This window comes from Rhodococcus sp. NPDC003383, assembly GCF_053589115.1.
The window spans coordinates 230,106-284,171 of sequence record NZ_JBSFRG010000002.1 but is presented as its reverse complement, the minus strand read 5'-3'; the positions used below and the strand labels follow the sequence as shown (position 1 = coordinate 284,171).

The 54,066-nt window shown below is 69.2% G+C and carries 62 protein-coding genes (2 of these 62 running past the window's edge); 30 read left to right on the top strand and 32 right to left on the bottom strand.

The window, feature by feature from the left end:
• Together ACWDTS_RS03285 and ACWDTS_RS03280 are read left to right on the top strand one after the other, a co-directional pair.
• Positions 1-464: the final stretch of a hydroxysqualene dehydroxylase gene (locus tag ACWDTS_RS03285; protein ID WP_450117584.1), read on the top strand. The gene continues 1,318 nt to the left of window position 1, outside the view; the window shows 464 of its 1,782 coding nt (coding positions 1,319-1,782); its start codon lies beyond the left edge, outside the window; it ends in the stop codon at positions 462-464.
• 81 nt (positions 465-545) lie between these two features.
• Positions 546-2,165: an FAD-dependent oxidoreductase gene (locus tag ACWDTS_RS03280; protein ID WP_450117583.1), complete on the top strand. Its 1,620-nt coding sequence runs from the start codon at positions 546-548 to the stop codon at positions 2,163-2,165.
• Between the two features lie 2 nt (positions 2,166-2,167).
• Here ACWDTS_RS03280 and ACWDTS_RS03275 read toward each other — a convergent pair whose 3' ends face one another.
• The 6 genes from ACWDTS_RS03275 to ACWDTS_RS03250 all read right to left on the bottom strand — a co-directional run bounded on the left by ACWDTS_RS03275 (position 2,168) and on the right by ACWDTS_RS03250 (position 8,841).
• Positions 2,168-3,754 carry an AMP-binding protein gene (locus ACWDTS_RS03275; protein ID WP_450117582.1) on the bottom strand — a complete coding sequence of 529 codons (1,587 nt, stop codon included), beginning with the start codon at positions 3,752-3,754 and terminating at the stop codon, positions 2,168-2,170.
• 283 nt (positions 3,755-4,037) lie between these two features.
• The gene (locus ACWDTS_RS03270; protein ID WP_450117581.1) at positions 4,038-4,379 is read right to left on the bottom strand and encodes a transglycosylase family protein; all 342 of its coding nucleotides are present in this window, start codon (positions 4,377-4,379) and stop codon (positions 4,038-4,040) included.
• A gap of 446 nt (positions 4,380-4,825) precedes the next feature.
• Entirely contained in the window at positions 4,826-5,404 is a 579-nt protein-coding gene (locus tag ACWDTS_RS03265) for a type III secretion system chaperone family protein (protein ID WP_197256629.1), read from the bottom strand.
• Complete coding sequence (gene mshA, locus ACWDTS_RS03260; RefSeq protein ID WP_197256663.1) at positions 5,401-6,744, bottom strand: D-inositol-3-phosphate glycosyltransferase; 1,344 nt, start codon at positions 6,742-6,744, stop codon at positions 5,401-5,403. The genes ACWDTS_RS03265 and mshA overlap by 4 nt, the downstream gene beginning before the upstream one ends.
• Positions 6,745-6,796: 52 nt before the next feature.
• A complete protein-coding gene (locus ACWDTS_RS03255) occupies positions 6,797-7,627 on the bottom strand; it encodes an alpha/beta fold hydrolase (protein WP_450117580.1) in 831 nt (276 codons plus the stop codon).
• Positions 7,628-7,632: 5 nt separating this feature from the next.
• Positions 7,633-8,841 (bottom strand): MFS transporter, encoded by a 1,209-nt coding sequence (locus tag ACWDTS_RS03250; RefSeq protein ID WP_450117579.1) that lies wholly within the window; start codon positions 8,839-8,841, stop codon positions 7,633-7,635.
• Positions 8,842-8,947: 106 nt separating this feature from the next.
• Here ACWDTS_RS03250 and ACWDTS_RS03245 point away from each other — a divergent pair, with 106 nt between their 5' ends.
• Together ACWDTS_RS03245 and ACWDTS_RS03240 are read left to right on the top strand one after the other, a co-directional pair.
• Entirely contained in the window at positions 8,948-9,721 is a 774-nt protein-coding gene (locus ACWDTS_RS03245) for a PIG-L family deacetylase (RefSeq protein WP_450117578.1), read from the top strand.
• Between the two features lie 41 nt (positions 9,722-9,762).
• A complete protein-coding gene (locus ACWDTS_RS03240) occupies positions 9,763-10,227 on the top strand; it encodes an SRPBCC family protein (RefSeq protein WP_450117577.1) in 465 nt (154 codons plus the stop codon).
• A gap of 36 nt (positions 10,228-10,263) precedes the next feature.
• Here the strand turns inward: ACWDTS_RS03240 and ACWDTS_RS03235 are convergent, their stop codons facing one another.
• Positions 10,264-11,493 carry an ROK family transcriptional regulator gene (locus ACWDTS_RS03235; RefSeq protein ID WP_248673183.1) on the bottom strand — a complete coding sequence of 410 codons (1,230 nt, stop codon included), beginning with the start codon at positions 11,491-11,493 and terminating at the stop codon, positions 10,264-10,266.
• Positions 11,494-11,977: 484 nt separating this feature from the next.
• On the opposite strand from ACWDTS_RS03235, the gene ACWDTS_RS03230 reads away from it, so the two are divergent.
• The 4 genes from ACWDTS_RS03230 (at position 11,978) to ACWDTS_RS03215 (ending at position 16,123) form a co-directional block, all read left to right on the top strand.
• Positions 11,978-12,922, top strand: a complete 945-nt coding sequence (locus tag ACWDTS_RS03230; protein ID WP_197256621.1) for a TauD/TfdA dioxygenase family protein — start codon at positions 11,978-11,980, stop codon at positions 12,920-12,922.
• A 572-nt stretch (positions 12,923-13,494) separates the two neighbouring features.
• Entirely contained in the window at positions 13,495-14,229 is a 735-nt protein-coding gene (locus tag ACWDTS_RS03225; protein ID WP_450117576.1) for a biosynthetic peptidoglycan transglycosylase, read from the top strand.
• 68 nt (positions 14,230-14,297) lie between these two features.
• Positions 14,298-15,047, top strand: coding sequence for an SDR family NAD(P)-dependent oxidoreductase (locus ACWDTS_RS03220; RefSeq protein ID WP_197256616.1), 750 nt, complete (start codon positions 14,298-14,300; stop codon positions 15,045-15,047).
• Between the two features lie 29 nt (positions 15,048-15,076).
• Positions 15,077-16,123, top strand: coding sequence for a DUF2804 domain-containing protein (locus ACWDTS_RS03215; RefSeq protein WP_197256614.1), 1,047 nt, complete (start codon positions 15,077-15,079; stop codon positions 16,121-16,123).
• A 15-nt stretch (positions 16,124-16,138) separates the two neighbouring features.
• Here ACWDTS_RS03215 and ACWDTS_RS03210 read toward each other — a convergent pair whose 3' ends face one another.
• Together ACWDTS_RS03210 and ACWDTS_RS03205 are read right to left on the bottom strand one after the other, a co-directional pair.
• Positions 16,139-17,248, bottom strand: coding sequence for an Ig-like domain-containing protein (locus tag ACWDTS_RS03210; protein WP_307846574.1), 1,110 nt, complete (start codon positions 17,246-17,248; stop codon positions 16,139-16,141).
• Positions 17,249-17,359: 111 nt separating this feature from the next.
• Positions 17,360-18,454 (bottom strand): UDP-N-acetylmuramate dehydrogenase, encoded by a 1,095-nt coding sequence (locus tag ACWDTS_RS03205; protein WP_450110370.1) that lies wholly within the window; start codon positions 18,452-18,454, stop codon positions 17,360-17,362.
• A gap of 24 nt (positions 18,455-18,478) precedes the next feature.
• Here ACWDTS_RS03205 and ACWDTS_RS03200 point away from each other — a divergent pair, with 24 nt between their 5' ends.
• Genes ACWDTS_RS03200 through ACWDTS_RS03190 form a run of 3 tightly spaced genes read left to right on the top strand, consistent with a single transcriptional unit; the run spans position 18,479 to position 20,318 of the window.
• Entirely contained in the window at positions 18,479-18,985 is a 507-nt protein-coding gene (locus tag ACWDTS_RS03200) for a DUF2505 domain-containing protein (protein ID WP_197256612.1), read from the top strand.
• A 42-nt stretch (positions 18,986-19,027) separates the two neighbouring features.
• Complete coding sequence (locus ACWDTS_RS03195) at positions 19,028-19,528, top strand: DUF2505 domain-containing protein (protein WP_197256610.1); 501 nt, start codon at positions 19,028-19,030, stop codon at positions 19,526-19,528.
• Positions 19,529-19,541: 13 nt separating this feature from the next.
• Positions 19,542-20,318 carry a class I SAM-dependent methyltransferase gene (locus ACWDTS_RS03190; RefSeq protein WP_450117575.1) on the top strand — a complete coding sequence of 259 codons (777 nt, stop codon included), beginning with the start codon at positions 19,542-19,544 and terminating at the stop codon, positions 20,316-20,318.
• Positions 20,319-20,376: 58 nt separating this feature from the next.
• On the opposite strand, the gene ACWDTS_RS03185 is transcribed toward ACWDTS_RS03190, so the two are convergent.
• The gene (locus ACWDTS_RS03185) at positions 20,377-20,994 is read right to left on the bottom strand and encodes a type IV toxin-antitoxin system AbiEi family antitoxin domain-containing protein (RefSeq protein ID WP_197256606.1); all 618 of its coding nucleotides are present in this window, start codon (positions 20,992-20,994) and stop codon (positions 20,377-20,379) included.
• A 104-nt stretch (positions 20,995-21,098) separates the two neighbouring features.
• On the opposite strand from ACWDTS_RS03185, the gene ACWDTS_RS03180 reads away from it, so the two are divergent.
• A complete protein-coding gene (locus ACWDTS_RS03180; protein WP_197256604.1) occupies positions 21,099-21,839 on the top strand; it encodes an LmeA family phospholipid-binding protein in 741 nt (246 codons plus the stop codon).
• A 13-nt stretch (positions 21,840-21,852) separates the two neighbouring features.
• On the opposite strand, the gene deoC is transcribed toward ACWDTS_RS03180, so the two are convergent.
• The gene (gene deoC / locus ACWDTS_RS03175; protein ID WP_248673169.1) at positions 21,853-22,518 is read right to left on the bottom strand and encodes a deoxyribose-phosphate aldolase; all 666 of its coding nucleotides are present in this window, start codon (positions 22,516-22,518) and stop codon (positions 21,853-21,855) included.
• 62 nt (positions 22,519-22,580) lie between these two features.
• Here deoC and ACWDTS_RS03170 point away from each other — a divergent pair, with 62 nt between their 5' ends.
• From ACWDTS_RS03170 to purU, 3 genes are read left to right on the top strand one after another with little or no spacing between them, the layout of a single operon-like run.
• On the top strand, positions 22,581-23,105 hold the full coding sequence (locus ACWDTS_RS03170) for a GNAT family N-acetyltransferase (RefSeq protein WP_450117574.1): 525 nt from the start codon (positions 22,581-22,583) through the stop codon (positions 23,103-23,105).
• 10 nt (positions 23,106-23,115) lie between these two features.
• Entirely contained in the window at positions 23,116-23,967 is an 852-nt protein-coding gene (locus ACWDTS_RS03165) for a class I SAM-dependent methyltransferase (RefSeq protein WP_450117573.1), read from the top strand.
• A 43-nt stretch (positions 23,968-24,010) separates the two neighbouring features.
• Positions 24,011-24,895: a formyltetrahydrofolate deformylase gene (purU, locus tag ACWDTS_RS03160; protein ID WP_197256597.1), complete on the top strand. Its 885-nt coding sequence runs from the start codon at positions 24,011-24,013 to the stop codon at positions 24,893-24,895.
• A gap of 27 nt (positions 24,896-24,922) precedes the next feature.
• On the opposite strand, the gene ACWDTS_RS03155 is transcribed toward purU, so the two are convergent.
• The 7 genes from ACWDTS_RS03155 to ACWDTS_RS03125 all read right to left on the bottom strand — a co-directional run bounded on the left by ACWDTS_RS03155 (position 24,923) and on the right by ACWDTS_RS03125 (position 31,710).
• Positions 24,923-26,506 (bottom strand): molybdopterin-dependent oxidoreductase, encoded by a 1,584-nt coding sequence (locus ACWDTS_RS03155; RefSeq protein WP_450117572.1) that lies wholly within the window; start codon positions 26,504-26,506, stop codon positions 24,923-24,925.
• 62 nt (positions 26,507-26,568) lie between these two features.
• The gene (locus ACWDTS_RS03150; protein ID WP_450111606.1) at positions 26,569-27,612 is read right to left on the bottom strand and encodes an alpha/beta fold hydrolase; all 1,044 of its coding nucleotides are present in this window, start codon (positions 27,610-27,612) and stop codon (positions 26,569-26,571) included.
• A 38-nt stretch (positions 27,613-27,650) separates the two neighbouring features.
• Entirely contained in the window at positions 27,651-28,553 is a 903-nt protein-coding gene (locus ACWDTS_RS03145; RefSeq protein WP_450111605.1) for an AurF N-oxygenase family protein, read from the bottom strand.
• Between the two features lie 80 nt (positions 28,554-28,633).
• The gene (locus ACWDTS_RS03140; protein ID WP_197256590.1) at positions 28,634-28,924 is read right to left on the bottom strand and encodes a DUF2516 family protein; all 291 of its coding nucleotides are present in this window, start codon (positions 28,922-28,924) and stop codon (positions 28,634-28,636) included.
• A 127-nt stretch (positions 28,925-29,051) separates the two neighbouring features.
• Positions 29,052-29,867: a heparin-binding hemagglutinin gene (locus ACWDTS_RS03135; protein WP_450117571.1), complete on the bottom strand. Its 816-nt coding sequence runs from the start codon at positions 29,865-29,867 to the stop codon at positions 29,052-29,054.
• Position 29,868: 1 nt separating this feature from the next.
• Positions 29,869-30,378 carry a helix-turn-helix domain-containing protein gene (locus ACWDTS_RS03130; protein ID WP_450117570.1) on the bottom strand — a complete coding sequence of 170 codons (510 nt, stop codon included), beginning with the start codon at positions 30,376-30,378 and terminating at the stop codon, positions 29,869-29,871.
• A gap of 60 nt (positions 30,379-30,438) precedes the next feature.
• On the bottom strand, positions 30,439-31,710 hold the full coding sequence (locus ACWDTS_RS03125; RefSeq protein ID WP_450111602.1) for a DUF445 domain-containing protein: 1,272 nt from the start codon (positions 31,708-31,710) through the stop codon (positions 30,439-30,441).
• A gap of 226 nt (positions 31,711-31,936) precedes the next feature.
• On the opposite strand from ACWDTS_RS03125, the gene ACWDTS_RS03120 reads away from it, so the two are divergent.
• Genes ACWDTS_RS03120 through ACWDTS_RS03110 form a run of 3 tightly spaced genes read left to right on the top strand, consistent with a single transcriptional unit; the run spans position 31,937 to position 33,877 of the window.
• Positions 31,937-32,584, top strand: a complete 648-nt coding sequence (locus ACWDTS_RS03120) for a TetR/AcrR family transcriptional regulator (protein WP_450117607.1) — start codon at positions 31,937-31,939, stop codon at positions 32,582-32,584.
• A 39-nt stretch (positions 32,585-32,623) separates the two neighbouring features.
• Positions 32,624-32,983, top strand: coding sequence for a DUF4873 domain-containing protein (locus tag ACWDTS_RS03115; RefSeq protein ID WP_197256580.1), 360 nt, complete (start codon positions 32,624-32,626; stop codon positions 32,981-32,983).
• Between the two features lie 30 nt (positions 32,984-33,013).
• The gene (locus ACWDTS_RS03110; protein WP_450117569.1) at positions 33,014-33,877 is read left to right on the top strand and encodes a polyphosphate kinase 2 family protein; all 864 of its coding nucleotides are present in this window, start codon (positions 33,014-33,016) and stop codon (positions 33,875-33,877) included.
• A 50-nt stretch (positions 33,878-33,927) separates the two neighbouring features.
• Here the strand turns inward: ACWDTS_RS03110 and ACWDTS_RS03105 are convergent, their stop codons facing one another.
• Positions 33,928-34,149, bottom strand: a complete 222-nt coding sequence (locus ACWDTS_RS03105) for a hypothetical protein (RefSeq protein ID WP_450117568.1) — start codon at positions 34,147-34,149, stop codon at positions 33,928-33,930.
• A gap of 131 nt (positions 34,150-34,280) precedes the next feature.
• Here ACWDTS_RS03105 and ACWDTS_RS03100 point away from each other — a divergent pair, with 131 nt between their 5' ends.
• Positions 34,281-34,835, top strand: coding sequence for a DUF6328 family protein (locus ACWDTS_RS03100; RefSeq protein ID WP_450117567.1), 555 nt, complete (start codon positions 34,281-34,283; stop codon positions 34,833-34,835).
• A gap of 124 nt (positions 34,836-34,959) precedes the next feature.
• On the opposite strand, the gene ACWDTS_RS03095 is transcribed toward ACWDTS_RS03100, so the two are convergent.
• The gene (locus ACWDTS_RS03095) at positions 34,960-35,826 is read right to left on the bottom strand and encodes an SDR family oxidoreductase (RefSeq protein ID WP_450117566.1); all 867 of its coding nucleotides are present in this window, start codon (positions 35,824-35,826) and stop codon (positions 34,960-34,962) included.
• A 74-nt stretch (positions 35,827-35,900) separates the two neighbouring features.
• Here ACWDTS_RS03095 and ACWDTS_RS03090 point away from each other — a divergent pair, with 74 nt between their 5' ends.
• On the top strand, positions 35,901-36,899 hold the full coding sequence (locus tag ACWDTS_RS03090) for an iron-containing redox enzyme family protein (protein WP_450117565.1): 999 nt from the start codon (positions 35,901-35,903) through the stop codon (positions 36,897-36,899).
• Positions 36,900-36,906: 7 nt separating this feature from the next.
• On the opposite strand, the gene ACWDTS_RS03085 is transcribed toward ACWDTS_RS03090, so the two are convergent.
• On the bottom strand, positions 36,907-37,287 hold the full coding sequence (locus tag ACWDTS_RS03085) for a DUF5709 domain-containing protein (RefSeq protein ID WP_450117564.1): 381 nt from the start codon (positions 37,285-37,287) through the stop codon (positions 36,907-36,909).
• Between the two features lie 199 nt (positions 37,288-37,486).
• Between ACWDTS_RS03085 and ACWDTS_RS03080 the strand changes: the two genes are divergently transcribed.
• On the top strand, positions 37,487-37,642 hold the full coding sequence (locus ACWDTS_RS03080; protein WP_169833884.1) for a DUF6131 family protein: 156 nt from the start codon (positions 37,487-37,489) through the stop codon (positions 37,640-37,642).
• A gap of 6 nt (positions 37,643-37,648) precedes the next feature.
• On the opposite strand, the gene ACWDTS_RS03075 is transcribed toward ACWDTS_RS03080, so the two are convergent.
• Genes ACWDTS_RS03075 through ACWDTS_RS03065 form a run of 3 tightly spaced genes read right to left on the bottom strand, consistent with a single transcriptional unit; the run spans position 37,649 to position 38,815 of the window.
• Positions 37,649-37,804 (bottom strand): CDGSH iron-sulfur domain-containing protein, encoded by a 156-nt coding sequence (locus tag ACWDTS_RS03075; RefSeq protein WP_197256655.1) that lies wholly within the window; start codon positions 37,802-37,804, stop codon positions 37,649-37,651.
• 46 nt (positions 37,805-37,850) lie between these two features.
• The gene (locus tag ACWDTS_RS03070) at positions 37,851-38,513 is read right to left on the bottom strand and encodes a HemK2/MTQ2 family protein methyltransferase (RefSeq protein ID WP_450117563.1); all 663 of its coding nucleotides are present in this window, start codon (positions 38,511-38,513) and stop codon (positions 37,851-37,853) included.
• 35 nt (positions 38,514-38,548) lie between these two features.
• The gene (locus tag ACWDTS_RS03065; protein WP_197256562.1) at positions 38,549-38,815 is read right to left on the bottom strand and encodes a DUF3611 family protein; all 267 of its coding nucleotides are present in this window, start codon (positions 38,813-38,815) and stop codon (positions 38,549-38,551) included.
• An 80-nt stretch (positions 38,816-38,895) separates the two neighbouring features.
• Between ACWDTS_RS03065 and ACWDTS_RS03060 the strand changes: the two genes are divergently transcribed.
• From ACWDTS_RS03060 to ACWDTS_RS03045, 4 genes are all read left to right on the top strand, one after another.
• Positions 38,896-39,747, top strand: a complete 852-nt coding sequence (locus tag ACWDTS_RS03060) for an aldo/keto reductase (RefSeq protein ID WP_450117562.1) — start codon at positions 38,896-38,898, stop codon at positions 39,745-39,747.
• 42 nt (positions 39,748-39,789) lie between these two features.
• A complete protein-coding gene (lexA, locus tag ACWDTS_RS03055) occupies positions 39,790-40,449 on the top strand; it encodes a transcriptional repressor LexA (RefSeq protein WP_248673164.1) in 660 nt (219 codons plus the stop codon).
• An 80-nt stretch (positions 40,450-40,529) separates the two neighbouring features.
• Positions 40,530-43,121, top strand: coding sequence for a multicopper oxidase domain-containing protein (locus ACWDTS_RS03050; RefSeq protein WP_450117561.1), 2,592 nt, complete (start codon positions 40,530-40,532; stop codon positions 43,119-43,121).
• 151 nt (positions 43,122-43,272) lie between these two features.
• Positions 43,273-43,905, top strand: coding sequence for a DUF2231 domain-containing protein (locus ACWDTS_RS03045; RefSeq protein WP_248673162.1), 633 nt, complete (start codon positions 43,273-43,275; stop codon positions 43,903-43,905).
• 1 nt (position 43,906) lies between these two features.
• On the opposite strand, the gene ACWDTS_RS03040 is transcribed toward ACWDTS_RS03045, so the two are convergent.
• Both ACWDTS_RS03040 and ACWDTS_RS03035 read right to left on the bottom strand, forming a co-directional pair.
• A complete protein-coding gene (locus ACWDTS_RS03040) occupies positions 43,907-45,088 on the bottom strand; it encodes a zinc-dependent alcohol dehydrogenase (RefSeq protein ID WP_248673161.1) in 1,182 nt (393 codons plus the stop codon).
• Between the two features lie 99 nt (positions 45,089-45,187).
• Positions 45,188-46,192 carry a DNA topoisomerase IB gene (locus ACWDTS_RS03035; RefSeq protein ID WP_248673160.1) on the bottom strand — a complete coding sequence of 335 codons (1,005 nt, stop codon included), beginning with the start codon at positions 46,190-46,192 and terminating at the stop codon, positions 45,188-45,190.
• Between the two features lie 119 nt (positions 46,193-46,311).
• Here ACWDTS_RS03035 and ACWDTS_RS03030 point away from each other — a divergent pair, with 119 nt between their 5' ends.
• Positions 46,312-46,878 (top strand): type 1 glutamine amidotransferase domain-containing protein, encoded by a 567-nt coding sequence (locus ACWDTS_RS03030; RefSeq protein WP_248673159.1) that lies wholly within the window; start codon positions 46,312-46,314, stop codon positions 46,876-46,878.
• A 102-nt stretch (positions 46,879-46,980) separates the two neighbouring features.
• On the opposite strand, the gene ACWDTS_RS03025 is transcribed toward ACWDTS_RS03030, so the two are convergent.
• On the bottom strand, positions 46,981-47,523 hold the full coding sequence (locus ACWDTS_RS03025; protein ID WP_450117560.1) for a Dps family protein: 543 nt from the start codon (positions 47,521-47,523) through the stop codon (positions 46,981-46,983).
• A gap of 275 nt (positions 47,524-47,798) precedes the next feature.
• Between ACWDTS_RS03025 and ACWDTS_RS03020 the strand changes: the two genes are divergently transcribed.
• Positions 47,799-49,217: an alpha,alpha-trehalose-phosphate synthase (UDP-forming) gene (locus tag ACWDTS_RS03020; protein WP_450117606.1), complete on the top strand. Its 1,419-nt coding sequence runs from the start codon at positions 47,799-47,801 to the stop codon at positions 49,215-49,217.
• 18 nt (positions 49,218-49,235) lie between these two features.
• Here ACWDTS_RS03020 and ACWDTS_RS03015 read toward each other — a convergent pair whose 3' ends face one another.
• From ACWDTS_RS03015 to ACWDTS_RS03000, 4 genes are all read right to left on the bottom strand, one after another.
• The gene (locus ACWDTS_RS03015) at positions 49,236-49,436 is read right to left on the bottom strand and encodes a hypothetical protein (RefSeq protein ID WP_197255141.1); all 201 of its coding nucleotides are present in this window, start codon (positions 49,434-49,436) and stop codon (positions 49,236-49,238) included.
• Positions 49,437-49,519: 83 nt separating this feature from the next.
• Entirely contained in the window at positions 49,520-49,756 is a 237-nt protein-coding gene (gene mbp1 / locus ACWDTS_RS03010; RefSeq protein WP_197255139.1) for a microaggregate-binding protein 1, read from the bottom strand.
• Between the two features lie 82 nt (positions 49,757-49,838).
• The gene (locus ACWDTS_RS03005) at positions 49,839-50,093 is read right to left on the bottom strand and encodes a DUF6480 family protein (protein ID WP_197255137.1); all 255 of its coding nucleotides are present in this window, start codon (positions 50,091-50,093) and stop codon (positions 49,839-49,841) included.
• 45 nt (positions 50,094-50,138) lie between these two features.
• A complete protein-coding gene (locus tag ACWDTS_RS03000) occupies positions 50,139-50,561 on the bottom strand; it encodes a DUF6292 family protein (RefSeq protein WP_197255135.1) in 423 nt (140 codons plus the stop codon).
• Positions 50,562-50,731: 170 nt separating this feature from the next.
• Between ACWDTS_RS03000 and ACWDTS_RS02995 the strand changes: the two genes are divergently transcribed.
• The 3 genes from ACWDTS_RS02995 (at position 50,732) to ACWDTS_RS02985 (ending at position 53,583) form a co-directional block, all read left to right on the top strand.
• Positions 50,732-50,974 (top strand): hypothetical protein, encoded by a 243-nt coding sequence (locus ACWDTS_RS02995; RefSeq protein WP_197255133.1) that lies wholly within the window; start codon positions 50,732-50,734, stop codon positions 50,972-50,974.
• A gap of 9 nt (positions 50,975-50,983) precedes the next feature.
• Positions 50,984-51,349, top strand: a complete 366-nt coding sequence (locus ACWDTS_RS02990; protein ID WP_197255132.1) for a hypothetical protein — start codon at positions 50,984-50,986, stop codon at positions 51,347-51,349.
• Positions 51,350-51,444: 95 nt separating this feature from the next.
• Positions 51,445-53,583: a catalase gene (locus ACWDTS_RS02985; RefSeq protein ID WP_450117559.1), complete on the top strand. Its 2,139-nt coding sequence runs from the start codon at positions 51,445-51,447 to the stop codon at positions 53,581-53,583.
• A gap of 59 nt (positions 53,584-53,642) precedes the next feature.
• Here ACWDTS_RS02985 and ACWDTS_RS02980 read toward each other — a convergent pair whose 3' ends face one another.
• On the bottom strand, positions 53,643-54,066 hold the final stretch of the coding sequence (locus ACWDTS_RS02980) for a Ppx/GppA phosphatase family protein (RefSeq protein WP_450109689.1). 587 nt of this gene lie beyond the right edge of the window; the window shows 424 of its 1,011 coding nt (coding positions 588-1,011); the start codon falls outside the window, past its right edge; its stop codon occupies positions 53,643-53,645.

Below are 54,066 nucleotides of genomic sequence, written 5' to 3'. Positions count from 1 at the left end.
TCCTGTTCGGCAAGACCGCCAAGGAATGCACTCGCGAGGAGATCGCGAAGGAAACCTGGGCGCAGATGTCGGTCTGCCTCGCCGACAGCGCCGGAACACTCGACGAGAACGACGTGGTGTCTTGGTTTCTCGACCCCGGATTACGCTGGGGCGCAGGAGGAATCACCAACGACACGCCGCTGCTCATCAACACCGTCGGATCGAGGGCGAACCGGCCCGAGGCGCGGACCGCGATCCCGAATCTGTTCCTGTCCGGCGACTACGTGCGCACCGACATCGACCTGGCGACGATGGAATCGGCGAACGAGTCGGCCCGCGCCGCGGTGACGGCACTGCTCGAGGCCGCCGACTCCCCCGCCGCCCCACCGGCGATGTACCGCCTGCACGAGCCGCCGGAACTCGAACCCGCGCGGCGCATCGACGCGGATCGGTATCGGGCGGGCCTACCGCACCTGCTGGCGTAGCAGCGACACGGCCGGAAACGCCACGCACCGGCATACCGGAGACGACAATCGTCGCGGGATTCCTCGACGAAAGGCCGGACGATGACCGACGCACGCACCGACAGCGACGTACTCGTGGTGGGCGCCGGCCCGGTGGGATTGACCGCGGCGCTCGAACTACGCCGGCGGGGCATCGACGTGACCGTCGTCGACCGGTCGGCCGAACCCATGCAGTACGCGAAAGCCGTTGGTGTGCAGCCACGTACCCTCGAGATCTGGGACACGATGGGGGTGGTACGGCCCGCGCTCGATGCCGCGACCCCGTTCCGGGGACAGCTCATGTTCGTCGACGGGGAACCCGCCGGGCGGGTCGACCTGTCGTTGCCCGACGACGTGCCGTACCGCTTCGTCGCACTCCCCCAGAACGAAACCGAACGGGTGTTGCGGCAGGCACTCGCCGACCACGGCACCGTGGTGCACCGCGGCGTCGAACTGACCGGGTTCACGCACGACGACACCGGGGTCGTGGCGACCTTGCGCGACGGCTCCGGCGCTTCGTCGCCGTTCACCGCCCGGTACCTGGTGGGATGCGACGGCGCCCACAGCACCGTCCGGAAAGGTCTCGGTCTCGAGTTCGAGGGCGACGCGTTCCCCGAGGAGTACATGCTCGCCGACGTCGAGGTCGACTGGTCGCTGCCCGAGGGTTACGCGGTCCGGTCGACCCGGCAGGAGAACGGCGCCGTCACCGATCTGCTCGTGTGCATTCCGCTGCCCGGCACCGGCCGCTACCGGATGTCGATGCTCGCCGCCGACGATCTCCTCGTGGGTGCGCGGAGCGGCGAGATCGCGCACGGTCTCGAGAGCAGTCGCCGCCCCGAACTGGGCCACATCCAAGCGGTGCTCGACCGGCTCGCTCCCGAACCGGTGCGTGCGCGAAACATGCGGTGGTCGTCGGTGTTCCGGATCAGCCATCGCATCGCCGCGCACTACGGTTCGGGCCGGGTCTTCCTGGCCGGCGACGCCGCGCACATCCATCCGCCGACCGGCGCGCAAGGAATGAACACGGGAATCCAGGACGCCTACAACCTGGGCTGGAAACTGGCCCTCGCGGTTCGCGACCGCGCCGCGGACGGACTGCTCGACAGCTACGACGCCGAACGCCGGCCCGTCGGAGCGGAGGTCGTCGGCCGCACGGTCCGCGCCGCACGCAGCGGGATCGGTGCCGGCGAGCAGGACGCCGCCACGGTCATCGCGCGCGAGGCGCAGTTGCTCGTCGGATATCCGGGAAGCCCGATCGTCGACAAGTCCGGGTCGGACGGTCGCGCTCCCACACCCGGGGAGCGGGCACCCGACGCGACCGGGCTACGGCAGGACAGCGTGGCCCGCGACCTGCGGGTCCACGGGTTGTTCCGGCACACCGGCCACACGGTGCTGCTGTGGGCGCCCACCGAACCGGCGCTGGCGGCGACGAGCGAGCTCGCGGCGCGGCTGATCGAACGCTTCGGGGAATGGATGCGGGTGTACACGCTCGTGCCGTCCGAGCTGCCGGTCCCGGCCTGCGGTCGCGTGCTGCGCGACTCCCTCGGCAGCTTCGCCCGCGGCTACCACCTCGACGGGACCGCCGCGGTGGTGGTGCGACCCGACGGATACGTGGGTTCGCGCGCGCAGGATCCGGATTTCGACACGCTCGAGGCGTATCTGGACCGGATCCTGCGCGCTTGAACTCAGGCGTTCGCCGCCCGCAGATCCTTGCGGAGGATCTTGCCGGCCGCCGACTTCGGCACCACGTCGATGAACTGCACCTGACGGACCTTCTTGTGCGGCGAGACGCGCTCGGCGACGAACGTCATCACTTCGTCCTCGCTCAGCTCGGCGCCGGGCTGCCGCACGACGAACGCCTTGGGAACCTCTTCGCCCTCGTCGTCGAGCACACCGATCACGGCGGCGTCCGCGATCTGCGGGTGCGTGAGCAGCAGCGCCTCGAGCTCGGCCGGCGGCACCTGGTAGCCCTTGTACTTGATGAGCTCCTTGAGCCGGTCGACGATCGTGACGACGCCGTGCCCGTCGACGGTCGCGATGTCACCGGTGTGCAGGTAGCCGTCGGCGTCGAGGGTTTCTGCGGTGGCTTCGGGATTGCCGAGGTAGCCGACCATGATGTTCGGGCCCTTGCACCACAGCTCTCCCGGCTCGGAGACGCCGTCCCCCTCCGGGTACGCGACCTCTTCCCCGGTGACCGGGTCGACGATCTTGCATTCCATGTTCGCGATGGTCGGGCCGACGGAGTCGAGGGCGGTGTCGTCGTCGTCGAACGGGATGGCGTGGCTGACCGGGCTCATCTCCGACATGCCGTAGCCCTGCCGGACCTTGCATCCGAGCCGGCTCGCGACGGCGCCGCCGAGTTCCCGGTCCAGAGGCGCCGCACCCGAGAAGATCGTATGCACGCTGGACAGGTCGTATTCGTCGACGAGGGGGTGCTTGGCCAGTGCCACGGCGACCGGCGGGGCGACGAACACGTAGGTGCACTTCTGCTCGGAGACGAGCGTGAGGAACTGGACAAGGTCGAACTTCGGCATCGTCACGAGCGACGCCCGGTTGTACAGGGCGGCGTTGAGCAGCACGGTCATGCCGTAGATGTGGAAGAACGGCAGGACGGCGAGGATGCGATCGTCGGCGGCGATCCCCATGCGCGGGGTGATCTGACAGACGTTGGCGACGAGGTTGGTGTGGGTGAGCATGACGCCCTTGGGCCGCCCGGTGGTGCCCGAGGAGTACGGCAGCACCGCGAGGTGGGTGGCGGGATCGAAGCTGACGTCCGGGGCGGGGGCGCCTTCGGTGAGCAGGTCACGGAGCGAGGGATGTCCCTCGGCGCCGTCGATGACGACGAGCAGCTCGTCCGGGATGCCGACCTTCGCGGCGGCCTCCTTCGCCTGCGGGAGCAGCGGCGAGATGGTGACGAGCGCCTTGGCGTGCGAGTCCTCGAGCTGCTTGGCGATGTCGTCGGCGGTGTACAGCGCGTTGATGGTGGTCGCGGTCGCGCCGGCCCGCAGGATGCCGTGGAACACCGAGCCGAATGCGGGAATGTTCGGTGAGAGCAGGCCGACGACGTCTCCGACTCCGACGCCGCGCGCGGCGAGTGCCCCGGCCACGCCGTTGATCTGCCCGATGAGCGTGCGGTAGTCCGTCACCTGACCGGAGAGCCCGTCGACGAATGCGGGTCGGTCCAGGTCGGCCTCGGCGACGGAACCGAAGAGAAAATCGAAGACACTCAGTGCCGGAATCTCGACGTCGGGGAACGGGCTGCGGAAACTCATGACATGTCCTCCGGTACAGACGTGGTGGCACTCGGTGCCAGGTAGGTCGCAGGTAACATTACCCGACCGATGTGAATGAAGTCACATCAAGATCCGAACATTACCCGCGATCGCCCCGAGGATCACGCACCCCGTGGTTGCCCGCACCGTGTTCCACACGTCCACTGCACCGTGTTCCACACGTCCACCGCACCGCGTGCCACATACACGGAAGCCCCCGGACGCGAATGTCTCGCGCCCGAGGGCTTCGTGGATGCGTCACCGGCCGACAGCCGGGAGACGATCAGAGGTACTGACCGCAGACCGGCCACGCGCCGCGACCCTGGCCCGCCAGGACGTTCTCCGCGACCGCGATCTGCTGATCGCGGCTGGCCTGGTTGGCGGTGGGGGCGTACTGCGTGCCGCCGTACGCGGCCCAGGTGCTCGGGGAGAACTGGAGGCCGCCCTGGTAGCCGTTGCCGGTGTTGATGGCCCAGTTGCCGCCGCTCTCGCACTGCGCCACGGCATCCCAGTTTCCGGAGGCGGCGTTGGCGGTACCGGTGCCCAGGGCAACCGGGGTGATCAGGAGGGCGGCGCCGGCAGCGATGGAACCGAGGGTGCGCTTGGTGAAGGTGAGCTTTGCCATGTGGGGTGAATCCTCTCCGCGTCTGCTGACGGGACGATCTGCGAAAAGTGCGCCCGGAGAACACATGCACCTGAAACCGGCTCTTGTGAGCGCTGGCTCCCGAAACACGCGGGTCCGGAACTGCGGATCGTTCCGCCCCTGCCCCTCGAAGGTTTTGTGTGACCGATCCCGCGGGGGCAGAGCAAGCGGCGGCGGGTCGGTATTCGGTAAGGCCCGTTGAGTTCGGGCCGGGCTCGTCGTTTCGAGCCGATAACGACGTTAAGCGCCCGTCTCGGAAAGGTCACGCCCCAATTTTTCGGGACGCCCGTCCCACATTCCAAGATCAACTACGGAAAAACGCCAGGTCGCTCCCGAATTATCGGCGCGCACCCACCGTTTCGTTACAGCGGTGTTTCGTGACGAGCGTCACATGGATTCTGTGGACCGGGTCACGCGTATCGGACAGATCACGAACCGCCGGGCGTGCCGTCCTCGGACGTGACATTGCCGGCGTCTGGCGTGGGAATGTCGGACTTGCCCGGTGATTCCGTTCCCGCACCGTCGTTTTCGATCAGGTGACGGAAAGGCTCCAGATTGCGCAGCGACTCCCCGCGCGAGACCCGCCAGTCCCATTCCCGCTTGATCGATGTCAGGAAGCCCAGTCCCAGCAGCACATTGAAGTCGTAATCGGCCGCCTCGAGGATCTGCCCGAGCACCGCGTCGAGTTCCTCCGGCGTCACCGACTGCTCCGACAGCCGGCCGACCAGATAGATGTCGCCGATCTTGTCGAGGGTGTACGCCACGCCGTACAGGCGGCGATTGCGCCGCAGCAGGTACTTGTAGACGCCCTCGAAGTTCTCGTCGGGCTTGCGGCACACGAACGCCTCGAAACGCACCCCGTGGTTGCCGAGCGTCAGCAGCGTCGTCGTCTCCAGCTTGTTCTCTCCGGGGAGCGTGACGACGAAGTGCCCGCCCTCCTTCCGGGAGAACTTCAGGCCGCGGTCGCGCAGCGTCGACTCGATCAGTTCGCTCAGGTCCGCACTCATGCCTTCACCCCTCCTGTCCGACGCAGCTTCCACAATCCGCGCTGCCTGCGCATCGAGAACTCGCCGGTCCCGAATGCCCGGTTCCGTCGCGCGCCGGCTCTGCGGTAGGCGGCGAGCAGTCCGTCTGCGGTGTGTTCCCACGAGAAGTTCTCGGCATGCCTCGGCGCCGCGGCCGCGAGCACCTCGCGGCGGCCGCGGTCGGCGACCAGCGATCCCAGGGCCGCGGCCCAGTCCTCGGTGCGGTGGCCGTCGACGAGCACACCCGTCTCGCCGTCGCGCACCGCCACACCCAGACCCCCGACGTTCGCAGCGATCACCGGGACACCGCACGCCTGTGCCTCGATGGCAACCAGCCCGAACGACTCCGAATAACTGGGCACGGCAACGAGATCCGATGCGCGATACACCTGCACCAGGCGATCCGAGGGCTGCGGCGGCAGGAACGTCACCCGCGCCGTGATACCGAGTTCGGCAGCGAGTTCGATCAGCGAATCCGGGCGTTCGAGGCCGGTACCGGAGGGACCGCCGACGATCAGCACCCGCAACGGCAGGTCCGGTGCGTCGGCTACGGCACGCGCGGCGGCACGCAGCAGTACGTCCGGCGCCTTGAGCGGCTGGATGCGGCCGACGAACGTCACGATCGTCTCGCGCGGATCCAGCCCGAGTTCGAACCGGGCGCGGGCGCGGTCGCCGGGGCGGTAGCGCGAAAGGTCGGCGCCCGGCGCGACCACGTCGATCTTCGCCGGATCGGCGTGGTAGATGCTCTCGAGGGCGTGCGCCTCGTCGACGGTGTTGGCGACCAGCCGGTCCGATTCCGCGACGACCTGCTGCTCGCCGATCTGCCGGGCCACCGGTTCCGGGGTGTCCCCCGCAGCCAGCGACGCGTTCTTCACCGCGGCGAGCGTGTGGGCGGTGTGCACGAGCGGCACTCCCCAGCGGTCCCGTGCGAGCCAGCCCACCTGGCCGGACAGCCAGTAGTGGGAATGCACCAGGTCGTAGTAGCCGGGCGCGTGGCGGGCCTCTTCGCGCAGGACACCGGCCGCGAACGCGCACAACTGGGTGGGCAGATCGTGCTTGTCCAGGCCCTCGAACGGCCCGGCCTCGATGTTGCGGACCAGCACACCGGGTGCGGCTTCCTGCACTGCCGGGTCCGCCGACGACGTGGCCCGGGTGAAGATCTCGACCTCGACACCGCGGCGGGCGAGCTGCAGCGACGTCTGCAGCACGTAGACGTTCATTCCGCCCGCATCCCCGGTGCCGGGTTGCGCCAGCGGGGAGGTGTGGACCGAGATCACGGCCACGCGTCGGGGTCTGCCGGGCTGAGACGTCACGGGCTCCATACTGCCCTGTCCGGCACCCACGCTCCCATCTGCCCCCGTCGCCGCCCCGCGCCTACCCGAGCGTGTCGACGAAGCGCACGACGTCCTCGGCGAACCGACGCGGGTCCTCCACGAACGGCCCGTGCCCGGCACCGTCCCAACAGGAGGTGGTCGCGCGTGGCAGGAGGCTCGCCGCGTGCTCGGCCGCCGACAGGTCGACCACCGCATCGGCCGTGCCGTGCAACACCAGGACCGGGAGGTCGAGTTCACGCAGCAGGTCGTCGTTTCCGACGGCGCGGGCGAACAACGCGGACCGGACCCGCGGCGGTGTCCTCAGGCTGCTCCCGAGCAGCGCCTGGGCGGTCTCCCCGGTCGCCTCGGACCGGCCCGCCCCGACGAGGGATTCGGCGAACGCGCCGAGGGCCGGGACCGCGATCTGCGGGTCCTCGGACATCGCGGCCGGGATCGCCGCGCGCATCGCCGCACCGACCTTGCCGCCCTTCTCGCCGCGGCCGATGCTCGTGATCGCACCCACCAGCACGACACCGGCGACGTCCGCGGTCCCGTGGACGGCCAGGTAGTCGCAGACGACGAGGCCGCCGTAGGACCAGCCGAGCAGTACCGCGCCGGTGCAGTTCTCGGCGGTCAGCACGGTCCGCACGTCCGACGCCCACGCGGCGCGGTCGTCGTATCCGTCCGCGGGCGCGGCGGAGCACCCGTGCCCGCGCAGGTCGACGGCGATCACCCGGTACCGGGCGGCGAGGTCTTCGAGGAGCGGGTCACCCCAGCAGTGCGACGACTGCGCCCATCCGTGCAGCAGGACCAGCGGCCGCGACGAAGGATCCCCGAAGGTCCGGTAGACGATGCGAGTGCCGTCGGCACCGCGAACTTGATGCACGGTCATGGCGGCTACGTTAGCCGCGTCCGCAACCGGATCCCGGCGGCCAGGGTGCAGGCGATCAGTCCCGCGGCGAGTGCCACCCCGATGCCCGCGGACGTGCCGGACCGGTCGATGACCTGCCCGACCAGCGCCGATCCGGCGGCGACGCCGACGCCGAGCCCGGTGACCGTCCAGGTGATGCCCTCGGTGAGCCGGTCGGCGGGGACGAGACGTTCGACGAGCGACATCGTCACGATCATCGTCGGCGAGATCGTCATCCCGGCCAGCAGATACAACGCGGCCAGGGCGGGGACGGTGCCGGCGAGCAGCAGCGGCCACAGCAGCACGGCGACCGCCGCGGTGGCGACGAGCAGTTGCCGGGTGAGCGGGGCGGCCACGCGGCGTGCCCCGAAGACCAGTCCGCTCACCGCGGACCCGGTCGCGAACAGGGCGAGCACGAACGTCGCGGCGCCGGGCGCGTCGCGCTCGGCGGTGAACGCGACACCGACGACGTCGACGACCCCGAAGATCGTGCCCATCGCGACCATCACGGCGGTGAGGGCGATCAGCGCCGGGCCGAGCAGTGCGCCGTGGTGCGAACGCTCCGGATCGACAGCGTCGGGACGGTGCCCGGTCACGGGTGGTTCGGTGCGCCGCTGGGCCGCGAGGGCGAGGGTGCCCACCAGCAGCAGCACCGCTCCCAGCAGCGGTCCGGCCTCGGGAAACAGAGCGACGCTCAGACCCACCGACAGCACGGGGCCGACGATGAAACACACCTCGTCGATCACGGCCTCGAGGGCGAACGCGGTCCGCAACCGGTCGGTGCCGCGGTACAGCTCGGTCCATCGGGCCCGGACCATCGCGCCGATCGTCGGCATGAGCCCGGCGGGGACGGCGCACAGGAACAGCAGCGCGGTCGGCGCCTCGAACCGGACTCCGGCGAGCATCGCGACGGTCGCGGCCGCGCTGATCGCCGACGCCGCCGGCAGCACCCGGTACTGGCCGTGCCGGTCCACCGCGCGGGACACCAGCGGCGTCAACGCCGCGTACGACAACGCGAACACCGCCGACAGGGCACCGCCGAGCCCGTAGTCACCGCGGAGCTGGGAGAACATCGTGACGATGCCGATCCCCACCATCGCGATCGGCAACCGCGCGACGAACCCGGCGGCGCAGAACGCGGCCGCACCCGGTGCGGCGAACAGGGTGCGGTAGGAACCATCGGCTCTCGGCGTCACCGACGCTCGTCCTTCTGTGTCACCGATGCTCGTCCTTCTGTGTCACTGATGCTCGTCCTTCTCTCCGGTCCCCCGCGTGTCGGTCATTCGTGCCAGCATGCACGGTATGGGTGTCCTGGTCTGCTTTCACGCACATCCCGACGACGAGGTGTTCGGCACCGGCGGGGTGATGCGCCTGGCCGCCGATGCTGGCCACCGGGTGGTGCTGGTGGTCGCGACGGACGGCGCGGCCGGTGAGGTCCCGGAGGGTCTGCTGCGTCCCGGCGAGAGCCTGGCGGAGCGGCGGCTGGCCGAGGTCGAGCGGTCCGCCGACGCGCTCGGGGTGGCCCGGCTCGTTCCGCTCGGTTACCCCGACTCGGGGATGGCCGGCACCCCCGAGAACGCGAACCCCGCGGCGTTCTGCAACGTCGACGTCGATTCGGCGGCCCGCCGGCTGGCTGCGGTGCTGGACGAGGAGGGCGCCGACGTCGTCACGATCTACGACCCGAACGGCGGCTACGGGCACCCCGATCACGTGCAGGTGCATCGCGTCGGGCTGCGGGCGAGCGAGATGGTCGGTCATCACGCCGTCTACGAATCGGCGTTGAACCGTGACCATCTGCGGCGCCTGATCGCGGCGAATCCGGACATGACCGACGGCCGGACGCCACCGGACATCGACTCGTTCGGGCTGCCCGAGTCGGAGCTCACCACGACGGTGGACGTCTCGGCGACGATGGCCGCCAAACGTGCTGCTATGCAGGCTCATGCGTCGCAGGTCGGTGATTTCGGCCCGATGCTGACGCTTCCGGACGACATGTTGCGGGCGGCCTTCGGCATCGAATGGTTCCGCCGGCGCGGTGCCGCCCCCGGTCTCGCGGAGACCGCCCTCCCCCTCTGAGCCCGGCCGAACTCCGACCCGCCCCAACCGAAGGAGCGCACGTGGAACACCGGATCGCACTGAGCAGATCGATCGCGGCGCCGCCGAGCGCCGTGTGGCGAGTCCTGACCGATATCGACGACGCCGCACGAACATTGAGCGGTGTCACCGGAATCGAGCGTCTCGATGCGACCGGCTACGAGGTCGGCACCCGGTGGCGCGAGACCCGGGTGATGTTCGGCAAGTCCGCCACCGAGGAAATGCGGGTGGCCGAGGTCGAACCGGAGCGACGCACCGTCGTCACCGCGGAATCCGGAGGCACGACCTACCGCACGGTGTTCGAGTTGGCGCCCCGGGGCGACGGCACCGAACTGTCGGTCGAGTTCTCCGGTGCCACGGAGTCCCCCGGACTGTTCACGCGGATCATGATGACGGTGTTCGGTCCCCTGGCGATGCGTGCGACGAGCAAGGCGCTGCAGCGCGACCTCGACGACATCGCCACCGCGGCGGAGCGCACGACGTTGTGACCTGATCGTCGGCACTCCCCGGGGCGGAGACATGTCCTAGCCGCGCGAGCGCCGCATCGAGCCGAGCGGATCGGAGTACAGCGAGCTCAACGACACCACGCCGGCCGCATGCGCCTGCACCCGGTTGCCGAACCCGGTGATGCGAATGTCCTTGCGCGGAAGGTTCGATGCGCGTGCGAACGCCTCGGCCACGTGCGGCACACCGGCGGGGTACTCGGTGAACGCCTGGCCGCCGAGGGTGACGCGGTCGGGGTTGAACAGGTCGCGGAGCATCGCGACGGTGCGGCCGAGGACGGTGGCACGGTCGACGAGGATCTCGTGTGCGGGTGCCGAACCCTCGCGGGCGAGCTTGTAGAGCGCGCCGATCGTCGGATCCTCGACGTCGCCGAGCAGGCCGGCCTCGCGGGCCTTCAGCAGCACCGCCCGGTCGCTGACGGTGGCCTCGAGGCAGCCGGTCGCACCGCACGAGCACACGGCCGTCGAGCCGGTCGGCAGGTGCGCGATCGACCCGGGACCACCGTTCGGGGTGTGCACCCGGCCGTCGAAAGTGATTGCGATACCGGTGGTTTCGCGAGCGTAGAAGTAGAGACCGGTGCCCTTGACGTCGGCCTCACGATCCGGGGTGAGCAGCAGTTCCGACGCGGCCATCGCCTCGACGTGCGCGGCGACCGAGACCGGGAGACCCATGCCGCGGCCGATGATCGCGCCGACACGCGCGCCGCTCCAGCCGAGTCGCGGGTGGTCGACGAGGCCGGTCTCCGAGTCGACGCGGCCGCCGAGCGCGACCCCCACCCACAACGGGGTGCGGCGGTGCCAGCGGGACGCGAACGACCGCGCGCTCGCGGTGATCGCCCCCAGGACGACATCCTGATCGCCTCGGGGCGTGGGGATTTCGACGGCACCGATGATGCGGCCGCGCAGATCCGCCGCGACGATCCCGGTGACGACGGCACCGATGTGGATGCCGATGGTCAGGTACGGCTCGTGGTCGACCTCGAACGGGACGCGCGGACGACCGATGGCGCCCGAGGCCGCGAGATCGGCACGCTCACGGAGCAATCCGGCCGAGAGCAGCGCCGACACCTGCCGGTTGACGGTGGCGATGCTCAGGCCGGTGACCTTGGCGGCGACGTCGCGGGACACCGGCCCGCGGGCCGCGGCGACCCGGAACACCGATGCCGCGGTGCCGTCGGCGATCCGCAGGTCCGGCGCGACGATCTGCACCCGAGCGGTGGAACGGGCCCGGGCGGTCGCGGTCTGCGCGATGCGACGGGAACCGGTGGTGGAGGTGCGAGCGGACTGGACGGGAAGCGTGGAAGTCGACACAGGTGTGGAATCCTCGTGATTCGGCCCGGACGGGCTGGCGTGACACGGTCATGAACGCGCCGAACCGCTGCGACGTGCGTGGACGTCGTCGAACAGTCGATCAGAGGGAAAGCCAGAACAGGCTCGGGACCCGGCGCGAAACTACTGGATGGCACCGTGACAACGACAACAGAGTTCCCGTGCCAGAGGCAAGCGCGAGCCCAGCGCGGCGGTCACGTACGTGACCCGCGGGGCGGAGTGGCGGCCTGCTGACATGCCGTCGAACATAACGCGTGCGGACGTGGCTGTCCAATTCAGGCCGAAAAGGTAGGGAATTCTCGCGGCGCCGACCACACCCCGAATCAGGCTGAGTCGAATGGTTCTGCCATGAAGGACCTGATGTTTGCATGGGCGCATCCACCCATTTCCTCGCGAAAGGCCAGTCATGTCCGTCGATTTCGCATCCCCCACCACCGTCCCGACCACCCCGACCGTCGTGAAACTGGGCGCACATCTCGGTGCCCGCATCGACGGCGTCCGGCTCGGGGGCGACCTCGACCCGGCGACGGTCGCACTGATCCGCCGTGCGCTCGGCGAACACAAGGTGATCTTCTTCCGTGGGCAGGACCACCTGGACGACGACGCGCAGTACGCGTTCGCGGAACTGCTCGGCACACCGACGACCGCGCACCCGACCGTCAAGTCCCGCGGAGTCCGGATCCTGCCGATCGACTCCGACTACGGCAAGGCCAACAGCTGGCACACCGACGTCTCGTTCGTCGATCGCATTCCGAAGGCGTCGATCCTGCGGGCGGTGACCCTGCCCGAGTACGGCGGGTCGACGGTGTGGGCGTCCGGTGTCGCCGCGTACGAGGGACTCCCGGCTCCACTGAAGGCGCTCGTGGAGAACCTGTGGGCCGTCCACACCAATGTCTACGACTACGCGGCCGAGAGCGCCGAGCGTGCCACCGAACGGACCGCCGAGTACCGCGACGAGTTCCGCTCCGAACTGTTCGAGACCGAGCATCCGGTGGTGCGGGTGCACCCGGAGACCGGGGAGCGGTCGCTGCTGCTCGGCCACTTCGTCAAGAACTTCGTCGGTCTCAGCGGCAACCAGTCCCACGCCCTGTTCCGGCTGCTGCAGGACCACCACCAGAAGCTCGAGTACACCACTCGCTGGAACTGGCAGCCCGGCGACGTCGCGATCTGGGACAACCGCGCCACCCAGCACTACGCGGTCGCCGACTACGACGAGCAGTACCGTCGCCTGCACCGGATCACCCTGGCCGGGGATGTTCCGGTGAACATCCACGGCGAGCGCAGCCGTCCGCTCGCCGGGGACGCCGGCGAGTACTCGATCGTCGAGACCGACACCGCACCCGCCCGATAGGGGCGGGCGGGTCGCACTCCGGCCGACGCCGGCAAGAGTGATCGATCCGATACAGCCGTCCCCGACCGCACCCGCCACTATGGAATGCGGTGACACGGTGAGCGGGACGGAGTTGACGGATGTGGTGGCCGAGCAGGTGCGCGTGCGGCCGGTGGGCGCGACCCGGGGAGAAGGTCGTGGACGGCCTCTGCCCCCGGTGCCGGGCCACCCGGGACCGGTACCGGCCGCGGCCTGTCCGGGCCGGATCCGAGCAGTACCGGTCCCGAACTGCCGGGTCCGCGGCACCCGGGTCTGCGCCGCGGCCGGGACCGCCCCCGAATCCGCAGTACCGAACGCCACCGCAGTCATCGCCCCGCCGGGGGCTGCAGTGGCGTCCTGCACCGTCCCGGCCGAGCGCCCCGACGTGGCCGCGCCCCGCGCAACCGGACACACCTCCGGTTGCGGCCGGCCGACGTCGTCGACGACTGCGTGTCGCGGCCGTCGCGGCCGCCGGGGTCGTGGTGCTGCCGCTGTCCGGAATGGCCGTCGCCGCGGCGTCGCTGCGCTGGTGGACACCGTCACAGTCGAACTTCATGCGGATCGACGATGGACCCATCGCCTACCAGTACGTCTCGATCGACCACATCAGCCGCTACGTCATCGCGTCCGCCGTCGCGCACGAGGACGACCTGCTCGGACTACGGAAGCAGGCGTTCCACTGGGGTGACTTCATCGACCGCGCCACCGCCGTCCTGTCCGGCGAGCGTCAGCAGACGTATTCGACGATTCCCCAGCAGCTCGCGAAGAACATGTTCTTCACCCCGGACCAGAGCATGCTGCGCAAGGCCGTCGAGGTGGTGCCGTCCGTCGCATTGCGGGCCACCGTGTCCGACGCGCGGATCATGGAGCTGTACCTGAACTACGCGCAGTTCGGACCCGACCTCTACGGGGTGTGCGCAGCGAGCTGGTACTACTTCGACACGCCCCCGTCGGAGATGTACCCCTATCACGCGATGCAGCTGGCCGGGATGCTGCCGAACCCCGAGGACGTCGTGCGGCTGCCCGGCGGTGGCGTCGACACCTCGCCGGACGCCCCGTATCCGAGCGCGGCGTTCCACATCAACGGCGCCGCCAACGTCGACCTTCCGGCCCGCTTCGACGCGTGGGGCGGCTGGCAGAACATCACGGCGTCGCTCGGGATCGAGGACTCCGCAGCCGATCACGCCGACGCCCGCCCGAGCGCGGATTCGTGCTCGACGATGCCCGACTCGGTCCGTGAGCGGCTCGCCGTCGAAGATCCGGGCTTCGTCTCCGCTGGGGGCATGTGAGTCCGGGGGCATGTGAGGCGCGGCGCCGTCGCCCGGTGACGGGCACGGGCGCGTCCTAGGATCGACGCATGAGTATCTCCCCAGATTCGCGCGTCGCCGTCGTCACCGGGGCATCGTCCGGCATCGGCGAAGCCACCGCCCGCACTCTCGCCGCGCAGGGCTACCACGTCGTCGTGGGTGCCCGCCGACTCGACCGCCTCGAGAAACTCGCCGAGGAGATCGGCGGCACCGCACTCGAACTCGACGTCACCGACGAGGATTCGGTCACCGCGTTCACCACCGTCCTGCCGCGCGTGGACGTGCTGGTCAACAACGCCGGTGGCGCGAAGGGACTGGCGACGGTCGCCGAGGCCGACGAGGACGACTGGCGCTGGATGTGGGAGACGAACGTCATCGGCACCATGCGCGTGACGAAGGCGCTGCTGCCCAAGCTGATCGAGTCGGGGGACGGACTGATCGTGACGATCACGTCGGTCGCAGCGTTCGAGGCGTACGACAACGGCTCCGGATACACCTCCGCCAAGCATGCACAGGCGGTGGTGCACCGGACGCTGCGCGGAGAGCTGCTCGGCAAGCCGGTGCGGCTGACCGAGATCGCCCCCGGCGCCGTCGAAACCGAGTTCTCGCTCGTGCGATTCGAGGGCGATCAGGAACGTGCCGACAAGGTGTACGAGGGCATCACGCCGCTCGTCGCACAGGACATCGCCGAGATCATCGGGTTCGTCGCATCGCGCCCCTCGCACGTGAACCTGGACCAGATCATCGTCAAGCCGCGTGATCAGGCGAGTGCGGGCCGGTTCCATCGCGTGAGCAAATAACACCGCGTGAGCAACTAACCTCTGGAGGTATGCAGCAGCAGCGTCTTTCGCCCGGGCCACTGCTCGACGACCGCGGCCACCTCGAGCAGGCGGGCTGGGCCACCGCCGAGATCCGCACCTACGACCGGGCGCGGATCTCGGCGTCGCGGCTGCGCATCAAGGAGTGGGACTACTACTGCATCGTCTCCGACCCGACCTCCGACCCCGCTTCCGGTCCGGTCGGACTCGCGCTGACGGTCGCCGACAACGGGTACATGGGCCTGGTCGGGTTGAGCTGGCTGGATCTGGCCGCCGGCACGGAAACCACCGAGAACAAGCTGATCCCGTTCCCGCTCGGCCGGATGCGGATGCCGTCCAGCGCCGACACCGGCGACGTGGTCGTGCGCCGGGGCGCGCTGCGCGTCGAGTTCCGCCACGAGACGCAGGGGCGCCGCCTCATCGTCGACCATCCGGGCTTCGACGGCGGCCGCGGCCTGTCCGGGGACCTCCTGCTGCAGCAGCCCGACGACGACCGCATGGTGATCGCTACACCGTTCCCGCGGGCCCCGAAGGCGTTCTACTACAACCAGAAGATCAACTGCCTGCCCGCGGCGGGCACGATCGAAGTCCGCGGTGTCCGGCACGAGTTCGACCCGGCGTCCACCTTCGGCGTCCTCGACTGGGGCCGCGGTGTGTGGACCTACGACAACACCTGGTATTGGGGTTCGGCGTCCGGGCTGCACGAGGGAAAGCGGTTCGGTTTCAACGTCGGCTACGGCTTCGGCGACACCACCGCCGCCTCGGAGAACATGCTCTTCCACGACGGGGTCGCACACAAACTCGACCGCGTGCACTTCCACCGTCCGCACGGCAGCTACGACGGCGCGCCGTGGCGTTTCACGAGCAACGACAGCCGTTTCGAGATGGACTTCGAGCCGATCGTCGATCGCGCCGCCGACGTCAACGCGCTCGTCGTGCGGTCCACCCAGCATCAGGTGTTCGGGCGGTTCAGCGGACACGTGCTGCTCGACGACGGCACCCGCCTCGAGATCGAGAACCTGCTCGGTTTCGCCGAGGAGGTCCGCAACCGCTGGTAGACCCGCCCGGAAGACCTACAACGCGGACATCGACTGCCAGGTCTGCCAGTCCACGGCCCAGTCCCACAGGTCCCCGTCCGCCTCGGACAGGTCGATCGAGGTGCCGCTGACCTCCACCGGATCCCCGTACATCGCGATCGCGAAGTACTCCTGCGCGTCGGACATCGACAGGTTGATGCACCCGTTGGTGACGTTGGAGGCGCCCTGCTGGCCGGTGGTGAGCGGGTTGGCGTGGATGAACTCGCCGTTGTTGGAGATCCGCACGGCCCAGCGCTCGCGCACGTTCTCGTAGTACGGCGGGTTCGACATGAGGAAATCCTCGTGCTTCTCGGTGACCACGTGGATGCCGCTGCGCGTGACGTTGCGGGCCTCGGAGCCCTCGCCGTAGCTCACCGGGATGTCCATGACCGTCTGCCCGTCGCGCACCACCTGCATGCGGTGGCTCTGCGCGTTCGCGACGACGACCTGGCTGCGGCCGATACCGAAGTCGAGGGTCAGGTCCGCGGCGCCGTACGCGCCGTCGCCGTAGGCAAGTCCGTAGAGCCGCGCGTCCAGGCTCACCGTCGTACCGGGCGCCCAGTACTGCCGGGGCCTCCAGTGCGCCCGCGCGCCGCCGTTGTCGTCGGGCAGCCACGCCCAGGCACCCTCGGTCGGCGGGTTCGTGGTGACCACGAGCGCCTTCTCGACGGCGGCCTTGTCCTCGATCGGACCGTCGAACTGCACGATGATCGGCGCGGCGATCCCCACCTCCTGACCGTCCGCGATGTTGAGGGTCGCGGAGACCACCTCGTCCGGTTCGACGGTCGAGAAACTGCCCTCCACCGCGACCTCGTCACCGTCTGCGCCGATCACGGACCCCGACCATTCGTAGGTCGCGCCGTACCCGAGCGGTTCCGTGACGGTGTAGCTGTGGCCGTCCGCGGCGAGTTCACCGGCGACGACGACCCCGGACTCGGTGTTGGTGAGCGCGATATCGGTGAGGGTGCCGTCGGTCGCGGTCACCGAGATCGGTGCCGTGGGAGCCACGTCGGTGGCGCCGTCTGCCGGGTTCATGGTGGCCCCGACGGCCGGTTGCGGGTCGCCGGCGATCGAACCGCCGTTCGACGTCGAGCAGGCGGCGAGCACCGCGACGAGAGCGAGGCACCAGAGCCACACCAACCGATTTGTCCGTTTACGCAGGTCGTGCACCCTCTCCACGGTACGCGCGGGGCAGATGTGACCCGGACCTCGGCGGATTCAGATCTCGACGCCGACCGGCACCGGTTCCGGCTCGAGCCGCACACCGAACACCTTCTGCACCCCGTCCCGCACCTGCCGGGCCAGCGCCACCAGATCCGCGGCGGTCGCGTTCCCGCGGTTGGTCAGTGCGAGCGTGTGCTTCGTCGACAGCCGCGCGGGGGCGTCCGCCGACGGGAAGCCCTTGCCGAATCCGGCACGTTCGATGAGCCAGCCCGCGGACAGTTTGGTGCCGCCCTCCGCGGGGAACTGCGGGATCCGCACATCGGCGCCGACGCGTTCGGTGATCGCCGCGAGCACCGCGGGCAGCGCGCCTTCGGGCACGACCGGGTTGGTGAAGAACGAGCCGGCGCTCCACGTGTCGTGATCGGTCTCGTCGAGCACCATGCCCTTGCCGCGACGCAACGCCAGCACCTGCTCGCGCACCTCCGCGGCCGGGCGGCGCTCACCCTCCTCTGCGCCGAGCGCGGTCGCGAGCTCGCGGTAGCCGAGCGGCGCGCTCGACCCGTCGGGCCGGACCTCGAGCTCGACGTCGACGACGAGCGCCGCGTCGGAATGCTTGAGCACACTCGTCCGGTATCCGAGACCCAGGTGCTCCGGACCCACCCAGCGCACCTCACCGGTCCGGCGGTCGAGCAGCCGCACCCGCCGCAGCACCGACCCGACCTCGACCCCGTACGCCCCGACGTTCTGCACGGGGGTCGCCCCGGCGGACCCGGGAATCCCGGACAGCGCCTCGAGGCCGCCGAACCCGGCCGAGACCGTCCGGGCGACGACGTCGTCCCACACCGCGCCGGCTTCGATGCGCACCGAGTCGGTGTCGAGTTCGACGCCGGTGGTCGCGATCTTCACCACGACACCGTCGAATCCCGCGTCGCCGACGACGAGGTTGGATCCGCCGGCCAGGATCAGCGTCGGCACCTGCTCGGCGTCGAGCAGGCGCACGACGTCGACGAGAACGTCGGTGGTGGCGCATTCGGCCAGGACTCGGGCGGGTCCGCCGAGCCGCAGCGTCGTCAGGGTCGACAGCGGCACCTGCTCGGACACCGTGGCTCCCGACTCGGCGAGGCGGGCAGCGATACGTGGATCGGACACCCGCAAACGGTAGCGTGACGAGCCATGGGTACCCCTATCGACCATTCCGCGCACTACGAGTTCCCCGCCGCGAACGTGCACGCGGCGCTCGTCGACCCGGAATACTGGCGTGAGCGCCTGGCGCGGGTCGGCGGCCCCGGCGCCACCATCGAGGACGTGAAGACCTCCGCCGGAACGATCGACCTGCACATGACGCAGGCCATCCCCGCCGAGCACCTGCCGAGCGTGGTCACCAGCATCCGGCCCGGCGACCTGGTCATCCACCGGCACGAATCGTGGGAGCCGCTCGACGGCGAGCGTGCCCGCGGCCGGTTCTCGGCCGGTGTCGACGGGATGCCCGGCAGGGTCGAGGGTGCCTTCACGCTCGCGCCGGGCCGGACCGGGACGGTCGTCGAGATCGACGGCGAGGTCGAGGTGAAGATCCCGTTCCTCGGCGGGAAGATCGAGGGCATGATCGTCGAGCAACTCGTCGAACTGTTCGACGCCGAGCAGGAGTTCACAGCCGGCTGGCTGGGCCGATCCGGCTCCTGACGATTTTCGCGTGACCGGGGCGAACCGGTACCCTGGCCCGCTGTGGCACGGCGCATGAACTACTCCGCCCGCTATCCGTATCCGGCGGAGCGGGTGTACGAGGCGCTGCGCGATCCGGCCCACTGGGAGGCCCGGATGGTGGAGATGCGCAAGTATTCGCAGAACCACGTGGAGTCCTTCGAGGCGTCGGACTCCGGCATCTCGCTGGTGCTGCACCACATCCTGCCCCGGTCCGAACTGCCGGAGATCGCGCAGACGGTGATGAAGAAGGACCTGGTCATCACCCGCAAGGAGTCCTACAGCCCGTTCGACGGGAAGGCCACCGGACGCTACGAGGCGTCGATCCCGGCCGGACCGGGCAGCCTCACCGGCACGATGGAACTGTTCGCCGGCGACGACGGGTGCACGCTGCGCACGACGTCGGAGGCGAAGGTGCATCTGCCGTTCATCGGCGGCAAGCTCGAAGAGCTGATGCTGCAGAACCTCGTCGACCTGTTCCGCACCGAAGCGGAGATCACCGCCGACTGGCTGGCAGGACAGTAGGCCGGTCCCGACAGTGCGAACGCTACGCCCGGAAGGTGTCGTCACCCGCGGCACCACCGGCATCAACCGGCTGCGCCGCAGCGACCGCTGGGCCGTGCACCATTCCGGTATCGCCCGCGTCCTGCGGTCGGCACCGGATCCCCTGGTCGTCGATCTCGGCTACGGCGCGATGCCGGTGACCACGCTGGAGCTGGCGTCGCGGCTGCGCACCGTGCGCCCCGACGTGCGGATGGTCGGCCTCGAGATCGACCCCGAGCGGGTGGTTCCCGGCCGCGACGGAGTCCGTTTCGCGCGCGGTGGCTTCGAGCTGGCCGGGTTGCGGCCGGTGCTGGTCCGCGCGTTCAACGTGCTGCGGCAGTACCCGGAGGACGCGGTCGCACCCGTGTGGGAGCGGTTGCGGTCGGGGCTGGCGCCGGGCGGTCTGCTCATCGACGGCACGTGTGACGAACTGGGCCGGCGCTGCGCGTGGGTGCTGCTGGATCGCGACGGTCCGCGCAGCCTGACGCTGGCGTGGAGTCCGTTCCACATCGACACCCCGTCCGACCTGGCCGAGCGGTTGCCGAAGGCGCTGATCCACCGCAATGTTCCCGGCGAGCGGATCCACGATCTGCTGCAGGCCGCCGATCGGGCGTGGGCGACCGCCGCTCCGCATGCCGCGTTCGGGCCGCGCGTCCGCTGGCGGGCCACCCTCGATCTGCTGCGCGGGCAGGGAATTCCGGTCGCCCCGCAGCGTCGCCGCCTGCGCGACTGCGTGCTGACGGTGCCGTGGGAGACGGTCGCGCCGAGCTGAGTGCGCTACGCGCCGGTGTGCCTTTGTGGCGGCCCCAGGCGCCACAAAGGCACACCGCTCAACCGGCCGCGAGCAACGCGAGTTCGATGCGGTCGGCGACCGCAGCCGGCTGGTTCGCGACCGCGGCATGCAGCTGGTCGGAATCGACACGGCCGATCGCGAGGGCGTCACCGACCAGTTCGTCGAGCACCTCCTGGGACACCCCCCCGGCGGCGAGATCGACGGCGGTGCGCGCGGGGGTGGTCACGCGGAAGCACCCGACCATCTCGCAGTCCTCGTTCGACAACGCCCGATGGTGCAGCGCGAGCCGGTTGCTCGGCACGGTGCGCTGATCGAGCGTCGACAGATGCAGGAACCGCGGCTGCAGGTGACCCATCGCGTGCAGCTCCGCGGCGCTCTGGTGCGACACGACCGCGGCACCCTCGTACCACGCACACCACTGCGCGAACTCGTCGAACTTCGTGCGAGGGCTCTCGGCGAGCCGGAACAGGTCGTTCTCGACGCGCATCCACAGCCCCGCATCGATACGCGTGACGAACGCGTCCGCGTCGATACCGTGCCCGATCGCCTGTCGGGCGGTGAAGAATCCGGCCTGCGTCAGTGCGAGTCGACGAAGCGCTTCGTCCGCATCGGCCCGCCCGGAGGCCCCGTATCCAGAACCCGTCCAGCTCGTCATGCCGCCAACAGTACCGAACAATTGTGGCCCAGCTCACAAATTCGAGGGCAGGTTGCCGCGCGCGGCTCAGAAGATCCTCAGAGTTGTCGGAAACAATCGGGCTCATGCCCAACTCGAAGCGCTCCACTCTCGCCACCGTCGCCGCCGTGGTCGTCGTCGCGCTCGTCGCGGTGCTCGTCGGCGCCGAGGTCTACGTCCGCAACCGGGCGACGACCTGCCTCGCACAATCGCTCGAATCCGAACTGGGAACCGGCGTCGACGTCGATCTCAGCTGGAAACCGGTGTTGCTGCAGGCGATCGACAAGAAGGTTCCGTCGGTGACGCTCGACAGCGACGACACCGCGTTCGGTCCCGCGAAGGAGATGACCGTCCACGCCGTGGCGAAGGACGTCGATCTGAACGCGACGGCCGACAGCGCCGGCACGATCGGCAGCTCCCGCGCCGACGTCGTGTGGCCCGCCACCGGCATTCTCGCGACCGTTCAGAGCCAGGGCCTCGGCTCTCTCGTCACCGCCGTCACCCCCGACGCCGACGCGGGCACCCTGCGGTTCACCGTCGGCGGTGCCGGTCTCGCCGAGTTCACGGTGCGCCCGGTCGTGCAGGGCGGCGTGGTCTCGGTCGAGACCGTCGACGCGTCCGTGCTGGGGTTCGGTCTGCCGACCGCGCTCGTCGACGGTGTCGTGCAGATCCTCGCGACCGGTCTGCAGCAGTATCCGCTCGGCATGCAGGCCACCGCGGTCTCCGTCGACGACAACGGTGTGAACCTCACCCTCGAGGGCGGCCGCTTCACGATGCCGGCCCCGCAGGAAGGTCAGCAGCAACAGCAGGGCTGCAGCCTGATCTGAGGCAGCTGCCCGCTCAGTCCGGCAGTCCGTCGAGCACAGCCCGCGACGACGACAGGCCGAGCCGGGTGGCGCCGGCGTCGATCATCTCCAGCGCCGCCTCGGCTGTGCGGATGCCGCCGCTGGCCTTGACGCCGAGCCGGCCACCGACCGTCTCGGCCATCAACCGCACCGCGTGCGCCGACGCACCGCCGGCCGGATGGAACCCGGTCGACGTCTTCACGAAGTTCGCACCGGCGCGTTCGGCCGCGCGGCACGCTTCGACGATCGCGTCGTCGGACAGCACCGCGGATTCGATGATGACCTTGAGGACGGGGTCGAAACCGATGGCCTCGCGGACGGTGAGGACGTCGGCGAGCACCGCGTTCCAGTCCCCCGCGACCGCCGCGCCCACGTCGATGACCATGTCGACCTCCCGCGCGCCCTGTTCGACGGCCAGCCGCGCCTCGGCGCCCTTGACCAGAGAATGATGCTTGCCCGAGGGGAATCCCACGACGGTCGCGACGGTGACGCCCTCGGCGCGCAGCGGCAGCATGGACGGGGACACGCACACCGCGTACACCCCGAGTTCGACGGCTTCGTCGACGAGCGCGCGCACGTCGGCGGCGGTCGCCTCCGGCTTGAGCAGGGTGTGATCGATCATCGCGGCGACCTGGGCGCGGGTGTGTGCGGTGTCCGGCATGCCGCCAGCCTCCCACACCTTCCCTGCCGCCCCGTCCCACGGAATGCGGGAGGATGGTCGGCGTGCTGATCCGCCGCGAACTTCCCGCCGACGTCGACGCGATCGCCGAGGTGCATCGCTCGGCGTTCGCGCCGCTCACCCCGCCCGGGTCCGAGCCCGTCGAACCGGGACTCGTTGCGGCGCTGCGGGCGAGCAGCGCGTGGATTCCGGCGCTGTCGCTGGTCGCCGAGGACCGCGACGGCACCGTCGTCGGTCACGTGGTCGCGACACGCGGCACGATCGCGTCCGCTCCCGCCCTCGGACTCGGCCCGCTCGGCGTGCGGGCGGACCTGCAGTGCAAGGGCGTCGGCGCGGCCCTGATGCACGCGGTGCTCGGGGCCGCCGACGCTCTGGACGAAGCGGCCGTGGTGCTGCTCGGCCACGTCGACTACTACCCGCGGTTCGGGTTCGTGCCGGCCGCCGACCTGGGCATCGCCCCGGACGTGGCGGAGTGGGCGCCGCACTTCCAGGCCCGCGCGCTGACCGCCCACCGACCGGGTGTGAGCGGTGTGTTCCGGTACGCCCCACCGTTCTACGAGATCGGCTAGCGTTTCGGGCATGGCCGATCCGATCGATCAGGTGGCCCGCACGTTCGACGACGCGAGCGACCGGTTCGACCGCCTGACCGCGACCGTGTGGGGCCCGGCCGGGCAGTCGCTCGTGTTCGCTCTCCGCCTCCACCCCGGCGACACCGTCCTCGACGCGTGCTGCGGTGCCGGTGCGTCCGCGTTGCCGGCGGCCGCGGCGGTCGGCCCGACCGGACGGGTCCACGCCGTCGACGTCGCCGCGGACCTGCTCGAGCTGGGCCGGTTGACCGCCGAGGAGCGCGCCCTGCAGAACATCGACTTCGTGTGCGCCGACGCCACCACGTGGGAGCCGCCGTCGTCGGTGCCGGAGGCCGGATACGACGCGCTGGCCATCTCCTACGGGGTGTTCTTCCTCCCTCACATGGACGCGAGTTTCGCGCGGCTCGTCAGCCTGGTGCGGCACGGCGGCCGGGTCGGTGTGACCGTGTGGCGGGCCGGCGCGATGACCGAGTTCACCGCCGTGGTGTTCGACGTCGCCACCCGGTACTCCCCCGCGTTGGCCGATCGGCAGTCGCTCCGCGACCGCACGCCGCTGCACCGCATCGACACCCCGGAGACACTCGAGGCATGGCTCGCCGCCGCGGGATGTCACTCCGTCCAGGTGGACGTGATGCCGAATCTGCTGCCCGCCACCGACGAACTGTGCTGGAACCTCGTCGTGGGCACCGGTTTGCACAGCGTCCTCGAGGGACTCGACGAGCCGGCCGTGGAGGCGCTGCGGCAGGATCTGCTGACCGAGATCACCGAACGCGGCCTGCACACGATCGACGCGACCACCCTGGTCGGCACCGCGACCGTGCGGCGTCCCCCGGCGACCGTCTGACCGGCGGACCGGCACCCCGAACGCACCTGAGACAATCGGCGGCATGACCGCTGCTTCGACGGACGACCGCCGTTACGTTCTGACCCTCGGCTGCCCGGACACCACCGGCATCGTGGCCCGCATCGCCACCTTCCTCGCCGAGGTGGGCGGTTCCATCGTCGAAGCGGCCTACCACGCCGACCAGGACAGCGGCTGGTTCTTCACGCGGCAGGCGGTGCGCGCCTCGTCCATCCCGTTCGGGATCGACGAACTGCGGGAGAAGTTCGCGGTCGTCGCCGAGCAGATCGGCCCGGACACCGAGTGGACGCTGTCGGACACCGGCGAGACCAAGCGCGTCGTGCTGCTGGTGAGCAAGGAAGCGCACTGCCTGCACGACATCCTCGGACGCGTGGCGGCCGGCGAACTCAAGGCCGAGATCTGCGCGGTCGTCGGGAACCACCCCGAACTCGAGACGGTCGCGAAGCGGCACGGCATCGACTACCACTACGTGTCGTTCCCCAAGGACCCGGCCGAGCGCGGACCGGCGTTCGAGCAGGTGCGCAAACTCGTCGACGTGCACGACCCGCACGCGGTGGTGCTGGCCCGGTTCATGCAGGTGCTGCCCTCCTCGCTGTGCGAGCACTGGGCCGGGCGGGCCATCAACATCCACCACAGCTTCCTGCCGTCGTTCATCGGTGCCCGCCCGTACCACCAGGCGTTCACGCGCGGCGTCAAGCTGATCGGTGCGACCTGCCACTATGTCACCGCCGAACTCGACGCGGGCCCGATCATCGAGCAGGACGTGATCCGCGTCGGCCACGGCGACACGGTCAGCGACATGGTGCGTCAGGGCCGGGACGTCGAGAAGCTGGTGCTGGCCCGCGGTCTGCGCTGGCATCTCGAGGACCGGGTGCTGGTGCACGGCCGCAAGACCGTGGTCTTCAACTGATCGGTCTTCAACCGATCGGGACCGCTCTCACGCGACGACCGTGACGGTCCGGCTGTGCAGCCCGGTCGCACCGTCCGGGACCGGCGGACGCCGTTGCTCGTCCTGGATTGCCCCGGTGCCGTCGACGGCCCGGACCTCGAGCGTGTGGTCGCCGGGGCTCGCGTCCCACACCCACCGCCATTGGCGCCAGGTGTCCACCGAGTACTCGGTGGCCGGTTCCGCCTCCTGCCAGGGACCGCCGTCGACGCGGACCTCGATCCGGTCGATCCCGCGGTGCTGCGCCCACGCGGTGCCGGCCACGACGACGGGCCCGGTCGTGAGCCGGGCGGATCGAGCCGGCACGTCGATCCGCGAGGCGGTGCGGATCGGGCCCTTCGCCGCCCAGCCGCCCCGCGTCCAGTAGGCCTCCGCGCGGTCGAACCGGGTCAGCTCCCAGTCGACAACCCACTTCGTCGCCGAGACGTAACCGTAGAGCCCGGGCACCACCTGCCGCGCCGGGTAACCGTGCTGGAGAGGGAGCGGTTCGCCGTTCATCGCGACGGCCAGGAGCGCGTCACGACCGTCGCGCAGCACCTCGACGGGTGTTCCGACGGTGAACCCGTCGACGCTGGTGGACAGCAACATGTCGGCATCGGGGTGGACCCCGACACGGTCGAGGATGTCCGCGATCCGGTAGCCGGTCCAGCGGGCGTTGCCGGCGAGGTCACCGCCCACCTCGTTCGACACGCACGTCAGCGTCACCAGACGCTCGACCGTCTCGAACGCCGCGAGATCGTCCCAGGTGAGCGTCGTCTCCCGATCCACCATGCCGTGGATGCGCAGCCGCCAGTCCGCGGTGGTGAGGCGCGGCACCTGCAGGGCGGTGTCGATCCGGTAGAAGTCGCGGTTCGTCGTGACGAAGGCGGTGGCGCCGGGCACCGCGCGCGGTCCGGTCGTCAGGTCGGCGCCGGGCGGAATCGCCGGTGCCGCGTCCGCGGCGAGGGGCACCCGGAACCGGTCGCGGTCCTCGAGCACCACCGCCAGCCGATCCGCGAGATACCGGCCGACGGCACCGGCCACGACCGCGACCGCGACACCCGCGCCCAGGACCACCAGGAAGCGCCGGCGGTCCGGGTTCGGCGACGCCGGATCCTCCCCTCCCCGCGGCGTCCACAGCGCCCGGATCGCGAACTGCAGGAACAGCATTCCCACGACGACGGCGATCACCGTCGGGATCGCAGCGGTCGCGGTCGCTTCGGGCCGGTGCAGCGCCGCGTACACCCCCACCGCTCCGAGCGCCGCGAGCAGCGCTCCGCCGTAGGGGCGCCGCGGCCGTTCGATCAGCCCGGCGACGACCGCACATACCGCGAGCAGCACCGACATGCCGACGAACAGCGCCGGTTTGTCGGCGGTGCCGAACGTGCCGATCGCGAATTCGCGGGCCCAGGCGGGTGCCCGATCGACGGTCGTGCCGCCGACCGCGAAGAACGGGGACGCGTCCGGATCGGTCGCTGCGGCCAGCAGCTCACCGACCCCGAGGACGAGGAGAACCGCGACGACGCCGGTCGCCGCCCGCGAGAGCATCCCCGGCGAGCCGGTGCTCGGTGGTCGGGTGCTCGGCGTTGTGGCCATGGCGATCCTCCGGTGTGTCACCGAGGGTTCGGACCCGCAGCCCCGTCGGATGGGCCGGCGGTTCAGCCGCGGACGAGCCGGCCGGCGCGTTCGAACAGATGCTGTAGTTCGGAGTTGAACACGTCGATCGCCTCGACCGAGCTCATGTGCCCGATGCCGTCGACGACGACGAGATGCTCGAGGTGGCCGGCTTCGTCGAGTTCTGCGGCGAGTCGATGCGCGTGGCTCGGCGGGGTGAGCCGGTCGGCGGTGCCCACGAGGACGGTCGTCGGGACGGTGAGGTTCGCCAGACCGTGGTGGACGTCGAGGGCGCTGAGCGCGACACCCCAGCCGCCGCGGGTGCGGGGCGGGCAGCCGAGCACGATCTTCTCGCAGAACGCGACCGCGGCGGGTGTCGCGGTCGGTGACAGAGCGACGTACTTGAGTGCGCGGGTCGTGACGGGAGACGCGACGAGCGGCACGGTGGCGCCCATCAACCGGCGTGCGACGGGCACCGGCACGCGGGGCGCGCGCTGCGGCAGCGGCACGATCGTCGACGCCGCGACCAGATTGTCCATGCCGGTGCTCGCGAGCAGCACGCCCGAGACCCGGTCGCGCACCTGCTCGGGATGCCGTTCCGCCCACGCCATGATGCTGATACCGCCCATGCTGTGACCGGCGAGCACCGCCGTGCGGCCGGCCGGGACGGTCGCGGCGAGTACCGCGGCGAGGTCGTCCGCGAGCACGTCGGGCCCGAAGACGCGGCTGCCGACGTCGCTGCGCCCGTGTCCCCGCTGGTCGTAGACGACAACGCGGTACTTCTCGGCGAACGCGTTGATCTGCGGTGTCCAGAATTCGGTGGAGCAGGTCCAGCCGTGGCTCAGCACGAGGACGTCGGCGTCGGGATCGCCGTAGGCGCGGACGTGCAGGCGCGCACCGTCGTCCGTGACGACCTCGACCTCCTCGTGCAGGACCTGCGGTTCCGCCAGCAGGGCTTCGCTGGGATCCCCGCCCGTCACGACGCTCCGGGCCGTGCTCCTGCGGCGGGCCGCCACGGCTCCGAGTGCGGCACCGGTGGTGACGAGTCCGGCGACCGCGAGCGCGGTCCGGCGTGAAGGCTTCTTCACCTGTGTTCTACTCCGATCTGGTCCGGCGGTACTTCTGGTCAGAGGATGTGCGCGCGGCGCAGCAGCGCGGTCGAGGGGCCGCCGATCAGCCCCACCCCGTCGAGGAATTCGACGGTGCGGCGCGAGGCGTTGCGGATCCGGTCGTGGTAGTGGGCATTGCTCCGGGCCGCGGCCCTGGCCTCGTCGACGTCCAGGCCCGCCGCCGCGTAGACGCGCGGGTTCACCAGGTTGGTGACGATGAAGTACGCGGAGACTCCGAGGTGCATCCTGATCCAGGCCCGTTCGGCGCGGGACGCGTCGCGCATCCGGCGGGCCGTCTCCTCGCGGGCGTAGCGGATATGCCGGGATTCCTCGATCACGTGGATCCGGCTCACGGTTCGCGTGATGGGCTGGACGCGTTCGTCACGCATGAAGTCGCGCTGCATCGCGTCGAGGATCTCCTCGGCGAACAGTGCCCCGCCGAAGGCGAGTGCGCCGCCGGCCACGGCCTTGAAGGCGCGTCCGGATTCGCGGACCCAGCGCGGCGGCCGGTACGAGGGGATGCCGAAGTGCTGCGCGGATCGGGCGAACATCGTCGAGTGCCGGCATTCGTCGGCGATCTCGGTGAGGCCGAACTGCACGTAGGGCGTCGCGGGGTCGTGCCGGTAGAGGTCCCGGACGAGCATCTGCATGAGGATCATCTCGAACCAGATCCCGGTGCCCGCGATGCTGGCGGCTTCGTGCCGGGTCAGGGTGAGGCGCTGGTCCTCGGTCATGTGGTCCCACAGCTCGGTGCCGTAGAGACTGGACCATTCGGGACTCATGCCGTACTTGTCCGGCGGGATCGGAGCGTCCCAGTCGATCTCGATCCCGGGATCGAAGGACGAGCGTGAAGCGGATTCGAGCAGCCGCGCGGCGGTGTCCTGCCGGTCACCGGTGCGGAAGGGTCGGGTGAGCGTCACGGCGATCACCTCGTCTCGGAAATTTAGCCGTAACTCCGAGTGTCACTATCTTGCCGTCCGGTGTCAAGGGACGGCAGGGGTCACCAGCGCGGGCGCTGCACCTCTTCCACGCGCGGCCGTACGTCCACCAGGTACACGCACACCGCGACGACCCCGACGATGCCCAGCATCCCGATGGCCCCGAACAGGAACAGCACGACCAGCGCCACGGCGAGGATCCCGACCCACACCGGCTTGGTGAGCTTGTCGACGGCGGGGAATGCTTCCGCCGGCTGACGCACCGCGTGGACGAGCGCGAACACCGCCCCTGCGATCGCGAGGATCTGCAGAGCGAAGAGGATCAGACCGGCGAGAGAATCGACATTCGGCACGCCTCCATCCTACGAGCATCGGCTCCCGTGCACTGGGCACGGGAGCCGATGCTCTGTGTTCTCACGGGAGCCGATGCTCCGTGTTCTACAGGAGATGTTCCGCGTTCTACCGGAGAGAAGCCTTAGATCAGGCGCCGGTGGTCTTGCGCGGGGCCGCCTTCTTGGCCGGGGCCTTCGCCGCGGTCTTGGCGGGCGCCTTGGTCGCGGTGGCCTTGGCGGCAGGCTTCGCCGGAGCAGCCTTCTCCGTCACGGACTTGGCCGCCTCGTCCACCTCCACAGCGGCGGCCTCGACGCGGTCGGCAGCCTCGTCGGCAACCTCTTCGGCCTGGTCCGCGATCTCGAGAACCCGCAGCGCAGCCTCGTCGCCGGCGTCGGCGATGGCGTCGCCGACCTCCGAGGCGGTCTCGGAGATGCGGCCGGCAGCGAGACCGGCGAGCTTCGCGGCCCGCTCACCGACGGCGCGGGTCTGACGGGCGACGGTGCCGAGGGCGTCCTCGGTCAGGTCGACGGCGTCACCGAACGCCGCCTCGGCGCGCTCGAGGCCCTCTTCGACCGCGGGCTGCTTGCGGAGGCGCTCGACGGTCTCCTCGCCACGTTCCGCGAGCGAGGTGTACAGGTCGGACGCGACCTTCAGGTACGCCTCGGCGACCTTGCGCAGCTCCTCGGGGCTGAACTTCTCGCGCAGTTCCGCGAGTTCCTCGGGCAGCTCGGACGGCAGCCCGGCGAGACGCTCGCGCAGCGATTCGACGGTCTCGGTCAGATCGCCGGGCAGGGCGAGAAGCTTCTCGCGGGCGCTGTCCACGCGCTCGTTGACGTCGACCCGGTTGGTTTCGGCGCGCTCACGCACCTGAGCGACGACGTCTGCGACGGCCTGAACGACGGCGTCGCCCGCGCCGACTGCGGCGTAGAGGGAATTGCGGATGGAGACATTGGGATCGGTCATGTCATTTCTCCTGTTCATCGGGGTCGGTCTCGTACCGGTCGGCGGTCCCGGATTTCACGTCCGGCGCCGGCCCGGGCGGGGCGGACTCGTTCTCGCGACAGAACGAGTCGTAGATGTCGAGCAGGACCTGCTTCTGCCGCTCGGTGAGAGCGGAATCGGCAAGCAGCGCGTCACGTACCGCGCTCTGCGGGCGCTGCTCGAGAATCCCGGCCCGCACGTAGAGAACCTCCGCGGACAACCGGAGGCCCTTCGCGATCTGCCCGAGCACCTCCGCGGAGGGCTTGCGGAGCCCACGTTCGATCTGACTGAGATAGGGATTGCTGACGCCGGCGAGCTGCGACAACTGCCGCAACGACACCTGCGCCGCCTCGCGCTGGGCGCGGATGAATCCGCCGATGTCCTGCGCTGCGGAGTTCACGACTCGCGACGCGAGATCGCTCGGTCCGCCGGTTCCGGATCCCTCACCGTCCGGGTTCTCGACCGGCACGGTGTCCCCTTCGTTCGTGGGCATGACCCCAGCATACGAGCAGGTGCTAGCTACAGCAAGCACTCTGCTAGCAAGTGAGGGACCTCACGAGAACAGCAGCTGGGACACGGTGTAGATGGCCAGACCCGCGAGCGACCCGACGACCGTGCCGTTGATGCGGATGAACTGCAGATCCCGTCCGACGGCCAGCTCGATCTTGCGGCTCGCCTCGTCGGCGTCCCAGCGCTCGACGGTTTCCCGGATCACCGCGGTGATCTCGTCGGCGTAGTTCGCGGCGATGTAGCGGGCACCGTCGAGCAGCCAGCCGTCGACCTTGCCGCGCAGTTCGTCGTCGTCGCGCAGCCGTGCCCCGAGGTGCATGACGTTCTCTGCGACCTTCGTGCGCAGGGTGCTGTTCGGATCGTCTACGGATTCGAGGATCATGCGCTTGGCGGTCCGCCACGTGGCGGCCGCGAGCTGGGTCACCTCGTCCCGTCCCATGATCTCCGCCTTGACGCGTTCGGCCTTGGCAATCGTGGCCGGATCGGTCTGCAGGTCGCGCGCGTAGTCGGCGAGGAACTTGTTGGCGGCGAGCCGGACCTCGTGGGTCGGGTTGGACCGGACCTTCCAGGTGAATTCGACGAGTTCGCGGTGGATCTTCTCGCCGAGCAGCATGTCGACGAACTTCGGCGACCACGACGGCGAGTCCCGCGAGATGATCCGGTCGATGGTCTCCTGGCTGCCCAGCGCCCATTGGTGGGCCCGTTCGGCGAGCATGTCGATCAGCGGCAGGTGACGCTCCTCGGCGATGAGCTCGGTGAGCACCCGGCCGATCGGCGGCCCCCACTCGGGCTCGGCGATGCGCTTGACGATCGTGTGGTCGATGACCTGCTGGATGTCCTCCTCGCGCAGCACCGTCACGATGCCGCGCAGCACCGTCGACGTCTCCTGCGCGACCCGCTGCGCGTTCGCGGGCTGGGCCATCCAGCCCCCGAGCCGCAGCGGGATCTGCGCGGACTCGATCTTCGCGGACACGACGTCCGGAGCCAGGAAGTTGGTGCCCACGAACGAACTCAGGCTCGCCCCGAGCTGGTCCTTCTTCTTCTTGATGATCGCGGTGTGGGGCACCGGGACACCGAGGGGGTGCCGGAACAGGGCCGTCACGGCGAACCAGTCGGCGAGGGCACCGACCATGCCCGCTTCCGAGGCCGCTCGCACGTAACCGACCCACTCGCCGGCACCCCGGGTTTCCTGCCAGCGGCAGAACAGGTACACCACCGTGGCGAACACCAGGAATCCGGTGGCCACCGCCTTCATCCGGCGGAGATCAGCGCGCTTGGCGGCATCGTCGTTGGTGAGAAGTTGCACCTTCGCCATTGTGCCGAAACCGGACGGACACCCGCGGGACGTGCCGCGACACGAAGCGGCTCGCCGTAGACTGAGCCGACGATCGAAACCGAACGGATGTGCCAACCCAGTGCCCAGCAAAAGCGCGCCCTCGCCGACCACGACCCCGGAATCACCAGCGTCCACAGCATCCGCAGCGCCGCAACCGGCGCCCGCCAAGCAGGACGGACGCAAACGCCGGTGGCACGAGCACAAGATCGCGCGGCGCGAGGAGCTCGTCGACGGCACGATCGCCGCGATCCGGGTACGCGGCCACGACATCGGGATGGACGAGATCGCCGCGGAGATCGGCGTCTCCAAGACGGTTCTGTACCGCTACTTCACGGACAAGAACGATCTGACGACCGCGACGATGATGCGGTACGTCGAGCGGATCCTGGCGCCGAGGATCTACGCGGCCGTCGGCGAGGATCTCGACGAGTACGAACTGACTCGGGTCGCGATCGCCGCGTACGTCGAGACCGTTGCCTCCGACCCGGAGGTCTACCTGTACGTGATGAGCAACAGCTCGTCGGCGAGCCGCGATGTCGTGGCCGATTCCGAGCGGATGATCGCCGAGCTGGTGGCGACCGTCCTCGGTGAGCGCCTGCGGTTGCTGGAGATGGATTCGGGGGGATCGGTGCCGTGGGCCTACGGCATCGTCGGCGGAATCCAGCTCGCGACGCACTGGTGGATCTCGAACAAGTCGATGACCGCGGAAGATCTCATCGACTACCTGACGATGATGACGTGGGGCGGCTTGACCGGCATCGCATCGGCGGCCGGCTCGCCCGTCAAGTTCAAGTCCCAGCCGCATCCGCTCCGGCGCGACGACCGGGAGGAAAGCGACGAAGTCGCGGAGTGACATTTTCACGTAACTTCGGGTTACGTGTAAAATCGGGTCATGTCCGAGGGATTCCGAGGCCGCGCGGAGGTCGCCGTCGCCGGCAGGCAGGTCGTCGTCGACGTCGAACTCGCCGACTGGTTCGATCCGATCAGTGGCCGGCACCGCTGGCGCGGCCGGCTGCGCGACCTGGCGTCCGCGTTCGCTCCGGATGCTCCGCCGTCCACCGGCACCGAGCTGACGCTGACGCTTCTCGACCCGGACCACGCTGCCACCGCGACCGCCCGCGTGACCGACATCGATCTGTGGGGCAGCCACATGATCGACGGCATTTCGCCGCCGCCCTATCCGGTCGGACCCGACGAACTCGATCTGCCGGACGACGACACCTTCGGCGACACTCACCCCGAACACCGCTGACGACGGCCGGCGTGTGGCACGCTTCGTGCCATGTCGAAGGACGCCGAGAACAGCCCGTGGACGATTCCTGCCACCGAGGCACTGCGGGCCGGGCCGCACACCCGCGTCGCCGAAATCGACGCGGACGCCACCCCGGGGTTCGAGGGCGACAAGGAACTCGGCACACGCCTTCTCGAGGAACGCGGCGCGTACCTGTCGGACCTGCAGGAGAAGCTGTTCGCGAACGGCCGCTCGGGTGACCGACGATCGGTACTGCTGGTGCTGCAGGGCATGGACACCGCCGGCAAGGGCGGAATGGTGCGCCACGTCATCGGGCACGTCGACCCGCAGGGCGTCGACCACACATCATTCGGAGTCCCCACCCCGGAGGAGAAGCAGCACCACTACCTGTGGCGGATCGCCAAGGCACTGCCCCGCGCCGGCCAGATCGGCGTGTTCGACCGCTCGCACTACGAGGACGTGCTCGTCGTCCGCGTGCACAACCTGGTCCCGGAGAAGGTCTGGAGCACCCGGTACGACGAGATCAACCAGTTCGAACGGGAAATCGTCGACAGCGGGACCACGATCGTGAAGGTCGCCATGTTCGTCTCGCTCGACGAACAGAAGAAGCGCCTGGCCGAGCGCCTCGAGCGCCCGGACAAGCACTGGAAGTACAACCCGTCGGACGTCACCGAACGCGCCTTGTGGCCCGAGTATCAGGAGGCGTACCAGGTGATGCTCGACAAGACCAACACCGATTACGCACCGTGGTACGTCATCCCGTCCAACCGGAAGTGGTTCAGCCGCATCGCGGTCGGCGAACTCCTGATCGACGCGCTCGAACGCCTCGATCTGGACTGGCCCGCAGCAGCATTCGACGTCGAACTCGAGAAACAGCGCCTGGCGCAGTCCTGAGGACTGCGCCAGGGTGATCGGGTCGACTCCGGATCGGGAACAACACCGGGTCAGAACAACTTGGGCGTGACCTGGTGCACCTTGTGGTCGTGGTGGATCGTGCCTCCGATCATCGCCATCGCGATTCCGGCGACGACGAGGGTGGCGATCCCGGCGACGATCGCCGGTCCGGTGTGGCCGTATCCCGCCGCGAGCAGGAACAGGGCCAGGCAAGCGACCGCAAGCAGCCCGAGGGTGTATCCCGCCCAGGCGACGAAGAGGTTGAGTTTCATTCCGACACTCCTTCCGCAAGGACGACTACCGGTCCGGTGCTGCCGACGGTACCCCACGGTGATCCGCGTCACAAGGTTGCGAAACGCGCACATCGCCCATGCTGAGCCGGGGAACATGGCAGGTTTGACTGATGACGAGTTCCAACCCGTTCGAGGACGAGGACGAGCCACCCGAGGCCACGTACTCGCGCCGTTACGAGAGCGAGGCCCAGCAACTCGACCGGAATTGGTCCAGCTTGCTGCAGGAACTGCGTGTCGTCCAGACCGGCGTGCAACTGCTCACCGGTTTCCTCCTGACCCTGCCGTTCCAGAACGCATTCAACGCCCTGTCGAGGAACGAGAAGGGCATCTACCTGATCACCGTCCTCGCCTCGATCGCGGCGACCATCCTCCTCGTCGCGCCGGTCAGCATGCATCGGCTCCTCTTCCGGCGCAGGCAGCTGGACCGGCTGGTGCTCACCGCGCACAGGTTCGCCCTCGCCGGACTGCTCCTGCTCGGGGTGTCGCTGACCGGGGTCGCCATGCTCGTGGTCGGGCTCGTGATCAACTCGACCGCGGCGACCGTAGCCGGAGTGTGCACCGCCGCGCTGTTCATCGCGATCTGGATCCTCTACCCGTGGCGCTTCCGCCGTCGCGCCAGGCGGCACCCCGACCCGAAGCAGAGCGAGGAGCACCGGAACGAGTAGCGGGATGCACCGACCGGACCGCGGGCGGCATCGATCGACCGCACCGCGGGCGGCATCGATCGACCGCACCGCGGTCAGCATCGATCGACCGCACCGCGGTCAGCATCGATCGACCGCACCGCGGTCAGCCGGGTAGCGTCTCGCCCCCGATCGGCGCCAGCACCTCACCGCTGTAATACGACGACATCGTGTTCGACGCGAAGAACACGTAGGACGGTGCGATCTCGTCGGGTTGCGCCGCGCGCCCGTACGGTGCCTGCTTGCCGAAGTCGGCGACCTTCTCCTCGTCCATGGTGGCGGGGATCAGCGGAGTCCACACCGGCCCCGGTGCGACGCAGTTCACGCGGATTCCTCTGTCCTGCAACGCCTGTGCGAGCGAATAGGTCAGGGCCAGCACAGCCCCCTTGGTGGCCGCGTAGTCGATGAGGGACTTGTTGCCGCGCAGCCCGTTGATCGAGGAGGTGTTGATGATCGACGATCCGGACGGCAGGTGCTCGAGCGCGGCCTTCGTGACGTGATAGAAGCTGTCGATGTTCACCGCGAACGTGCGGCGCCACTGCGCTTCGTCGAGATCGGCGAAGTCGTCGACCGGCTCCTGGTAGGCCACGTTGTTCACCAGGATCTGCAGGCCACCGAGTCGAGCGGCCGCCTCGGACACCACCTCCCGGCAGTGCGCCGGATCGGCGAGATCGCCCCGGAACAGGTGGCAGTCACACCCTTCCCGCCGTACCAGCTCCGCGGTGTGCTCGGCGTCCCGGTCCTCCTCGAGGTACGCGATGGCGATGTCCGCGCCCTCCTTGGCGAACGCGACCGCGACCGCGCGGCCGATCCCCGAGTCCCCGCCGGTGATCAGCGCCTTGCGCCCTTCGAGCAGTCCGCGACCGCGGTATCCGCGCATCTCGTCCCTGGGCTCGTCGGCCATGTCCGCGGTTTCGCCGGGATAGTCGATCGTGTGCGGAGGATGTACATGTTCCTGGTCATCGCTGCTCATGACCGGCGGATACCCGCCGCTGCCCGGTTCACACCCGCCGGTTTCCTTCCGCCCCGCTCCGGGTATCCGCGACCATGCGTTCTCCAGCTGCCGCCCCGCTGCCGCGGCCGCGCGGGCCGATTTCCGATGCGGTCGTCACCCGGCTCACCGGGACACCGGACGAGTCACCGTGGCCGCACCCACCCGCCGACGTGGACCCGTACGGCGACGACGTGCAATTGGCGCTGACGGTGCTCTACGAACTGCACTACCGGGGATTCCCCGAGGTCGATCCCGGTTGGGAGTGGGCGCCGGGTCCGCTCGGTGTGCGCGCCGCGCTCGAACGGTCGTTCCTGGACCGGCTGCGTGCCGACGTCCCGGGAGGTACGGATGTCGACGCGACCTTCGACGCGGTGTGCCGCGAGCCCCGCGACGCCTGGAGCGTGTCCCACCACCTGGCCGAGCAGGGCACGTGGTCGCAGCTGCGGGAGTACTTCGTACACCGGTCCATCTACCAGCTCAAGGAAGCCGATCCGCAGGCCTGGGCCATTCCGCGCCTCACCGGCCGGGCCAAGGCGACGCTGGTGGCCGTCGAATTCGACGAGTACGGCGCGGGGCACCACGACCGTGTGCACGCGCAGCTGTTCGCCGATCTGATGGTCGCGGCCGGGCTGGACGACACCTATCTGGGATATCTCGACCGCGTGCCGGCGCTCACCCTGGCACCGGTGAACTTCATGTCGATGTGCGCCCTGCATCGCTCCCGCATCGGCATGCTCGTCGGCCAGTTCGCGGCCGCCGAGATGACGACCGGTCCGAGTGCGCGCCGGATGGTGCAGGCACTCGAACGCCTGGATGCCGCCCCGGAATGCGTCCGGTTCTACACCGAGCACGTCGAGGCAGATGCGGTGCACGAGCTGGTGTTACGGCACGACGTCGTCGGGGACCTGCTCGACCGCGATCCGGATGCGGCCGGTGACGTGGTGTTCGGGGCGGAAGCCATCGAGTTCCTCGAGGGCCGGCTCGGCAGCCATCTGCTCGACCGGTGGTCCCGCGACGAATCGTCGCTGCTCGAACCGGTGGAGGCCGTCTGAGACCCGTTCAGCCCCTGTCGATGTCGTCCTCGTCGACGACGTGCACGGCCGCTTCCTCGGCTCCGGCTCCCCCACCGTCGATTCCGACGTCCTCGGCGACGAGTTCGGCTTCGGTGTCCTCGCCCGTCCCCTCGTCCGGTGCGACGAGCCGCCCCGCGCGGCCGGTGTCGGCACCGCCCGAGCCCGTATCGGGTTCCTCTTCCGCGAGGCGGGAATCGAGGTCGTCGTGCGGCTCGAGGGCGACCGGGCGGTCGGGCGGCGAGAACCCTTCGTCCAGAACGTCGTCGACACCGCGATCGACGAGGGTGTCCTCGGGCTGCAACTGATCTTCGTCGTCGACGCTGTACTCACCGGGGACGCTCGCCCCGGGGTTCTCGGAAGTAGGCATGCTTCGACCATGCCACCCTTCGGCGGGTTGCGCTACGTCTGTGTATTGCGATGCGGGAACAGGTATCCGATGCGGCCGCGGATGCCCGGGCGTCCCTCGACGAGTTGATACTCGACGGTTTGAAATGCCGGGATCGGGGTATTCTCCCCCATCGTCCGAGCCGATTCGAGCACGGGCACCGACAGCAAGGTAGACGATCATGATCATCCTCGGCCTGATCCTTCTGGTGGTCGGATTCCTGACCGGGATCTCGATCCTGTGGACGCTCGGTATCATCCTCCTCGTGGTGGGCGTCATTCTGGCATTGCTCGGCGCCACCGGACGGGCCATCGGCGGCCGCAGGCACTGGTACTGACTCTTCTCACCGCCGGGGCGCGCGAGCGCTCCGGCGGTGACTGGTGTCGCACAACGGATAGATGCCGCTGCGATGGCAGCGGCACACTGCGACCACGAACCGATCGGACGTCACCTCGGTGCCGTCCTCACCCACGATCCGCACCGGTCCCTCGACGAGCATGGGACCGCCCGGCACCAGCCGGACGGTCCGCGTATCCACCCGCGTGTCATCCCGTGTGTTCCGGTCGGTCGGCACGGATCACCACCACTTCCTCGGTCTCGATTTCGGTCTCGTTCTCGACGGTGAGAACGGAAGCGTCTGCCGCAGAATCGTTTCGAAGCTGCTTCAGATATTCGGTTCGACTTCGCATCACGGGGCCGAACGGTATGCGCTCCCGCGCGACCACGGTGGCCTTCGCGCCCCCGGCGCGCAGCATCTCCAATGTGGCGTCCACGCCGGTGAACTCCGAGTGCACGACGAGCGCGAATCCTCCGGGCCTCAACAGCTTCGGGATCTCCCGGCACAGCGGGTCGACGACGGAACGCCCGTCCGGGCCGGCATCCCAGCGCGGATCGTAGGCTCCACCGGGCGCCGGCACGTAGGGCGGATTCGAGACGATCACGTCGAACGGCGCGAGCCTGTGCGCAACGCCGAGGCCCCCGCGAAGCACCCGGATGGGCAGTCGCCGCGACCACGCGTTGAGCCGGGCGGTGAACACCGCACGGGACGCGATGTCCAGTGCCGTCACCGATTCGGCACCCGCTCGCGCCGCCGTGACCGCCAGAATTCCGGTGCCGGTACAGAAGTCGAGGACCTTCGCACCCGGCGGCGGGCCGGCGGAACCGTAGGCTTGCGCCAGCAGCCACGAATCCTCTTGCGGCCGGTACACTCCCGGCATTCTCCACAACATGTCGGGTCGCACCACTACAGCACTCCGGGTTCGTGGGTGGACGTGCCACCGGATCCGCCGAGCCGACGGCTTCGGAAGTTGAGCACGATCATCACTGCCCCCACGACGATCAGGGCGACGGCAACGATCGTTCCGACAGCCGTCCAGCCTTCGAAACCGCCACCGGCGGCCGTCAGGACCAGAGCTATCGCGGCAACGCCCGCCAGGACGCACACATACCCGGCCCATCCTGCGAACCGGCTTCCCGTCGTGGAGCGACCGCGATTCGTTGTATTCGCCATGCGGGCGGTTACCCGGCCGCACGGACAACGAAACCGGGCATCCGGGGAACAAGATTCCGGGTCCGATCGTTGGTCCGGGCATGACTGTTGCGAACCCGGCACCGAATGTGACTCTCGACGACGGAAACTCGATCCCGCAGATCGGGTTCGGGGTGTGGCAGGTACCCGACGACGAGTGCTTCACCGCGGTCACCAGCGCTCTGACCATCGGATATCGCAGTATCGACACGGCTGCGATCTACGGGAACGAGGTCGGTACCGGCCGGGCGATCGCGGCGGCGGGAGTACCGCGCGACGAACTGTTCGTCACCACCAAGCTGTGGAACAGCGCGGACGGTCCGTGGACCCGGGACCGCGTGTTCACCGAGTTCGACGCGTCCCTCGACCGTTTGGGGCTGGACTATGTGGACCTGTATCTGATCCACTGGCCGCGGCCGATGCGTGAGGACTATCGAACGATCTGGCAGGCGTTCACCGAGTTGAAGGCCGACGGTCGTGCCCGGTCGATCGGTGTGTCCAACTTCCAGCCGGAGCAGTTGCGAACGATCATCGCGGACACCGGCGTGGTGCCGGTGATCAATCAGATCGAGGTACATCCGGATTTCGCGCAGACCGAACTGCGGCGGGTGCACGACGAACTCGGCATCGTCACCGAGGCGTGGTCGCCGCTCGGCCAGGGCCGTGGCCTGCTCGACGATCCCACCCTCGCGCGGATCGCGCTCGAGCACGACCGCTCGCCCGCGCAGGTGGTGCTCCGGTGGCATCTGCAGATCGGCAACGTGGCGATCCCGAAGTCGGTGACCCTGCACCGGATCCGGCAGAACCTGGACGTGTTCGACTTCGAACTCGATGCGGCCGAGCTCGACGCGATCTCGGCACTCGACACCGGGAACCGGCTCGGCGGCGATCCCGCCACCTTCGACGTGGGGTGACGGCCCGAGGGTCGATTCGTTCGCGCGACTACGATTCGCCGGGTGACCGATTACGACGATTTCGACATGTTCGGCGGCCTCGACGCCTCGACCCTGCCGCTGCGGCAGCAGCAGATCCTGGCGGTGATCCGGGACTGGGCAGCGGCCAACGGGTGCGCGCCGAGCACCCGGCAGATCGGGGACGCGGTGGGCCTGCGGTCGACGTCGTCGGTGTCCAAGCATCTGCGCAGTCTCGAGGACAAGGGGTTCCTGCGGCGGGGTTCGGCGGTGGCGCGTCAGCTGGACGTGCGCCCGTTCCTCGCCGCGTCGGCGCCGGCCGGGTCCGATCGGACGGTCCCGGTGCCGGTCGTCGGCGACATCGCGGCCGGCGTGCCGATCCTCGCCGAGCAGCACGCCGACGACGTGCTGGCGCTGCCGCGGGAGCTGGTCGGTTCCGGCACCGTGTTCGGGTTGCGGGTGCGCGGCGATTCCATGGTCGACGCGGCGATCTGCGACGGCGACGTCGTGGTGGTGCGGCAGCAGAGCGAGGCACATTCCGGCGAGATCGTCGCCGCGATGATCGACGGCGAGGCCACCGTCAAGGTGCTGCGCCGGCGGAACGGGCACGTGCAGCTCGAACCGCGGAATCCGGCGTATCCGGTCCTCGACGGAGATCGGGCCGTCGTGCTGGGCAAGGTGGTGTCGGTGATGCGCCGGATCTGAGCTGCCCGCCCGCGCGGACGCCGGGTGAGTTCTACGACAAGACGTAGTAAAAGGGTCCGGATCGGCCCTACCATCGGCCTGTGACCACCACTCACCCGGTGAAACGACCCAAGAGTTGGCACCAGCGCGCAGGTAAGCCCGTGCGCATCTGGCTCGCCCTGCTGATCGTCGCGGGTCTGACGCACCCGTTCCTGCCCGAATCGCGGTGGCTGCTGGTCCACCTGTTCACCCTCGGCGCCGTCACCAACTCGATCGTGGTGTGGTCGCAGACCCTCGCCGAGCGTTTTCTCGGCTATCACCTCCCCGACAGCGCCCGCGGACCGCAGCTCGTGAAGATCTACCTGCTCAACGCGGGCATCGTCGTCACCGTCGCCGGTGTCCTCACGGGGTGGTTCCCGGCCACGCTCGTCGGTGCGGTCCTCGTGGGTGCGATGCTCGCGTGGCATGCCATCTCGCTTCTGCTGCTGATCCGGCAGGCGCAGCGAGTACGGGCCCTGGACGGTGAGGAACCCGCCCTGCACGCCCAGAGCGTGTGGTTCCTCGTCGCATCGTCGGCGTTGCTGCCGGTCGGTGCCGGATTCGGTGCCGCCCTCGCCTACGGGCAGACCGACAGCACCCAGGCCGGGTTCCTGCTCGCCCACCAGGCGATGAACCTGCTCGGCTTCCTCGGCCTGGCCGCCGCCGGAGTGCTTACGGTGATGTACCCGAACCTGATCGGCATGGACGCCACCGGGGCGCGGCGACGACCCGTCGCACTCGTGGTCCTGCTCGCCGGTATCGCCGTGCTCCTCGTCGGCGCCCTGACCGCGCATCCGCTCGTCGCCGCGGCAGGCTGCGCGCTCTACCTCGCCGGATGGGTCGTCGTCGCCGGTCCGCTGCTGCGCGGAGCCGTGTCGCACCCTCCCACCGGGTTCGCGGCCGCCTCGATCACCGCGGCGATGCTGTGGCTGCTCGGGTCGCTGCTGAGCCTGACGATCGTGCTCGCGACCGGTCCCATGACCCCGGACCGCGCCACCCTGATGACCGTCCCGTTCCTGGCGGGTTTCGCGGCACAGTTGCTGTTCGGGGTGATGAGCCACCTGCTGCCCACACTGATGGGTGGCGGACCGGCTGTCGTCGGCGCCGGCGTCGACAAGATGAACCGCTGGTGGGTGTGGCGGCTCGTCGTCGTCAACGTCGGGTTGCTGCTGTTCCTGCTGCCGCTCGCGAGCTGGATGCGGGTGGGCGTGTCCGCGATCGTCATGCTCGCGTTCGTGCTGTTCCTGCCCATCATGGTCACCAGCGCCAAAGCCTCGATGGCGGGACGCCGCGCCGTGATGTCGGGCAAGGCTCCGGCCGAGTACACAGCCGCACCGCAGCACCGCGGGTTGCAGGCCACCGCGGCCCTCGCATGCCTCGCGCTCGTCGCCGCCGTCACGTCGGGGATCGGCGGCGCCGGTCTCGGATCCGCGGACGTCTCCGCTGGCGTGACCCCGACCGGCAACACCACCGAAGTGCAGGTCCAGATGGTGGGGATGCGCTTCGTCCCCGACCGCATCTCGGTGCCGGCCGGCGACCGGCTGGTCCTCACCGTCACCAATTCCGACGATCAGGTCCACGACCTGGTGCTGTCCTCCGGCCACGACAGCGGCCGGATCGGGTCGGGGCAGACCGCGACCGTGGAGGTCGGGGTCGTGGGCACCGACATCGACGGGTGGTGTTCGATCGTCGGGCACCGGCAGCAGGGGATGGTCCTGACCATCACCGCGGACGGCGCCTCGGGCGGCGGTGCAGGCGTGCACGATCACGGCTCGGGCGGTGCCCCGGCCGTCGATCTCGCGATCGCCCCGGGCGACGACTTCGTCGCCCGCGATCCGGTGCTCGCGCCGGCACCGGGCGGCACGACCCACCGCTACACGTTCGAGGTCACCGAGGTTCCCGGCGACTACTCGGTCGGTGCGCCCCAGACCATGTGGACCTACAACGGGCGGCCGATGGGCCCGACGCTGCGAGGACGGCTGGGCGACGTCTTCGAGATCACGCTGGTCAACAACGGGGCCATGGGGCACTCCATCGATTTCCACGCCGGAACGGTCGGGCCGGACGAGCCGATGCGCACCATCGAGCCCGGCGAGCAACTCGTCTACCGGTTCCGTGCCGAGCACACCGGAATCTGGTTGTACCACTGCGCAACCGCGCCGATGGCCGTGCACATCGCCGCCGGCATGTTCGGCGCGGTCGTGATCGACCCGCCGAGCCTCGCGCCGGTCGACGCCGAGTATCTCGTGGTGCAGTCGGACGTGTATCTCGGCGACGGCGAGGTCGACGCGGACAAGGTCACCGCGGCGACGCCGGATCTGGTGGTGTTCAACGGTTTCGCGGACCAGTACGTGCACCGGCCGCTGCACGCGAAGGTCGGCGACCGGATCCGCATCTGGGTGCTCGACGCCGGTCCGGCCGAGAACATCTCTTTCCACGTCGTCGGAAGCCAGTTCGACACCGTGTACAAGGAGGGCGCGTATCTGTTGCGTCCGGGCGACCCCGATCGCGGCGGGGCCCAGGTGCTCGATCTGGCCGTCGCGCAGGGTGGATTCGTCGAAATGGAGTTCCTCGAACCCGGTACCTACACCTTCCTCAACCACCGGATGTTCGACGCCGAACGCGGCGCGAAGGGCAAGATCGTCGTCGAGTGACGGTTCCGCCACCGGCAGTTGCTCGTCACCGCAAATGCTCACGGATTCGGAATCTGCCCACTCCACACAGCGTGGGCGGATTCGAACCCGGCGCGTGGATCGGTGGCGGGCCGGCCGTTTTCCCGCAGGGCCACCGGGGTACGCGTCGAGCATGTCGAACATCCCCACACAGACTCCCCACCCATCCCCGCCGCTCGCCCGGCTGCTCGAGAGCACCGAATCGGCGTCCTGGCTCGACCGTCCCGCCACGGTGGTCCGCGCCCTGGTGAGGCCGGTCGCCGACGGCCCCGCCGGAGGTGTGCTGCGCGGTGAGTTCCTCGGCCATCCGCTGCATCCCGCACTGGTGGCGGTCCCGATCGGCGCGTGGTCCTCGGCTGCGGTCTTCGATCTGGTCTTCCGCAAGCCGGACGCGGCCCGGCGACTTCTCGGAATCGGTCTGGCCGCGACCCCTCCGACCCTGCTCACGGGGTGGTCGGACTGGTCCCGCGGCACCACGATCCAGCGGCGGGTCGGGCTGATCCACGCACTGACGAACGCCACGGGCATCGCGCTGACGGTCGCATCCTTCCGACGGCGGCGGTGCGCCCCGGAATCCTCGACGTCGTCGGTGGCGCTGAGCCTCGCGGGCCTGGGGATGATCGGTGTCGGCGGCGTCCTCGGCGGTCACCTGGCGTACGCACTCGGAATGGGCGTCTCCCCTCGCGCACACACCCACGACACCGACGCGACCGGCCCCGCCTACGACCCCGTCCTCGCCGAACCGGTCACGCCCGCGGATCGGTGAATCAGGGCTCCAGCTGGATCTTCACGGCACCGTCCACCTTGCGCTGGAAGATGTCGTACGCGTGCGGCGCCTCGGACAGCGGGAGCCGATGCGTGGCGAAGGTGTCGACGCCGAGCGGGTCGTCGTCGGTGAGCAGCGGCAGGATCTCCGGCACCCAGCGATTCACGTTGGCTTGCCCCATGCGCAGCGTGATCTGCTTGTCGAACAGGGTCAGCATCGGCATCGGGTCGGTCGCGCCGCCGTACACACCGCTGAGCGAGATGGTTCCGCCGCGCCGCACCACGTCGATCGCGCTGTAGAGCGCGGCGAGCCGGTCGACGCCGGCCTTCTGCATCAGCGGTTCGGCGACCGCCGACGGCAACAGCCCCGCCGCGGCCTGGGCGAACTTCGCGACCGGGCTGCCGTGTGCCTCCATGCCCACCGCGTCGATCACCGAGTCGGTGCCGCGCCCGTCCGTGAGATCACGGATCCGGTCGCCGAGCTCCCCGTCGGTCCCGTTCAGGTCGATCGTCTCGATTCCCCGCGCCTGGGCTCGGGCCAGCCGCTCCGGCACGAGGTCGACGCCGATCACGCGGGCACCGTGGTGGTGCGCGATCCGAGCGGCCATGTCGCCGATCGGTCCGAGGCCGAGGACCGTGACCGTGCCGCCCTCGGGAATGTCGGCGTATTCGACGGCCTGCCAGGCGGTCGGCAGCACGTCGGACAGGTACACGAACCGGGAATCGTCCGGACCGTCGGGGACCTTGATGTGCGTGGACTGCGCGTGCGGGACCCGCAGATACTCCGCCTGCCCTCCCGGAAGGCTGCCGTACAGCTTGGAGTATCCGAACAGCGCTGCACCACTGCCGTATTCACGTACCTGGGTGGTCTCGCACTGCGAGAACAAGCCGTGCCCGCACATGAAGCAACCACCGCACGACACCTGGAACGGGATCACCACCCGGTCACCGGCCTTCAGGTTCGTCACCTCGCTGCCGACTTCCTCGACGATGCCCATCGGTTCGTGTCCGAGGATGTCGCCCGGCGACATGAACGCCCCGAGCACCTCGTACAGGTGCAGATCCGAGCCGCAGATGTTGGTGGTGGTGACGCGGATGACGGCGTCGGTCGGCTCCTCGATCCGCGGGTCCGGCACCGTGTCGACCTCGACCTTGCGCTTGCCCTGCCACGTCACGGCCTTCATCGTTGCGTCCTTCCTCTCGCGTCCCCCGAACCGGATCTCCCCTGCCCCGGTTACCGCCGGGGGTTGCCGTTCAAACGCCGCGCACCGACAGCGCGGGCGTCACGATCGACGGAGCAGCCGGATCACCGCGCGTTCGACGATCTCACGGGCCTCGTCGTCGGACTTGCTGCGGGCGGCTCGCCGCAACGCGGCCCGTACGGTGCGGCCCTGTTCGTAGGCCGCAACGACTCGCGAATCGACGTACGAGGCGCGCGCCACCGCCGGCGTGTTGCCGAGTTCTTCCGCGACCCGGCGCATCACCTCGGCCTCGGCGTGGACCAGGACGCGGTCGCCGGCCGGGGGCTCCTGCTCGGCGAAGGCGGCGGCGGCCAGCACGGTCGCGTTCCAGGTGCGCAGGTCCTTGGCGCTGCAGTCGTCGCCGGCGAGTTCCTTGAACCGTGCGTTGATGTCGTCGGCGTGCAGTTCGCGCACGGTCTTTCCCTCGCGGTAGGTCAGCAGCCGGCCGCTCTCGCTCGGGACACGACGCAGCGCCCGCACCGCGGTCGCGAGATCCGGGTCGTCGACGGCGACGACCCGCCGGATCCCGCCCTTCGCGGGATAGTCGAAGGTGAGAACGTCGCCGCTGATCCGGACGTGACTGCGCAGCAGGGTCGCGACGCCACGGGTGCCGTTCTCCTCCGCGTACTCCTCCCCGCCGACGCGGAACACGGCCCGGTCCAGCAGGCGCAGCGCCACGGCCTCGGCGCGGCGACGCCCGGCTCCGCGGCGCACGAGATCGTCCTGCACCTGCTGTCGCCACTGCGGCAATCGGGACGCCATCGCCAGCACGCGATCGTGTTTCTCCTCGTCGCGTTCGGCGCGCCACTGCTCGTGGTACAGGTACTGGCGGCGACCGGCGATGTCGGTGCCGTACGCCTGGATGTGACCGTTCTCATGGGGGCAGATCCAGACCTGCTTCCACGCGGGCGGGATCACGAGGGCCTCGATGCGTGCACGGACCGTCGCCGTCACCGCGGCGCCGTCGACGCCGATGTAGGCGAATCCACGTCCGCGCCGCACTCTCCGGATACCGGGCGTGCTGGTCACGCTCCGCCGCAAGATCATCCGTCCCTCCACCGGCACTGTCGCATTCGGGGGAATATCCCGAATCGACCGGGCCTACACAGCGTGTTTGTTCTCGTGCTCGCGGGTACCCGGGGCGGACGACGAAAGGACGGTGAACCATGAATTCTTCGGAAACGGGCCCGCTGGCATCGCGACAGGTCGCCATCCTGGCCACCGACGGCGTGGAGGAGGCCGAACTCGTCGAGCCCCGGCGTGCCGTCGAACGCGCCGGCGCCGAGACGAAGCTGCTCTCGCTGTCCGCCGGGGAGATCCAGGCGATGAACTCCGACGTGCATCCGGCCGGCAAGTATCGCGTCGACCAGGCGGTGGCCGACGCCTCCGTCGACGATTTCGATGCCCTGCTCCTGCCGGGTGGAACGACGAACCCCGATCACCTGCGGCAGGACTCCGCCGCGGTGGCATTCGTCCGGGACTTCGTCTCGTCGGGACGTCCGGTGGGCGTAATCTGTCACGGGCCGTGGACACTTGTGGAGGCGGACGTGGTGCGAGGCCGCACCCTCACGTCGTATCCGAGTGTGCGCACAGACATTCGGAACGCCGGAGGCACGGTGGTGGACAAGGAAGTGGTCGTAGACCGGAATCTCGTGTCCAGCCGCAACCCCCGCGATCTGCCCGCGTTCTGCGACGCCATCGTCGACGTGTTCTCACGAGTGACGCAGAGCTGACACCCGCACACCGCACGCTACACACGAAAGGTCGGCCGCACACGGATATCCGTGTGCGGCCGACCTTTCGACGAAATCTGTGGTGCCGACGGAAGTGACGCGCTAGGAGCGGGCCTTGTCGGCAGCCTTCTGCTCGGCGGTGGCACCGCTGCTGACGAGCGCTCCGGCCGCGTTCTCGAGATGCGCGCGCACGAACCACTGGAACTTCTCGAGCTGACCGGTCTGCCCGATCAGCAGGTCCTCGGTGATGGGATCGAGTTCTCCCACTTCGGATATCGCCTTGCGGTTGTCCGCGATCAATCCGTCGTACACCAGATCGAGGGCGGCGAGGTGCGCCTGCGCGCTGTCCCGCCCCACCGAATAGTCGTCCCAGGTACGATTCTTCACGATCGCTCCGGGCGTGCCCTGCGGCGACGCACCCAGCGCCGCAATACGTTCGGCGGCATCGTCGGCGTAGCCGCGCACGAGCTCGACCTGCGGGTCGATCATCTCGTGTACCCCGATGAAATTCGGGCCCACCACGTTCCAGTGAATGTGCTTGAGAGTCAGGTGCAGATCGTTGTAGGCGCTCAGCCGTTCCTGGAGGATCTCCGCCACGCGTCCGCCGTCCTTCTCGCTCAGACCAGGAACTGTGAACTTACCCATGCGTTCTCCTCTCTCCAGCGATGTCCCTCCGGCGTGCGGAATCGGCATCGCGGTACCGGTCGATGTACGACATCTACCCGGCCGGTTCCAATGCTAAACACAGACAGCGGTTCCGGGGATCCGAAACGGTGACCTGATACACTCTCGCCACCGGAGCGGAAGTACGGACCGCAGTTCCGTTGAAGACTTTCGGGGACGAATCCCGAAAGCCCAGGCACCGCTACGTTTCCGCGGACCGCCGCCGCTGCCGAAATTGTGCGAAATAGGGGCTGAAAATCGTGACGAATACGACCTCCTCGGATTTCCTGGTAGTGGCCAATCGGCTGCCCGTCGACCTCGAACCCGATCCGGACGGAGGTCCGGGAACCTGGCATCGCAGCCCCGGAGGCCTCGTCACCGCGCTCGAACCGATCCTGCGGCAGACCAACGGCGCGTGGGTGGGCTGGCCGGGAACCCCCGATGTCGACCTCGAGCCCTTCGTCGAGGACGGGTTGACCCTGCATCCGGTTCGGCTCACCGAGACCGAGGTCGCCGAATACTACGAAGGTTTCTCCAACACGTCCCTGTGGCCGCTCTACCACGACGCCGTGGTCACGCCCACCTTCGACCGCAGCTGGTGGAAGACGTACGTGCAGGTCAACGAGCGGTTCGCCCGAGCGGCCGCGCAGGCGGCGGCGCCCGGGGCCACGGTCTGGGTGCACGACTACCAGCTCCAGCTCGTACCGCGCATGCTCAGGGAGATGCGCCCCGACCTGACGATCGGTTTCTTTCTGCACATCCCGTTCCCGCCCCCGGAACTGTTCCTCCAGCTACCGTGGCGCAGGGAGATCATCGAGGGTCTGCTCGGAGCCGATCTCGTCGGCTTCCATCTCCCCGGCGGTGCCGACAACTTCCGCTTCCTGACCCGGCGGCTGCTCTCCGCGCCCGCTCCCCGCCCCGGCTCGGCCGGCGCGGTCGAAGTCGGCGACCGCCTCGTGCGGGTCGGGGCGTATCCCATCTCGATCGACTCCGCCCACATCGACGAGCAGTCACGCTCCGCATCGACCCAATTGCGGGCCAAGCAGATTCGTGTCGAACTCGGCGACCCCGACACGGTCCTGCTCGGCGTCGACAGACTCGACTACACGAAGGGCATCGACATCCGGCTCGAAGCGCTCCGCGAACTCCTCGAGGAGGGCACCCTCGATCCGGAGAAGATCGTCATGGTCCAGCTCGCCACGCCGAGCCGTGAACGGCTCACCGCCTATGCGCAGCTCCGCGACGACGTGGAACGACAGGTCGGGAACATCAACGGCAAGTTCGGCCGGCTGGGCCGGCCCGTCGTGCACTACCTGCACCGGCCCGTCGATCGCGACGAGCTGATCGCGATGTACGCGTGTACCGACACCATGCTCGTCACACCCCTGCGCGACGGCATGAATCTCGTCGCGAAGGAGTACGTCGCCTGCCACGGCGACGGCAGCGGTGCCCTCGTGCTCAGCGAGTTCGCCGGGGCAGCGTGGGAGCTGCGACGCGCCCATCTGGTGAACCCGCACGACCTGGACGCGGTCAAGCGCGCGATCGTCGCTGCCGTGACGGAGGAACCCGCCGTCAAGGCACGACGGATGCGCTCGATGCACACCCAGGTGATGAAGCACGATGTCGACCGGTGGGCGCGCACTTTCCTCGACGATCTGCGCGCCGCCCGTTCCTGACCATCCGGTCCCGGTCGGTCACGTGCTGGGTTCGGGCAGGCGGCAGTCCTCGATCCTCGGATTGACACCGAAATAGTTCAGCGGGCCCGCGAGCACCGTCACGACCACCGTCGCGACACCCGCGCAATTCTGCTCGGTTCCGCTGAAGTAGCCACGCTGCCCGGCCGCGATCGCACCCACGACCAGCCAGATCAGCACCACGAGCGTGACGATCCGCACGTTGGCGACACCTCCTGTGACGACGGGGGCGGCCGGGTCCCGCAGGACTCCGGCCGCCCCCGGACGACATCTTGCTGTGAGCGTTACTGCTGGGCGCGCTGCCTGGCCTCGTCCGCTTCGGCTTTCGCCCTGGCCTTCTCCGCCTCCGCTTCCTTGCGGGCGACCTCGCGCTGATCCTCCGCCTTGTCCTGCTGGGCGCGGCCCTCGCGGGTCAGATCGTCCTGGCCGGTGACGGCACCGACGGCCTCCTTGGCCTTACCCTTGACGTCCTCGACGACGCCCTTGACGGCCTCGCTGGGGCCGCTCTTCTCGTCTGCCATGCGAATCCTCCTGTCGGAACTCTTCACTGACGCACAGGGGCTACCCCGCCGTGGCCGGTCTCAACCCGCCCGGAAATCTTGTTCACATCATCGCGGCGATCAGACCGACGATGACGGCGACGAACACCAGCACGATGACGATCACCGCGCCGAGCGTCATCCACCCGGTCACGGGGAAACGCTTCCTCGTCTCCGGTTCCGGAGCGGACAGCCCGGAGGTACCGGCGGATTCGGGTGGCGTGGTGCCGGGCGGCACTCCTCCGCCGGGCTCGAGACCGGGCGTGGTGCCGGGATCTGGATCGGTGTTGCCGTGTGGTTCGGGATCGGGAACTGTCATCGGACCCACCTTCCGGACGGAACGTGTAGTCCTCGTCGCATACCCTCACTCGACCGCTGCGACACCTCCCGCGACCCCGCCGTAGTCCGCGACCGCCCGCAGCGCGTCCTCTCGGGTTCCGCGGGCCGGGGTCGTGCGCAGGGCCCCTCCGTCGTGCCGAAGACGATCCATGAAGGCCCGCACCGCCGACGGCGGGGGAACCCGCGTCGACCCCAGGTAGCCGGCGAGGATCATGTCCTCACCGGATCCGGTCTCGACGGCGAGCGCCCACCCTTCGTCCGGGGTCCAGACGAGAGCCACTTCACGGCCGGGATACAACTCGAGCTCCGGAATGCCCACGTACGCCTCCCAGGCGCCGTCGTCGCGGGCCGCCCATTTCCCTTCCGGAATGCCCAGTTCCTGGGCGACCTGCTCGATGTACCGGGTGAACCCTCGGACCATCACCTCGTCACCTGACGGCCGTTCCATCACGCTCTCCTCACATCCGCAGGACCGGCACGGATCCGGCGGGACGGGAATACCCACGTCGGACGAATCCGACACGCTGTGTGTTCCCAGTATCCTCCCGGCCCGTCTCGTTTGGTCGAGTACTCGCACGGGCACTCGTCCGGTAGGTCCGAGGGAAGGGAGACAGCGCCATGCCCACATGCGATACCTGCGGAAACGACTACGACAAGACGTTCACCGTGACCCGCGCCGACGTCACCGGCACCTACGACAGCTTCGAGTGCGCGGTCCAGGGGATGGCCCCGGTGTGCGCGCACTGCAGCTGCCGGATTCTCGGCCACGGCGTCGAGGTGGACAGCACCATCTATTGCTGTGCGCACTGCGCGCGTGCCGCCGGCAGGCCCGAAGTCACCGACCGCGCCGAACACCACTGAGGAGGTGCCATGAGCCAGGACGTCGAGAAGCGGTGGCGCGATCCCGCGACCTTCCGATCCGCGATGTGGTACGCGGCGATCGTCGTCGCTGTCGCGCTGCTCGTGCTGGCGGTCGGGGTGGTGTGGGGACTGGCCGTCTCCGGAGACCGCTGCGCCGAGGAGTCGTTCGCGGTGTGCACCGCGCCGGCGAAGCAGATCCTCGCGTTCGGCCCGCCCGTGGTCCTGCTGATCGGCGGGCTCGGCGCGCTGTACCGCGCATTCCGCACATGGCAGCGACACGGGACGTGGCCGATCTGGCAGGGCGTCGGATGGGGTCTGCTCGTGGGGATGATCGTCTTCCTGATGTTCTCGTTCGGCGTCCTCGTCAGCGACTGAGAAACGCCGGGTTTGCCGGTCTCGCCCGGGGGTAGTCACGATACGAAACCGTTGCACCCCGGACGGACCACCGCATTCCCGGATCGGAGGACAGGATGACGAAGACCGGACCCGACGGCGCCGCGGGCACGCCCGAACAGCGCGATCCGAAGGACAGGCAGCTCGACGGCTTCCGCGTGGACCGCAACTCCGGTTACCTCACCACTCAGCAGGGCGTACGGGTCGACCACGACGACGACTCCCTCACGGCCGGCACCCGAGGACCGACACTCCTCGAGGACTTCCACGCACGGGAGAAGCTCACCCACTTCGACCACGAACGCATCCCGGAGCGGGTCGTGCACGCGCGGGGCGCCGGCGCGTACGGCTTCTTCGAGCCCTACGACGATTCGCTCGCCGAGGTCACCACCGCCCGGTTCCTCACCACACCCGGGGTGCGTACCCCGGTGTTCGTGCGGTTCTCGACCGTGGCGGGGTCACGCGGTTCCGCGGACACGGTCCGTGACGTCCGCGGTTTCGCGACGAAGTTCTACACCGAACAGGGCAACTACGATCTGGTCGGCAACAACTTTCCGGTCTTCTTCATCCAGGACGGCATCAAGTTCCCGGATTTCGTGCACGCGGTGAAACCGGAGCCGCACAACGAAATTCCGCAAGCGCAGTCCGCGCACGACACGTTCTGGGATTTCGTGTCACTGCAGCCGGAGACGCTGCACGCGGTGATGTGGCTGATGTCGGACCGCGCGCTGCCGCGCAGCTACCGGATGATGCAGGGCTTCGGAGTCCACACCTTCCGGTTCGTCAATGCCACGGGCACCGGAACATTCGTCAAATTCCATTGGACACCGAAACTCGGCACGCACTCACTGGTGTGGGACGAGTGCCAGAAGATCGCCGGTAAGGACCCGGATTTCAACCGCCGCGATCTGTGGGAGGCGATCGAGGCCGGGCAGTATCCCGAGTGGGAACTCGGTGTGCAGTTGGTTCCCGAGTCGGACGAATTCGCTTTCGAATTCGACCTTCTCGACGCCACGAAGCTCATTCCGGAGGAGCAGGTGCCGGTGCAGCCCGTGGGGCGGATGGTACTGAACCGGAATCCGGACAACTTCTTCGCCGAGACCGAGCAGGTCGCGTTCCACACCGCGAACCTGGTGCCCGGCATCGATTTCACCAACGATCCGCTGCTGCAGGCCCGCAACTTCTCGTATCTCGACACCCAACTGCTCCGGCTGGGCGGACCGAACTTCTCGCATCTGCCGGTCAACCGGCCCGTCACCGAGGTGCGCACCCACCAGCACGACGGATACAGCCAACCGACCATCCAGCGGGGAAAGGCGTCCTACCACAAGAACTCGCTCGGCAGCGGGTGTCCGGCACTGGCCGACGAGGAGGTCTTCACGCACTACGCGAAGCACGTGGACGGGCACGTGGTGCGGGCCCGCAGCGACAGTTTCACCGACCACTACAGCCAGCCACGTCTGTTCTGGCACAGCATGTCCGAGGTCGAAGCCGATCACATCGTCGCGGCCTTCGGCTTCGAGCTGGGGAAGGTCACCGACGTCGACATCCGCGAACGCGTCGTCGCCGAGCTCGACCTGGTCGATCACGGCCTGGCATCACGGGTCGCAGGTGAACTCGGCCTCGACGCCCCACCCGAGTCGTCGCTCGTCGACATCGTGCCGCCCTCCCCCGCGCTCTCCCAGCTGAACACTGCGATGGACAGCATCGTCGGCCGGCGCGTCGCGGTACTCGCGGCCGACGGTGTCGACGTCACCGGCGTCGACCGACTCGTCGAGGCGCTCACCGAACGGGGCGCGATCGTCGAGGTGCTCGCGCCCAAGGGCGGTGGCGTGCTCACCGGCGGTTCCGGGGGCGACATCGCCGTCGACCGCGCGATCAACACCATGGCGTCGGTGCTGTACGACGCGGTGGTGGTCCCGTGCGGGCCCGACGCGATCGCGACCCTCCGGAAGGACGGCTACACGCTGCACTTCCTGGCCGAGGCGTACAAGCACGCCAAGCCGATCGCCGCGTTCGGGGCGGGTCTGGACCTGCTGCCCGCCGCCGGGCTGCACTGCCCGGTCGCCGAGGGCCCCGACGTCCTCACCCATGCGGGTGTGGTGACCTCCACGGCCGCCGAGGCGTCGCTGCCGGGAGAGTTCTTCGACGTCTTCGCCGACGTCATGGCGCGGCACCGGGCATGGGACCGCGAGGTGGACTCCGTGCCGGCATGACACTCGCCGGATCCGGCACGCCGTGGGCGGGAGCCCATCGCGCGCCGGATCCGGATGTGTCAGATCTGCTTGGGCAGCGTGGTCACCGTCGCGCCCTCCTCCGTGCGCTCCGGCAACGGCTGCAGCGGCAGCGCGTCGCGGTCGTCGGCGAGGGACGACAAGTGCCGCAACACGATCCCCTCCCGCAGCGCCCACGGACTGATCTCGAGGCTGTCCAGGCCCAGTGCCGTCATCGCACAGTCGGCCACGATCGCGCCGGCGAGCACCTGCCGGGCGCGGGACTCCGACACACCGGGCAAGCGGCTGCGGTGCTGTGCGGGCATGCCCGCAAGCTTGTCGATCACCCGGCGCAGCTGGTCGAGCTGCAGTGTGCGGGCAACGAAGGGTCCCTTGCGCTGGGCCGGGGAACCGGTCAGCCGAGCCAGCTGCTTGAACGTCTTCGACGCCCCGACGGTGACGTGCGGATCGCCCTCCCACTTCAGT

What these genes read in the sequence shown, in the direction of transcription:
- mshA (WP_197256663.1), bottom strand. Translation starts at nt 6,744, where the DNA reads ATGGAGCCCGTGACGTCTCAGCCCGGCAGACCCCGACGCGTGGCCGTG.
- ACWDTS_RS03025 (WP_450117560.1), bottom strand. Translation starts at nt 47,523, where the DNA reads ATGGGTAAGTTCACAGTTCCTGGTCTGAGCGAGAAGGACGGCGGACGC.
- ACWDTS_RS03165 (WP_450117573.1), top strand. Translation starts at nt 23,116, where the DNA reads ATGGCCGATCCGATCGATCAGGTGGCCCGCACGTTCGACGACGCGAGC.
- ACWDTS_RS03130 (WP_450117570.1), bottom strand. Translation starts at nt 30,378, where the DNA reads ATGCCCACGAACGAAGGGGACACCGTGCCGGTCGAGAACCCGGACGGT.
- ACWDTS_RS03275 (WP_450117582.1), bottom strand. Translation starts at nt 3,754, where the DNA reads ATGAGTTTCCGCAGCCCGTTCCCCGACGTCGAGATTCCGGCACTGAGT.
- ACWDTS_RS03185 (WP_197256606.1), bottom strand. Translation starts at nt 20,994, where the DNA reads ATGACGAGCTGGACGGGTTCTGGATACGGGGCCTCCGGGCGGGCCGAT.
- ACWDTS_RS03035 (WP_248673160.1), bottom strand. Translation starts at nt 46,192, where the DNA reads ATGATCTTGCGGCGGAGCGTGACCAGCACGCCCGGTATCCGGAGAGTG.
- ACWDTS_RS03245 (WP_450117578.1), top strand. Translation starts at nt 8,948, where the DNA reads ATGGGTGTCCTGGTCTGCTTTCACGCACATCCCGACGACGAGGTGTTC.
- ACWDTS_RS02985 (WP_450117559.1), top strand. Translation starts at nt 51,445, where the DNA reads ATGACGAAGACCGGACCCGACGGCGCCGCGGGCACGCCCGAACAGCGC.
- ACWDTS_RS03215 (WP_197256614.1), top strand. Translation starts at nt 15,077, where the DNA reads ATGCAGCAGCAGCGTCTTTCGCCCGGGCCACTGCTCGACGACCGCGGC.
- ACWDTS_RS03105 (WP_450117568.1), bottom strand. Translation starts at nt 34,149, where the DNA reads ATGAAACTCAACCTCTTCGTCGCCTGGGCGGGATACACCCTCGGGCTG.
- mbp1 (WP_197255139.1), bottom strand. Translation starts at nt 49,756, where the DNA reads ATGGCAGACGAGAAGAGCGGCCCCAGCGAGGCCGTCAAGGGCGTCGTC.
- ACWDTS_RS03000 (WP_197255135.1), bottom strand. Translation starts at nt 50,561, where the DNA reads ATGGAACGGCCGTCAGGTGACGAGGTGATGGTCCGAGGGTTCACCCGG.
- ACWDTS_RS03095 (WP_450117566.1), bottom strand. Translation starts at nt 35,826, where the DNA reads ATGAGCAGCGATGACCAGGAACATGTACATCCTCCGCACACGATCGAC.
- ACWDTS_RS03100 (WP_450117567.1), top strand. Translation starts at nt 34,281, where the DNA reads ATGACGAGTTCCAACCCGTTCGAGGACGAGGACGAGCCACCCGAGGCC.
- ACWDTS_RS03005 (WP_197255137.1), bottom strand. Translation starts at nt 50,093, where the DNA reads ATGACAGTTCCCGATCCCGAACCACACGGCAACACCGATCCAGATCCC.
- ACWDTS_RS02990 (WP_197255132.1), top strand. Translation starts at nt 50,984, where the DNA reads ATGAGCCAGGACGTCGAGAAGCGGTGGCGCGATCCCGCGACCTTCCGA.
- ACWDTS_RS03115 (WP_197256580.1), top strand. Translation starts at nt 32,624, where the DNA reads ATGTCCGAGGGATTCCGAGGCCGCGCGGAGGTCGCCGTCGCCGGCAGG.
- ACWDTS_RS03180 (WP_197256604.1), top strand. Translation starts at nt 21,099, where the DNA reads ATGCCCAACTCGAAGCGCTCCACTCTCGCCACCGTCGCCGCCGTGGTC.
- ACWDTS_RS03045 (WP_248673162.1), top strand. Translation starts at nt 43,273, where the DNA reads ATGTCGAACATCCCCACACAGACTCCCCACCCATCCCCGCCGCTCGCC.
- ACWDTS_RS03040 (WP_248673161.1), bottom strand. Translation starts at nt 45,088, where the DNA reads ATGAAGGCCGTGACGTGGCAGGGCAAGCGCAAGGTCGAGGTCGACACG.
- ACWDTS_RS03265 (WP_197256629.1), bottom strand. Translation starts at nt 5,404, where the DNA reads ATGAGTGCGGACCTGAGCGAACTGATCGAGTCGACGCTGCGCGACCGC.
- ACWDTS_RS03080 (WP_169833884.1), top strand. Translation starts at nt 37,487, where the DNA reads ATGATCATCCTCGGCCTGATCCTTCTGGTGGTCGGATTCCTGACCGGG.
- ACWDTS_RS03225 (WP_450117576.1), top strand. Translation starts at nt 13,495, where the DNA reads ATGCGGATCGACGATGGACCCATCGCCTACCAGTACGTCTCGATCGAC.
- ACWDTS_RS03270 (WP_450117581.1), bottom strand. Translation starts at nt 4,379, where the DNA reads ATGGCAAAGCTCACCTTCACCAAGCGCACCCTCGGTTCCATCGCTGCC.
- purU (WP_197256597.1), top strand. Translation starts at nt 24,011, where the DNA reads ATGACCGCTGCTTCGACGGACGACCGCCGTTACGTTCTGACCCTCGGC.
- ACWDTS_RS03030 (WP_248673159.1), top strand. Translation starts at nt 46,312, where the DNA reads ATGAATTCTTCGGAAACGGGCCCGCTGGCATCGCGACAGGTCGCCATC.
- ACWDTS_RS03125 (WP_450111602.1), bottom strand. Translation starts at nt 31,710, where the DNA reads ATGGCGAAGGTGCAACTTCTCACCAACGACGATGCCGCCAAGCGCGCT.
- ACWDTS_RS03155 (WP_450117572.1), bottom strand. Translation starts at nt 26,506, where the DNA reads ATGGCCACAACGCCGAGCACCCGACCACCGAGCACCGGCTCGCCGGGG.
- deoC (WP_248673169.1), bottom strand. Translation starts at nt 22,518, where the DNA reads ATGCCGGACACCGCACACACCCGCGCCCAGGTCGCCGCGATGATCGAT.
- ACWDTS_RS03230 (WP_197256621.1), top strand. Translation starts at nt 11,978, where the DNA reads ATGTCCGTCGATTTCGCATCCCCCACCACCGTCCCGACCACCCCGACC.
- ACWDTS_RS03065 (WP_197256562.1), bottom strand. Translation starts at nt 38,815, where the DNA reads ATGGCGAATACAACGAATCGCGGTCGCTCCACGACGGGAAGCCGGTTC.
- ACWDTS_RS03280 (WP_450117583.1), top strand. Translation starts at nt 546, where the DNA reads ATGACCGACGCACGCACCGACAGCGACGTACTCGTGGTGGGCGCCGGC.
- ACWDTS_RS03135 (WP_450117571.1), bottom strand. Translation starts at nt 29,867, where the DNA reads ATGACCGATCCCAATGTCTCCATCCGCAATTCCCTCTACGCCGCAGTC.
- ACWDTS_RS02995 (WP_197255133.1), top strand. Translation starts at nt 50,732, where the DNA reads ATGCCCACATGCGATACCTGCGGAAACGACTACGACAAGACGTTCACC.
- ACWDTS_RS03090 (WP_450117565.1), top strand. Translation starts at nt 35,901, where the DNA reads ATGCGTTCTCCAGCTGCCGCCCCGCTGCCGCGGCCGCGCGGGCCGATT.
- ACWDTS_RS03075 (WP_197256655.1), bottom strand. Translation starts at nt 37,804, where the DNA reads ATGCTCGTCGAGGGACCGGTGCGGATCGTGGGTGAGGACGGCACCGAG.
- ACWDTS_RS03110 (WP_450117569.1), top strand. Translation starts at nt 33,014, where the DNA reads ATGTCGAAGGACGCCGAGAACAGCCCGTGGACGATTCCTGCCACCGAG.
- ACWDTS_RS03255 (WP_450117580.1), bottom strand. Translation starts at nt 7,627, where the DNA reads ATGACCGTGCATCAAGTTCGCGGTGCCGACGGCACTCGCATCGTCTAC.
- ACWDTS_RS03220 (WP_197256616.1), top strand. Translation starts at nt 14,298, where the DNA reads ATGAGTATCTCCCCAGATTCGCGCGTCGCCGTCGTCACCGGGGCATCG.
- ACWDTS_RS03085 (WP_450117564.1), bottom strand. Translation starts at nt 37,287, where the DNA reads ATGCCTACTTCCGAGAACCCCGGGGCGAGCGTCCCCGGTGAGTACAGC.
- ACWDTS_RS03200 (WP_197256612.1), top strand. Translation starts at nt 18,479, where the DNA reads ATGGGTACCCCTATCGACCATTCCGCGCACTACGAGTTCCCCGCCGCG.
- ACWDTS_RS03060 (WP_450117562.1), top strand. Translation starts at nt 38,896, where the DNA reads ATGACTGTTGCGAACCCGGCACCGAATGTGACTCTCGACGACGGAAAC.